40 protein-coding genes (1 of these 40 only partly in view) are annotated in these 45,349 nt (G+C 60.8%); 12 read left to right on the top strand and 28 right to left on the bottom strand.

Features of this window, described 5'->3' with window-relative positions; all coding sequences use genetic code 11:
• Nucleotides 1-191: 191 nt before the first annotated feature.
• Nucleotides 192-2,174, top strand: coding sequence for a TonB-dependent receptor domain-containing protein (locus tag GOQ25_RS05345; RefSeq protein WP_160349405.1), 1,983 nt, complete (start codon nt 192-194; stop codon nt 2,172-2,174).
• A 93-nt stretch (nt 2,175-2,267) separates the two neighbouring features.
• Here GOQ25_RS05345 and GOQ25_RS05340 read toward each other — a convergent pair whose 3' ends face one another.
• From GOQ25_RS05340 to GOQ25_RS05280, 14 genes are all read right to left on the bottom strand, one after another.
• Complete coding sequence (locus tag GOQ25_RS05340; protein ID WP_160349404.1) at nt 2,268-4,505, bottom strand: DUF3300 domain-containing protein; 2,238 nt, start codon at nt 4,503-4,505, stop codon at nt 2,268-2,270.
• A gap of 16 nt (nt 4,506-4,521) precedes the next feature.
• Nucleotides 4,522-5,145: an FMN-binding negative transcriptional regulator gene (locus GOQ25_RS05335; protein ID WP_160349403.1), complete on the bottom strand. Its 624-nt coding sequence runs from the start codon at nt 5,143-5,145 to the stop codon at nt 4,522-4,524.
• Nucleotides 5,146-5,205: 60 nt separating this feature from the next.
• A complete protein-coding gene (locus GOQ25_RS05330; protein ID WP_160349402.1) occupies nt 5,206-5,691 on the bottom strand; it encodes a hypothetical protein in 486 nt (161 codons plus the stop codon).
• A 156-nt stretch (nt 5,692-5,847) separates the two neighbouring features.
• Nucleotides 5,848-6,156 carry a DUF6587 family protein gene (locus GOQ25_RS19750; RefSeq protein WP_370519891.1) on the bottom strand — a complete coding sequence of 103 codons (309 nt, stop codon included), beginning with the start codon at nt 6,154-6,156 and terminating at the stop codon, nt 5,848-5,850.
• 46 nt (nt 6,157-6,202) lie between these two features.
• Entirely contained in the window at nt 6,203-8,023 is a 1,821-nt protein-coding gene (locus GOQ25_RS05325) for a ferrous iron transporter B (RefSeq protein WP_160349401.1), read from the bottom strand.
• Nucleotides 8,016-8,276: a FeoA family protein gene (locus GOQ25_RS05320; RefSeq protein ID WP_160349400.1), complete on the bottom strand. Its 261-nt coding sequence runs from the start codon at nt 8,274-8,276 to the stop codon at nt 8,016-8,018. Before GOQ25_RS05320 ends, GOQ25_RS05325 begins: the two co-directional genes overlap by 8 nt.
• 237 nt (nt 8,277-8,513) lie before the next feature.
• Nucleotides 8,514-9,293 (bottom strand): alpha/beta fold hydrolase, encoded by a 780-nt coding sequence (locus GOQ25_RS05315; RefSeq protein ID WP_370519889.1) that lies wholly within the window; start codon nt 9,291-9,293, stop codon nt 8,514-8,516.
• A gap of 23 nt (nt 9,294-9,316) precedes the next feature.
• Nucleotides 9,317-10,303: a DUF4105 domain-containing protein gene (locus GOQ25_RS05310; protein ID WP_160349399.1), complete on the bottom strand. Its 987-nt coding sequence runs from the start codon at nt 10,301-10,303 to the stop codon at nt 9,317-9,319.
• 176 nt (nt 10,304-10,479) lie between these two features.
• Nucleotides 10,480-11,226 (bottom strand): sulfite exporter TauE/SafE family protein, encoded by a 747-nt coding sequence (locus GOQ25_RS05305; RefSeq protein ID WP_160349398.1) that lies wholly within the window; start codon nt 11,224-11,226, stop codon nt 10,480-10,482.
• A 118-nt stretch (nt 11,227-11,344) separates the two neighbouring features.
• Nucleotides 11,345-12,244 (bottom strand): MBL fold metallo-hydrolase, encoded by a 900-nt coding sequence (locus GOQ25_RS05300; protein ID WP_160349397.1) that lies wholly within the window; start codon nt 12,242-12,244, stop codon nt 11,345-11,347.
• Nucleotides 12,241-13,596 (bottom strand): MFS transporter, encoded by a 1,356-nt coding sequence (locus tag GOQ25_RS05295; RefSeq protein ID WP_160349396.1) that lies wholly within the window; start codon nt 13,594-13,596, stop codon nt 12,241-12,243. Before GOQ25_RS05295 ends, GOQ25_RS05300 begins: the two co-directional genes overlap by 4 nt.
• 62 nt (nt 13,597-13,658) lie before the next feature.
• Entirely contained in the window at nt 13,659-15,068 is a 1,410-nt protein-coding gene (locus tag GOQ25_RS05290) for an LLM class flavin-dependent oxidoreductase (protein ID WP_160349395.1), read from the bottom strand.
• A 31-nt stretch (nt 15,069-15,099) separates the two neighbouring features.
• Nucleotides 15,100-15,435: a DUF4387 domain-containing protein gene (locus tag GOQ25_RS05285; protein ID WP_160349394.1), complete on the bottom strand. Its 336-nt coding sequence runs from the start codon at nt 15,433-15,435 to the stop codon at nt 15,100-15,102.
• 3 nt (nt 15,436-15,438) lie between these two features.
• On the bottom strand, nt 15,439-16,800 hold the full coding sequence (locus tag GOQ25_RS05280) for an acyclic terpene utilization AtuA family protein (RefSeq protein ID WP_160349393.1): 1,362 nt from the start codon (nt 16,798-16,800) through the stop codon (nt 15,439-15,441).
• A 309-nt stretch (nt 16,801-17,109) separates the two neighbouring features.
• Here GOQ25_RS05280 and GOQ25_RS05275 point away from each other — a divergent pair, with 309 nt between their 5' ends.
• Complete coding sequence (locus GOQ25_RS05275) at nt 17,110-17,619, top strand: flavin reductase family protein (RefSeq protein WP_160349392.1); 510 nt, start codon at nt 17,110-17,112, stop codon at nt 17,617-17,619.
• Nucleotides 17,620-17,786: 167 nt separating this feature from the next.
• On the opposite strand, the gene GOQ25_RS05270 is transcribed toward GOQ25_RS05275, so the two are convergent.
• The 4 genes from GOQ25_RS05270 to GOQ25_RS05255 are packed head-to-tail and all read right to left on the bottom strand — an operon-like array spanning nt 17,787 to nt 21,769.
• Complete coding sequence (locus GOQ25_RS05270; RefSeq protein ID WP_160349391.1) at nt 17,787-18,944, bottom strand: iron-containing alcohol dehydrogenase; 1,158 nt, start codon at nt 18,942-18,944, stop codon at nt 17,787-17,789.
• A gap of 45 nt (nt 18,945-18,989) precedes the next feature.
• Nucleotides 18,990-19,610 carry a 3-isopropylmalate dehydratase small subunit gene (gene leuD / locus GOQ25_RS05265; protein ID WP_160349390.1) on the bottom strand — a complete coding sequence of 207 codons (621 nt, stop codon included), beginning with the start codon at nt 19,608-19,610 and terminating at the stop codon, nt 18,990-18,992.
• Entirely contained in the window at nt 19,607-21,022 is a 1,416-nt protein-coding gene (gene leuC, locus GOQ25_RS05260) for a 3-isopropylmalate dehydratase large subunit (RefSeq protein ID WP_160349389.1), read from the bottom strand. Before leuC ends, leuD begins: the two co-directional genes overlap by 4 nt.
• 39 nt (nt 21,023-21,061) lie before the next feature.
• Nucleotides 21,062-21,769, bottom strand: a complete 708-nt coding sequence (locus GOQ25_RS05255; RefSeq protein ID WP_160349388.1) for a GntR family transcriptional regulator — start codon at nt 21,767-21,769, stop codon at nt 21,062-21,064.
• A 161-nt stretch (nt 21,770-21,930) separates the two neighbouring features.
• Here GOQ25_RS05255 and GOQ25_RS05250 point away from each other — a divergent pair, with 161 nt between their 5' ends.
• The 5 genes from GOQ25_RS05250 (at nt 21,931) to kdgD (ending at nt 27,331) form a co-directional block, all read left to right on the top strand.
• Nucleotides 21,931-22,932: a Bug family tripartite tricarboxylate transporter substrate binding protein gene (locus GOQ25_RS05250; RefSeq protein WP_370519887.1), complete on the top strand. Its 1,002-nt coding sequence runs from the start codon at nt 21,931-21,933 to the stop codon at nt 22,930-22,932.
• Nucleotides 22,933-22,963: 31 nt separating this feature from the next.
• Nucleotides 22,964-23,857 carry an oxaloacetate decarboxylase gene (locus GOQ25_RS05245; RefSeq protein ID WP_160349387.1) on the top strand — a complete coding sequence of 298 codons (894 nt, stop codon included), beginning with the start codon at nt 22,964-22,966 and terminating at the stop codon, nt 23,855-23,857.
• Nucleotides 23,858-23,951: 94 nt separating this feature from the next.
• Nucleotides 23,952-25,529 (top strand): argininosuccinate lyase, encoded by a 1,578-nt coding sequence (locus GOQ25_RS05240; RefSeq protein ID WP_160349386.1) that lies wholly within the window; start codon nt 23,952-23,954, stop codon nt 25,527-25,529.
• 80 nt (nt 25,530-25,609) lie between these two features.
• Nucleotides 25,610-26,362 carry a FadR/GntR family transcriptional regulator gene (locus GOQ25_RS05235; protein ID WP_160349385.1) on the top strand — a complete coding sequence of 251 codons (753 nt, stop codon included), beginning with the start codon at nt 25,610-25,612 and terminating at the stop codon, nt 26,360-26,362.
• A 63-nt stretch (nt 26,363-26,425) separates the two neighbouring features.
• Nucleotides 26,426-27,331: a 5-dehydro-4-deoxyglucarate dehydratase gene (gene kdgD / locus GOQ25_RS05230; RefSeq protein ID WP_160349384.1), complete on the top strand. Its 906-nt coding sequence runs from the start codon at nt 26,426-26,428 to the stop codon at nt 27,329-27,331.
• 157 nt (nt 27,332-27,488) lie between these two features.
• Here the strand turns inward: kdgD and GOQ25_RS05225 are convergent, their stop codons facing one another.
• The 9 genes from GOQ25_RS05225 to GOQ25_RS05185 all read right to left on the bottom strand — a co-directional run bounded on the left by GOQ25_RS05225 (nt 27,489) and on the right by GOQ25_RS05185 (nt 39,079).
• Nucleotides 27,489-28,907, bottom strand: coding sequence for a short-chain fatty acid transporter (locus GOQ25_RS05225; RefSeq protein WP_160349383.1), 1,419 nt, complete (start codon nt 28,905-28,907; stop codon nt 27,489-27,491).
• Nucleotides 28,908-29,190: 283 nt separating this feature from the next.
• Nucleotides 29,191-29,853 carry a DUF2894 domain-containing protein gene (locus GOQ25_RS05220; RefSeq protein ID WP_160349382.1) on the bottom strand — a complete coding sequence of 221 codons (663 nt, stop codon included), beginning with the start codon at nt 29,851-29,853 and terminating at the stop codon, nt 29,191-29,193.
• Nucleotides 29,846-30,535 (bottom strand): OmpA family protein, encoded by a 690-nt coding sequence (locus tag GOQ25_RS05215; protein WP_160349381.1) that lies wholly within the window; start codon nt 30,533-30,535, stop codon nt 29,846-29,848. Before GOQ25_RS05215 ends, GOQ25_RS05220 begins: the two co-directional genes overlap by 8 nt.
• Complete coding sequence (locus GOQ25_RS05210; protein ID WP_160349380.1) at nt 30,532-34,047, bottom strand: DUF802 domain-containing protein; 3,516 nt, start codon at nt 34,045-34,047, stop codon at nt 30,532-30,534. Before GOQ25_RS05210 ends, GOQ25_RS05215 begins: the two co-directional genes overlap by 4 nt.
• Before the next feature lie 9 nt (nt 34,048-34,056).
• Nucleotides 34,057-35,049 (bottom strand): DUF3348 domain-containing protein, encoded by a 993-nt coding sequence (locus GOQ25_RS05205; RefSeq protein ID WP_160349379.1) that lies wholly within the window; start codon nt 35,047-35,049, stop codon nt 34,057-34,059.
• A 306-nt stretch (nt 35,050-35,355) separates the two neighbouring features.
• Nucleotides 35,356-36,318 (bottom strand): tripartite tricarboxylate transporter substrate binding protein, encoded by a 963-nt coding sequence (locus GOQ25_RS05200; protein WP_160349378.1) that lies wholly within the window; start codon nt 36,316-36,318, stop codon nt 35,356-35,358.
• 53 nt (nt 36,319-36,371) lie between these two features.
• Nucleotides 36,372-37,160, bottom strand: coding sequence for a class II aldolase/adducin family protein (locus GOQ25_RS05195; protein ID WP_160349377.1), 789 nt, complete (start codon nt 37,158-37,160; stop codon nt 36,372-36,374).
• Between the two features lie 253 nt (nt 37,161-37,413).
• Nucleotides 37,414-38,094 carry an RraA family protein gene (locus tag GOQ25_RS05190; RefSeq protein WP_160349376.1) on the bottom strand — a complete coding sequence of 227 codons (681 nt, stop codon included), beginning with the start codon at nt 38,092-38,094 and terminating at the stop codon, nt 37,414-37,416.
• A gap of 25 nt (nt 38,095-38,119) precedes the next feature.
• Nucleotides 38,120-39,079, bottom strand: coding sequence for a tripartite tricarboxylate transporter substrate binding protein (locus tag GOQ25_RS05185; RefSeq protein ID WP_160349375.1), 960 nt, complete (start codon nt 39,077-39,079; stop codon nt 38,120-38,122).
• 78 nt (nt 39,080-39,157) lie between these two features.
• Here GOQ25_RS05185 and GOQ25_RS05180 point away from each other — a divergent pair, with 78 nt between their 5' ends.
• The 5 genes from GOQ25_RS05180 (at nt 39,158) to GOQ25_RS19655 (ending at nt 44,898) form a co-directional block, all read left to right on the top strand.
• On the top strand, nt 39,158-39,808 hold the full coding sequence (locus GOQ25_RS05180) for a GntR family transcriptional regulator (RefSeq protein ID WP_160349374.1): 651 nt from the start codon (nt 39,158-39,160) through the stop codon (nt 39,806-39,808).
• 155 nt (nt 39,809-39,963) lie between these two features.
• Nucleotides 39,964-40,980, top strand: coding sequence for an aldo/keto reductase (locus GOQ25_RS05175; RefSeq protein WP_160349373.1), 1,017 nt, complete (start codon nt 39,964-39,966; stop codon nt 40,978-40,980).
• 213 nt (nt 40,981-41,193) lie between these two features.
• Nucleotides 41,194-41,601, top strand: a complete 408-nt coding sequence (locus tag GOQ25_RS05170; protein ID WP_160349372.1) for an Hsp20/alpha crystallin family protein — start codon at nt 41,194-41,196, stop codon at nt 41,599-41,601.
• Entirely contained in the window at nt 41,598-43,937 is a 2,340-nt protein-coding gene (gene lon / locus GOQ25_RS05165) for an endopeptidase La (RefSeq protein WP_160349371.1), read from the top strand. Before GOQ25_RS05170 ends, lon begins: the two co-directional genes overlap by 4 nt.
• Nucleotides 43,938-44,181: 244 nt before the next feature.
• On the top strand, nt 44,182-44,898 hold the full coding sequence (locus GOQ25_RS19655; protein WP_160349370.1) for an ankyrin repeat domain-containing protein: 717 nt from the start codon (nt 44,182-44,184) through the stop codon (nt 44,896-44,898).
• A 92-nt stretch (nt 44,899-44,990) separates the two neighbouring features.
• Here the strand turns inward: GOQ25_RS19655 and sodC are convergent, their stop codons facing one another.
• A protein-coding gene (sodC, locus tag GOQ25_RS05155) for a superoxide dismutase family protein (protein ID WP_160349369.1) crosses the window boundary here: on the bottom strand, nt 44,991-45,349 show its 3' portion. The gene runs 169 nt beyond the window's last position; the window shows 359 of its 528 coding nt (coding positions 170-528); its start codon lies off the right edge, out of view — the gene reads right to left on this strand; the stop codon is at nt 44,991-44,993.

Raw genomic sequence — 45,349 nt, 5'->3', positions numbered from 1 at the left:
GCTTTGGGGGGCTCAAGGGATGGGGATGCGGTTTGGGGGGCAGGGATGGTTACGTGCGGTTGCGAATCATTCTTGTTTGCTGTAATCTTTCGCGCACATTTCTGACTAATGCCTGAAAGGCTCTGTGGTGGATACCCTGCGGGGGTTCACTGCGGGGCTGGGCGATCCCCCTTTTCTCGACTGGAGAACGCATGACCTGCGCTCGAACACCCGCGCACGTGCTGTTGCCGAACACACTGGCAGTGGCTATTTTGGCTTCTTTCACTGGTACTGTCGTCGCGCAGAGCGCTGACGCCGATAACGTTACAGTGATGGACAACGTGGTCGTGACCGCCAGCGGTTTTGAGCAGAACGTGGCGGATGCGCCGGCGTCGATTTCGGTGATTCCGAGGGAAAAGCTGGAACAGGGCTCTTATCGTGATCTGAACGATGCATTGCGCGATGTCCCGGGTTTGATCATCACCAGCAATAGCGACAACAATGGTCGGGGTGATATTAGTTTGCGTGGGATGGGGTCGGCTTATACGCTGATCTTGGTCGACGGCAAGCGTACGACGACGCGCGAAACTCAGAATAATGGCAGCACGGGTACGGACCAGAGCTGGACACCACCGTTGGCCGCTATCGACCGGATCGAGGTGGTGCGCGGGCCGATGTCGTCGCTGTATGGCTCGGATGCGATGGGTGGTGTGGTCAACATCATCACGCGCAAAGTGGCTGAAGAATGGACCGGGCAGGTGCGCGCGGAAACGACCCTGCAGCAGCATTCGCATTCGGGTGATGAGCAGCGCGGCAATGTGTATCTAAGCGGCCCGATCAAGACGGACCTGCTCGGTATCAGCCTGTATGGCGCTTACTCGCATCGCGACGAGGACGATATTTTCGAGGGCTACAACAAGGCTCGTAACTTTGGTGGGACCGTCAAGCTGGCCTTGACGCCCACCAAGGATCACGACATCGTCCTTGAGGGCGAAGGGTACAAGCAGCGCTTTGACTCGCGTGTTGGCAAGACGCAGGATCCGGAAGACAGCAGCTCGCTCGATGCCACGAATCGATTCGAGCGTGAGCGTTATGCCTTGTCGCATACGGGCCGCTGGACGCAGCGTTTCATCACGGACTCCTATGTGCAGCGCGAGAAAACAAAAAACCTCTCGCGCGATATGACCGTTGAAAATACGGTGTTGAGCACGAACGCGACGTATCTTTTCGACCGCAATACTACGATGGTCGGCGCGTATTATGAAAAGAATGATTTGACCGACACGACGTCCAATACGCTGTCAAATCTGTCGGCGGCGGACCGTTGGCAATATGCGTTCTTCGCGGAAAACGAATGGCGCATGACGGACGCTTTTGCGTTAACGACGGGCTTGCGCTGGGACAAGGAAAAAACGGCGGGCGATCACTGGTCGCCGCGTATTTATGGTGTGTACCACCTGAACGAGAACTGGACGGTCAAGGGAGGGGTGTCGACGGGCTTTAAGGCGCCCAGCATCCGTCAGACGATTGGCGACTGGGGCAACTCGAGCCGGGGCGGCGACCGGTATGGCAATCCAAATCTAAAGCCGGAAAAATCGATCACCAAGGAAATCGGCCTGCTCTATAGCGGCGACTCGGGCCTGCAAACCAGCCTGACGTTATTCACGAACGATTTCAAGGACAAAATCACCCGAGTGTCCTGCCCGGAATGCGGACCACCGAACCGGTTTGGTAGTGTACCCACCACCTACCAGAACGTCGACGATGCAGTGACGCGCGGGGTGGAAGCCAGCTTTAGCGCCCCGCTGACACGCACGGTGTCGATCAATTCGTCGTACACCTATACGTACTCGAAGCAAAAGTCTGGCCAGTACGCGGGCAAGCCGTTGAATCAGTTGCCCAAGCACATGTTCAATCTGGGTGCGGATTGGCAGGCGACCGAGTCGATCAACGCCTGGGCACGATTGCATTTCCGCGGCAAGGAAAGCGATGCGACGACCACGCCATCATCGGGTGGCGAATTTATCGCGCCGTCCTATACCCTGGTCGATCTGGGCGGCTCGTACAAGCTGAACAAGAACGTGACCATGCACGCTGGCATCTATAACCTGCTGGACAAAGATATCAACTACGACGACTATCAATTTGTCGAAGATGGCCGTCGTCTCTGGCTGGCGATGGATATCCGGTTCTAATCACGCATGGGTGGGACGCGGTCCCACCCTGGATTGGATTCCCCGGTTTTGTCGGCGAGGAATTATTGTCCAGCGGGCAGACGTTGATCTGTATCAGATGCTGCCTCCTCCGCGCGGCTCGGAAATGGGTCGGCAGCACGCTGAAGGGGTCTCAGATCTGCGTTGGGTATGGAATCTGGCGCTGGGGCAGGGCGATGAAAGCCGTGACGATCCGCTGTCGCCGATTGCTGGTGACATGACGCTAGCGGCTTCGTGATCGTGTTGAGCGGTGTATCGATCGCTCCTCCCTATCCGCGCCCTGCGTTGCCCCTCGAGATAGTCCGTAACATTGCTGTCGGTATAAGTTTTGCGCTGGATAGGCTGCCAGCCAGATGACGTGTATTGTTGCCATCCGCTGGCAGTGTGCCGATATACGTGGCCATGGTCGTCAGCATACAAAGACCTGACCTTATCGTGTGCGGTATCTTTCGCAGATCCGGTGGTTTGCGCGTTTCCAGACACAGGGTTGATTTCGACTTGGCGCGGGCCCCAGTCTTGATCGCTCCAGTTGTGGTAGCCCACGCTTCGCGTGATGATGCCGTGGCTCCAGGTGTCGTACACGTCGATGCGATTGATATCGACCCCGCGGGCATACGGGAGTTCGCCATAGGGACCCCAATATGGCTCCGCCACAAAGCCATTGGCGGTGGAAAACCCGAATGACAATCCCTTCGTGGTGTCCAGCGCCGCGTTATAGCCGTAGGTGGGGGGAAAGCCCACCCAGTGATTGCGCATGATCGCTGGCGGATAGGTATAGCCCGAGCCGTAAACCACAGTGCCTTCCGGATTGATAATCACCCCAAGGTAGCCGGGCGTGTAGCCGACTACGACGGTATCGGGAGTGGCGTCGTAGATGTGTACGTAGGTGACGTAATACAGCGGCGACTCAGGCGGAATCGTATAAATGGCGGGCGTCACCGCATCCGCGACGCGCCACGGACCGGACGGGGAGCTAGAGATGAACCACACGGCCTGAAAGAGCGCATAGTATTCCTCATTATTGACTTGGATAACCGGTGTGTGCGTATTGGTCGCAAAGTGCAGCGACGTGCCGGGGACCGCGGCGAACTGCGGCGTATCGCCAAAATATCGCACGTTTAACATGGCCTCTCGCCGCGAGACGGTCGCCGTTTGCGGAATCGTGGCGGCGATGAGGGCTTCTTTCGCCTGGGGCGTACCGGCCACGGACATGAGCACGTTAGCGTGGGGATCGTGCACGCTGATATGCGCGAACTCTGGATGCAGTTGATCGCTAGGGACGTGACGCCATGGGCCATGCAGGCTTTCAGCGCTGAACCAACGCCCGGAAATTAGCAGGTAATAGCGATGCTCGGACGGGAGGACAAAAAGTGGATGATCCGCATTGATGACCGATTGGAGACTCGTGCCCAACACCGGCCTGAACTGTGCCGGGCCATCCAGCAGTATCAATTCAGACGGTTCCGAAGAAACCAACAACGTCGGAGCTTTGTTCGCCTCAGTGGGGCGTTCCAGTTGTATCGGGTCCACCTCTACCTGGCGGGCAACGGCCGACGCCACGGTAAGCAATTGCCGCGAGGCGGACTCGCTTTGCCATGTTCCCGACAAAGTGCCTGCGGTGTACCAGTGACCGGCGGCATTGACGTGATATTCGCCATCATGGGCTCTTAGGATAAGCGCACGGCTGTTGACGACGCGCTGCCAGCCGGCGTGACGGGGAACCGGGGCGAGCACGGGGTCTCCATCGATCATCACCAGCACGGTGGGGGCGGTCTCGACCTTAATGCGCGGAGGCGTATTACGCACAAGCATCGCGTGCCGGTTCGATAGTTGTTTGGCAGCGGTGTAACTCCGTAGCAGTTGGCTTAGCCGCAGCGTTATTTCTACAGGCAGCAATGCGGCGAGCTGTTCACGCAAAGACTCACCGCTGTCCGGGGCGGCGGGAGCTTGCACCGCAGTGACTTTCACCTGGGTCAGGTGCACTTCGTCTTGGGACTTATCTATATCGGCGTCGGCGGTGAAACGGGTAACTCCATAGACCGGCGGCCCCTCCTGCGACAGGACGGCGACCGCCATATGCCCGGCGATGCGGTTGCCTCGCCATGCATTTATCTGTGGGGGATAGACGGCATATTGCTTTCCATCTATTTCTAAAGTGCGAGGCCACGAGGTCTTGATGGTGGGCGCGTGTATCGTCTGAGACATGGGAAGCGTGGGCTGTGCCCGGAGGGCAGCCAGACTGCCCGCGCCCATGCACGCGCATAGAGTGACGATGAGAGCCACGATGCGAGAGAGGTTGCAATGTGGGTTCATCGATTCTCCTGATATCTTATTCGTCGTCGCGCATAGCATGCGCTAACGATGTCGAGCCGCGCTGCGTCAACGCCTCGACGGCCCCGAGGCGGTCAGACTGCGCCTTGTTTTGACTGAGTTTGCGTTTGCCAATCAACGCGGTGATGGCGATCTTGATGCCGACTATGTTGCGTAGCATCTCGTCGATGTAATCCGGTGGCGCATCGCCCATTTTCCAGGGGGCGGGTTCCGAGGCCTCGTGTCGTTTGGTCAGCCGTGCCACCAATCGGCGGACATATCGCTCGTCATCATGGATGGACAGTTTGCCGTGCGCATGCACGACCTCGTAGTTCCATGTCGGGACCTGGCGATGCGTCTCGTGTTTGCTGGGATACCAGCTAGGCGAGATATAGCCCTGAGCGCCTCGAAAAATGACCAGAACTTCTGCACCGTCTTCAAACCGCTGCCAGAGAGGATTGGCGCGTGCTATATGTGCCGAGAGCACGCCATGAGCGCCCGCGTCGGGATCCAGCTCGAAAGGAATGTGATCGGCGTCAAGGCCGTTGTCATCATGCGTGACCAGGATGCCGAGCGGCGATTCCTTGATGATGCGGTGTAGCGCGTCGGGGCGGCTTTCGTTGAAATGAGCGGGCAGGTACATGTTTCGGATGTCGGTTCGTTAGATACGTGGCAACGCGATCAGGTACGCCTCAGGGCCCGGTCAATAATAAATATCGACGTAGTCCGTGAAGTGGTCGCAGCTTTGCATCTGTTGCAGACGCCAGAAACGCCGCGTTCCGCTCGCCTTGAAGTAGAAGTCGCCTGTGCGTTCGCACCGGCGCCCAGGCTCTGGGGCATCCTCAATCAGAATAGTGCCACGGAAGGCGAAGCCTTTGTTATCGATCGAGACAACGTCGCCTTGCAGGTGAACCGCTCCATGTTGGTTGACCTGACTGCCGGCGAGGCTGACGAAGCCAACGAGGTTCGTGACCTGCAGTCGGCCGAGGTTATCCGACCATAGCCACTGCAACGTGATACCCCGGTTGTGCACCAAGCGCTCATAGGCCACCTGACTGCGGATCTCTGTTGCCTGCGTGATGGCGAGAGGTCGTTCCGGGTCAGCCATCGGAGCTGGGCATGCGATGACCGGCGATGCCAGGCTCATCGTCAATGTCATTAGCCAAGTCACAATAGTTTGCAGAGGCATGGTTCTGAAATCGTGGCGTGGAATCCGCTGCGTCGGCCCGGCATGGGCGCGCACGGGATCGTGTTCATGGGTGTCAGAGGCGTAACGCCCCGCTGCTATACCCTTTTAGCCGACTGCTTTATTACTCTGACGGAAAGGCGTTGAAGACACACGCGTTTAGGACTCGATAACGGAGCTTGGTTGCCTATCCTCGTCGCGTCGGTACCGTTGCAGCGTGGCTTCGCGTTGTGGCGCGCATGCACAGCCGCTGCAGCTTCTGCAACCATACGTTTTAGGATCGCCGTTCCGAGCGGCCCCCACACCATGGGCTGCATCCGCTAGTCCGGCGCGTTGCAATAACCCTCGGGCACCTTTGCGCAGGTGCGCTGGCAATCCAGGAAAAAAATGTAGTGCCAAGCGCGCCAGGCTGAGAGCAAGCAAGACCCAAACCACGCAGGTTTGCCACAATGCAGCGCTTTCAAACATGCCGATCACTATGTTTACTGAGTAAACCCATTCGTCCACACCGCCATTACAGCCATCGCAGGGCTAGCTGATAAGTCGCGAACGCCGCGCCATAGGCCAGCACAAACATATATGCAAATGACAGCAGGACGATCCGCCAGTCGCCGGTTTCGCGGCGGATGACGGCCAGGGTAGACATGCATTGCGGCGCAAAGGCGAACCAGACCATGAGGGCCAGGGCGGTGGGCGTAGCCAGGTTGGCCGCCAACATGTTGCCCAGCTGACTGTCGGCCCCGTCGGCCACGCTGTATATCGTGGCCAGCGTGGTCACGGCCGACTCCCGCGCGGCAAATGCGGGGATGAGGGCGAGTGTGATCTGCCAGTTAAATCCCAAGGGAGCGAATAGCGGCTGCATCGCCAGCCCCAACATCCCGGCGAAACTGGATTCGATCGCGGGACGCGCGGCGTCCATGGGCGCCGCGGGAAAGTTAGCAATCCCCCACATCACAATGCTGAGCGCCAGCATGACCCCTGTCAGTCGCCGGAGAAATACCCACGCGCGCTCCCAGAGGGCCAAGGCGATATCGCGCCATTTCGGCAGCCGATAGGGGGGCAGCTCCATCAGTAGTGCGGTGTCATCGCCATGACGGCGCAAAAGTTTGCCGACCATCGCAACCGTCATGCCCCCCAAAATGCCCGCGGCATAGAGCGCGAACAACACGACGCCTTGAAGATTGAAGATTCCGACCGAGCGTTGCGGTATGAAAGCGCCAATCAGCAAGGTGTAGACGGGCAGTCGGGCGGCGCAGGTCATCAACGGCGCAACCAGGATGGCGACCAGCCGGTCGCGTCGATCCGGTATGCTGCGCGCGCCGATGATGCTGGGTATGGCGCACGCGAAACTGGATAACAACGGGATAAAGGCACGGCCACTCAGGCCGACCGCCACCATGACGCGATCAAGCAAAAACGCGGCGCGTGGCAGGTAGCCTGACTCTTCCAATACAAGCAGGATGAAGAACAGCGCCAGGATCTGCGGTAAAAACCCCAGCAGGCTGCCCAGACCGGCGCAGACCCCGTCAGCGATAAGGCCCGCGAGTGGCCCCACGCCGATCCAAGCGGTCACGCTATCGCCCAGCCATGCCATCCCATCACCAATCGCTTCGGTAATCGGTCTACCCACGGCATAAACCGCCTGAAAACTCAGGAACATGACGGTTGCCAGGATCATGGGGCCGATCAAAGGGTGCAGCGCCCAGCGATCTATCTTGTCATCCCAGGTCATCGTGCATGCCGATTGCCGCACTGTCTCTGACAGGATCGCGCGCACCTCGTGATGCAGGTCTGGCGGCGCTGCGAGGTCGTCTGGTGGCGGCATGTCCTCGTCGAGCTGCGCGAGTAAACGCGCCGCGCCGTCGCGGCGCACGGCAACGGTTTCGATGACTGGCATGCCAAGCCGCCTGGAAAGCCCATTCACATCGATATGGACACCGCGTCGCGCCGCCTGGTCGACCATGTTCAGGGCCACCACGACCGGTAGTCCCAGCTGCCGTATTTCGAGCAGCAGTCGTAGATGCAGCCGCAGGTTCGTGGCGTCCATGACGAAGACGATCGCTTGCGGCGGGGGCTCTTCGTGATGACGGCCCTGCAGGATCGCGGCGGTGACGGCCTCATCCGGGCTGCGCGAGGCCAGACTGTACGTGCCAGGCAGATCCAGCAGGCACACGCGGCGGCCGCGCGGCGTGGAGAAAAAACCGATCTTGCGATCCACGGTGACGCCCGCATAGTTCGCGACTTTCTGACGGCTCCCGGTCAGACGGTTGAAAAGCGCGGTTTTGCCGGTGTTGGGATTGCCCACCAATGCGATGCGCAACGTGAGGTCAGTCATGCACGCCCTCACGACGTACGATGACACGCGCCGCCTCGCCGCGTCGCAAGGCAAAGCGGGTGCCACCTATCGCGATGAGCACGGGGTTGCCGCCGAAAGGCCCGCGCGCGGCAAGCCTTAATGGTTCGCCGGCCACAAAGCCCAAATCGCGCAGGCGTGCGGCGATAGGATCGTCAGGCCGCGCATCCAGAACGCGCTCGACGACGGCGCGGTCGTGTACGGCCAAGTCGGTCAAACAAAGAGGGGAGGTCATGCAGAAACGTCGAATCGAGAATGCAACGAGGCGCGCAACATCGCCTCGGCTTCATCGATGCCGTTGGAGGGGAGCCAACATGGTCAGCGCCCGAAAAGGGATTATTTGCGACGCCTAAACGCCATGTATAACCGAAAAGCGCGCACCGATGCCTTGCGAGGAATGTCCGGATTTCTATGAATTTTGGCACTTCAAATAGTCGGCATCGTGAGCTACATGGACACTGCGTACCCAGCTTTATTCGATGGATTGCAGCCACGCCTGCATCGTAGCGATGAATGCGTCGGGCTGTTCCCGATGCGGGACGTGGCCGCATCCCCGCATCACCACCGGGGTCGCGTGCGTGGCGGCCTGGATGCGATGCAGATGCGCCAAGGTTCCGTATTCGTCGCAATCGCCGTGGAAGCTGAGTACGGGGCATTGCACCTGGCTTAAAAACGGATCCAGCGTCCAGCCGGCAAACGCGGGGGCCAACCAGGTCTCGGTCCAGGCATCGAGCACCCAGGCCGCTTTGTCGCCGTGGTATTTCTTCAGGCGGTCGAGTTCGCCCGGTCGCGCGAACATCGCCTTGGTTTGACGAACACCGTCGACGGTGTGTGGTTCGACGAATGCGTGAGCGGATTCGGTAATGAGCCCGACGCACTCAGACCGATGGACCGCCGCGCACGCCACGCTCATGCCGCCGCCCACGCTATGGCCGAAAGCGACGAACTTGTGCATGTGTAGCGCGTCGCGCACGAGGCGGAAATCTCCTGTGGCCTCTGCATGCACGAGGTCGAATCCGACGCGATCAGGATGCGGGTCCGAGCGACCGAATCCTAAACGGTCATACGCGACAATGCGTCGGCCGGTGGCGAGGGCCAAGCGTTCGGGCAGATCGCGCCATAGGGTCACGCAGCCCAGTGAGTCGTGTTGCATGATGATGGGCGCGCGCTCCGGGCCGACTGTGTCTGCTTGCCAGCTTTTGACGAAGAGCCTCCCACGTGCGGTGTTGACCCAGGTTTCCTGCGAGTGCATCGGCGACATATCCATGGCTTCAATCAACGTTCGGTATCGACACCGGGTACACCTTGTCGAATCTCGTGCGAGAACCGCGCGGGATCGCGCGAAGCGCGCGCGCGTTCGGTGTAATGCCCGCGCCGCCGATACTCTTCAATGCTTTGCGCGCCGCGCAGCGCATCCAGGTCATACAGGTATTCGGGCAGATAACCGGAAACCAACAGCCGGTAGTCCAAGGGCAATCCTTGCACGATTTTGCTGGCGAGCTGATAAATAATCGTGGTGCAGTTGGCGGTGATCGTGTTGTAGAAGCGGGGCTGCTCTCGCAACTGATTGGCGGTGTCCAGATACGATAAAAATAATGCGCGCGCGGCGGCTTGCCCTTCAGGCATATAAACCCGGTAGAGATAGCCGTCTTCATCGCGCACATTGGTACGCACGCGCAAGCTGTCGGTTTCGGTGGAGGCCAAGACCGATAGCTCATACCGCCGAAAGAACCCGCCAATCTCGGAAAATTCATCGCCTAATTTGCGGCGGATCTCCACGGAGAAAACAACATATTGCCCGTCGGCAAAACCAAACGACACCATGGTGTGCGCGATCGCGGGGCGGCCCCAATAAGACAGCACCAGGTCCACGGATTGCAACTGCGACAGGTCATACGTACGCGTGTCCCAACGCTCATCGAAATCGGTGGGCGACCGCCATTCGAAATCCCGTACGTTGTGTAGCGTCACCATGTCCCCACTCACGGACCCGTACGTTTGTTCGGCGACCTCGGGCATCCAGGCGCGGTCATTGGAGGGACGGACGCCCAACCACCACCAGGCCTGCATGGCCAGCCAAGCGGCGACGAAGCACGCCAAGGGCAGATAAGCGCCTTTGTACAGTCCGATCGCCGCGGCGCCGGCCAGTATGAGCCAGATCGCGACGAGGACGGCAGGGGCGGGCGCCTGATACCACAAGGCGCCGGTGCCCCAGACGGCAGCGGCGAAAATCGCCAACCCGATGAATACGTTGAAAAGCATGGCCTTACGCGTCATATCTCTGCAAAGTTGGGAGTCAGCAGGATGACGGCCGCGACGCAAGCGAGCTTGCGCGCACCGGCATGTTGGCCAATGTTACATGCTATCGGGGACATATTGCTCGCGGCCGAGCCAGCGCGCTGCGGCGGCGGGGGGCGTCGGGACGCTGAGCCAGTCGGTTAAAACGTCTGCCAGATCATATGCAGGCTGACGAGTGTCATGACGATCTTGAATCCCAGGCGGAACGTGGACTCGGGCAGATTGTCGAGGGTGCGCGTGCCCACCCAGGTGCCAACTACGCCGCTGGCGATCATCGCGGCAATCAACGGCGCCCATTCGGCGTAGGCGAATCCCAGCGTGCCGAACGCGGCGATCTTCAGTCCATGCTGGATGACCATACATGCGGCGTGTGTGGCGACCAACGGCTGTTTGACCAGCCCGGTACGGGCAATCAAGGCCGCCACTAGCGGACCGGTTGCGCCCACCAGCATGGTGCAGAAGCTCGATATCGCCCCACCGAGGACGAAAAAGGTCTTGCCGTGACGTTGCGCCGCCGCGCTGGGCTTTTTGCGATAAACCGACCACAGGATGAATAGCGCCAGTGCCCACTTCGCCAGGGCATCTGGGATATTGACCACGACCGAAGCGCCCAGCGCAATCCCGACGACGCTGCCCAGAAAGAACCAGAGCAATAGCGGCATCACCAGATAGCGGCGTTGAATAATCACCCGGCCCGCGTTTGAGCCCATCTGCACCACGCCGTGGACGGGCAGTACGCTCGTGACGGGTAAGCCCAGGCTGAGAATCGCCAGCATCGCGACGCCGCCGCCCAGGCCCATGGCGGCGGTCAGAGCAGAGGTCAGAAAGCTCGCGAAAATCAGGACAGTGGCAAAGACGGCAGTGATATCGGCGGGGATGAAGGTCATGGTGCTCTCGCGTGAATCGGAGGGCAGTGTATCGCTTCCCGCATCGGATCACGCAATGGGCGAGCCGTCCACCGGGGTCGTGGGGGAGAATTCCCCCGCGACCCCGGGTGCGTCCTACTTATTGTTCGTCCACAAAGCGCAGTTCGAAGCCGTTGTCAGGCCCTTTATCTGAACCTTCGTGGATAAAGCCCGCATGAGGCGGCATGAAGTGGCCCGGCAGCAGCAAGGCATGCCGCTCACATGCTTGTTCCAGCACGCGTCGCCGCGTGACGGCCGACTGCACCTGATCTTGGCAACCGAAGCAGCTCCATGACGGGTACTTCACCTGGATGGGGTGATGCAGAATATCCCCGGTGAGCACCGCATGCTCGCCGTCCGATTTCAGCCAGATCGCCACGTGGCCCGGCGTATGGCCGGGCGCTGGCGCGAGAACGAGACAGTCGGCGATCTCGGCATAGTCGTCGACGATCAACGCCTGACCCGCCTCGATGACCGGCAACACGCTGTCCTGATAGGCCAGCGTGTGCGGACCGTTCGGCGACGCAGCGAGCTTCTCTTCCCAGTAGGCGTGCTCGCGGCGCGAGAACACATACTTCGCATTCGGGAAGGTCGGCACCCACCGCCCGTTGATCAGCTGGGTGTTCCAGCCGATATGGTCGGCGTGCAAGTGGGTGCAGAGCACGAAGTCGATGTCTTCGGGCCGCGCGCCCGCCTCGGCCAAGCGGCTCAGAAAGGGCGTATCCAGCCCGCACCAGTCCGGGCGGCCCGGGCGGTCCTTGCCGTTGCCCACGCAACCATCGATCAAGATCTTGTGCGTGCCGGTATCGAGCAGCCACGAGTGCATGCTCAACAGCATCCGGCCGGTGGCCGGGTCATAGTGGCCGGGAGCCATCCATGACAGATTGCTCTGGACGGCTTCGGGGGTGGCAAGCGGAAAGAACTTCATGAAGTCGAACATGGTGTCGACCATTTCCTGCACCAGCGTCGCGGTCACGCTGCCGATCTTGAAGCGAATCATGCGGTTTGTCCCCCCATGGCGCGCGACACGGCGGGTTGCGCGGCGACGGCGACGTCGGACTCTTCATGCTCGATCTGTTCGAGTTCGACCGCGGCGGCTTCACGCAGCGGCAGAATGCACAGCGTGGAGATCAAGCCTGCGATCAGCACGTAGGCCGCGATCGGCCAGTAGCTGCCCGTCCAGACCACGAACATGGCGGCAAGCACAGGCGTGGGGCCGCTCCACACGACGGTCGCGAGCTGATAGGCGACGGACACACCGCTATAGCGGATAGCCGCCGGGAACTGCTCGCCGAACAGACTGGGTTGGATGGCTTGCGTGCTGCCCTGACCGATCATGAGCGACAACACCATGGCAACGGTGATGATGAACTCATTGCGCGTATTGAGCATTTCGAAGAACGGGAACGCAAACAGACCCAGAAAGATCATGCCGCCCATGAACACCTTCTTGCGACCGATACGATCGGACAATGCGCCAAACAACGGCTGTGCGATCAACGTAAAGGCGGCCGCGATCATGAGTGCCCGCAAGGCCACCGAACGATCGATCTGCAAGGTCTGAGTGAGATACACCAAGGAGAACACCGCGGCGATATAAAAGCTGGTGTTCTCGGCGGCTTGCGAGCCGACCATCAACAACACGCGTTTTTTCTGTGTCTTGAAAATGGTGGCGATGGGCAAGCGTGCTTGCGCCTTGGTGCTCTTCAGACGGTTAAAGCTGGGCGACTCGGAGACGCGCTTGCGAATGAAATAACCGACGATGACGAGGATGGCGCTCAGCAAGAACGGGATGCGCCAGCCCCAGGCCAGGAATTCCTCTTTCGTGGTGAAGGCGTTTACCGCGGCCATCACGCCCGTGGACAGAATCAACGCGGCGGGAATGCCCATCTGCGGCCAGCTGCCATAAAAGCCGCGATGCTTGGCCGGTGCATGCTCGACCACCATCAACGTCGCGCCGCCCCATTCGCCACCGACGGCCAGACCTTGCAGCAGGCGCAGCGCGGTCAGCAGTATCGGTGCCCAGATGCCGATGCTTTCATACGTCGGCAGCAGGCCAATCACAAAGGTCACGCCGCCCATCATGATCAGACTCAGCACGAGCATGGCCTTGCGGCCGATGCGATCCCCAAAGTGGCCAAATAGAACGCCGCCCAGGGGCCGGGCGATAAAGCCGACGGCGAAACTCGCCAGCGACGCGATGGTCCCCGCCAAGGGGTCAGACGATGGGAAAAAGAGAACGTTGAACACCAGCGCGGCCGACGCGCCAAAAATAAAAAAGTCGTACCACTCCAGTGTGCTGCCAATCGCACTGGCGAGCGATACCCTACGGATATCTGATTTATCCGACATACGATGTCTCCTCGACGAACGAACGAACGCGCCCGCAAGCGGGCGCGCTTTCCTTGAGTTGATTAAACGGTTTTCTTCAGTAGCTCGGCATTCACGCCGGCATAGGCTTGTTTGCGCCAGTCGCCTGCGTTGGGGCGCGGCAGGCCCAGGTTCTCGCGCAGCGTGGAGCCGGTGTATTCCTTACGGAACACGCCACGGCGTTGCAGCTCGGGCACGACGTGACGGACGAAATCTTCGTAGCTGCCGGGGATGTGCGTGGGCGAAATCACGAAGCCGTCGCAGCCACCTTCCACGAACCATTGCTCGAGTTGATCGGCCACGGTCTTGGCTGTACCCGCGAAGACCGGGAACTCCTTGATACGCGCCCGGTTGGAGAACTCCACAAAGTCGCGCACCGAGGGGTTCTTCTTGCCAGACAGCATGACCACGCGGTCGCGGAATCCAGTCCAGCCGGAGATGCTTTGCATCTCGGCATCCGTAAACGGCGTGTCGTAGTCGCGGGTCGAGAAGTCCGTGTTGAGGATCTCGCACAGCAAGGTCAAAGAATCGATCGGGCGAGCCAGCGAATCGATGTAGGCCTTTTGCTGTTGCGCGATTTCGTCGGATTCTGCGATCACGGTGTAGATCGCGGTGGAAACCTTCACATGGTCCGGGTTGCGCCCGGCCAATTCGACCGACTGCTTGAGCTCGGCGTATTGCTTTTTGGCGGCTTCGAGGTTGGGGTACACCACGAACACCAACTCGCCCCAGCGCGAAGCAAACGCGCGGCCGCGGCCGCTTTGGCCTGCCTGAATGAGCACGGGGTGGCCTTGGTCGGAGCGGGGCACGGTGAGCGGGCCACGCGATTTGAAGTACTTGCCCTCGTGCGACAGACGATGGACTTTCTCGGGATGCGCGAACAGCCCGGATTCTTTGTCCAGCACGAGCGCGTCGTCTTCCCACGAATCCCAGTGGCCCATGACGGTCTCGAGGAACTCATCGGCGCGGTCATAGCGCAGATCGTGTTCCAAGTGGCCGGCAGCGCCGAAGTTCGCGGCCTCGGAGTCGTTCAGCGAGGTCACGACGTTCCACGCGACGCGGCCGTGCGTCATCAAGTCCAGCGTCGAGAAGTGACGGGCGACGTGGTAGGGCTCGTAATACGTGGTGGAGTAGGTGGCACCCAGTCCCAGGTTCTTGGTGGCGGCGGCCATGGCCATCAGCACCGGCGTCGGGTCGAGTTTGACCGCGCGCACGCCGTTTTCGACGGTCTTGCGATGGTCATTGCCATAGATGTCGGGCATGGCCAGACGGTCGTCGAAGAAGGCCAGATGGAACTTGCCATCTTCCAGCGTGCGGGCGATGCGTTGATAGTATTCCGGCTTCAGGAAGTCCTGCATCGCCGCGCTATGCCGCCAGGACCCCGGATAGGTCGAGCAGTTCTGCGCCTGCATGAAACCAATGAGGGTCATCTGCCGCGAGTTAGGGGTAGACATAATTCGGTTCTCCTTAGTTCTGTTTGGGCGCTTAAACGCCCGGAATTTCCACGGTCAGCAGGGGTGCATGCTGTTGCGCGCCGAAGGTGTCGCGCTCACCGACGGTGCCTTGTCCCCAGGCGCGCTTGAGCGTCAACTTGAACGCGCGGGCCGGATCAAAGAACATCAACGTGACGATGTCCTCGGGCGTGACGCTATACAAGCGGCAGATCAATGCTTCGCTAAGCACGCCGCTTTCTTTCACTTTGTTGTAGCGTTCTTCGGTGTCGAAAATGACGTCGAATGTGATTTCAAACGGGCCCGAGTTCTTGCTGCGTACCACCTTGGCCAGTTCGCGCAGGGTGCGAGAGCTTTGGGTCGAATTCATCGTTCAAATCTCCACGATTTCAAAGGGGAACAAGGCGTCGGCCGATTCGATTTCCATCACGTGATACACGGTGAATTTGCACACCGGACCAATCGGATTCTCGGGTGGGTTAAGCGGAATCGCGAAGTTCCCCGCAGTGGCGACTTGTCCTTCATAAGGCATGTGCAGCACATCGATGCGCACGCTATTGCAAATCGTGTTGGCGAGATCTTGCGTGGGCGCGGTCACTTCGCCGAGCAAGCCGATCTCATGCGGGACGACGTCGGCCAAGGGCTCGAATTCACCCATCACGCCATTCATGCCGTACACATGGAAGATCAATTGGGCTTGGCCCGAACGCAGCTCGGGATAGGTCTTGAATGCCTCGGCCTTGACACGGCAGAGGTAGTCATCGATTTGACCAATGAGTATGGGATCGCGGATACCGCCGATGAAAATCGTACGCATGCCGACAATGCCCGCGCCTTCCAGTTTCACGGTATAGGCGGGCGCTTCGATAAAGCGGCTGCCGCTCACGCGTACGGCGCGATCGCTGATGGGCTCGTATGTGGCTTCGCGCAAATCGATGGTGCCACCGGGGCCGGTCAGCAGATCGGGACGGGCTTTTTCATAGAGCGTGTGAGCCGCGACCGAGGCCGGGGTGCAACGTTCTTTCAAGCTCATCGGTTCGAGGTCGAAGCTGTCGCGTCGCACGGTGGCGAGGATCACCTTGCCCTTGGGCTCGGCGCAGTTTGCGCCGCATTCGACGATCTTGCCCATATGCCAGTAGATGCCGGGCTCGATCCCATGCATCGCGCACAAGGCCGCGAACGGCGCCGGGTCATAGGCGCGACCGGAGACGATGATGTCGACATCAGGGTGCTCGCGCAGCACTTTGATGAAGGGTTCCGCGCCAATCTGCGCGACGATGCGTGCAGACTGATCGATGTCTTCTTCTTGCAGGGCGGGCGCGGAGCCGCAGGGCGCGATCTTGCCTTGCGCTAAACCCTGGCGCACGAGTTCGGGATCGATATCCGAATAAATCTTGGCGATCTTGAAGTGATAGCCGTCACGTTTAGCGATCTGCTCGATCAGCTCGACCATCATGTCGACTTGCTCGCGGATGCCCGCCCCGCCAGCGGAGCTGATGTAGACCGGGATCTTGCGGGTCGCGCACGCGTTGAGCATCAAGGTCAGATCGCGCAGATAGGCGTCGCGTGACACGATGGTCTTGGGCAGGCCCAGCAGATAGGGGCCGGGATCTGTCGAGCCGCCATCGACGATCATGGCGTCCGGCTGACGCTCTACGCCTCGCCAGAAGTCCTCTTCAGGAATGCCATAACCGAGAATTCCATTAGGGGTCAGAATCCGAATTTCTTCCTTCAACGCAATCTCCCTCACTGATAGTGCCTGGGCATTCCGCATATGGGTTGCCGCGAAAGCTGTGTGGCTGCGCATTATGAGGATGGCGTTCGATCCCGACTATTTCCTTTATGAGATGGACTAATAGGCGTTTCTGATAAATAAATAAACGCCCGGGAGATGGTCGGCGATACCGGCTATCTATTCGTTTTCCTGATTAATTCATTGCGAGTTCTAAATTGTTCTGCGGCAGTGGGCTACTTAGACTATTTCCCAAGACATGCAGCTACGCGGTCCATTTCATCGCAAGAATTATTCTAGGAATTTACGCATATGGCCTTGCAAGACGCCAAGACTTTCCGTGACGCGCTCAGCACGTTTCCCAGTGGTGTGACTATCGTCTCGACGACCGATGATGAGGGCCGTCATTGGGGGTTCACGGCCAGTTCGTTTTCATCCGTGTCCATGGACCCGCCGCTGGTCCTGGTGTGTCTGGCCAAGAAAGCGGATTCGCACGCCGCGTTCTTAAAAGCGCAACGCTATGCCATCAATATTTTGGCCGAGGACCAAGAGGGCGTCGCCATGCACTTCGCGCGCAAGGGCGAGGACAAGTTTTCGGCGCATCCGTTTCGCTATGGCACAGCGCAAGATCCGCATCCACCCGTGTTGCACGGCTCAATCGCATCGCTGCATTGCGTGGCTCACGATGCCTATGACGCGGGCGATCACACCGTGCTGGTGGGTGAAGTCGCGCATGTGGAGTTGAACGAAGCGACGCCGCTCGTGTATTTCAATCGCGGCTTTCGCAAGATTGACGTAACCCCGGAGCAGTTGGCGGCGTGATGGCCATTGCGCATTGGCGGCTCATGCTGTCGATGCGCGATTCACGGCGGGCGGCATAAAGCTCGGCGCTGCACGCGTCATGAAAGCAGGCCAGGGTACTGCAAGGTCCCCGAATGCTGGATGGATTCCAGAATCGGGCAACCTTCCGGTGCCCTGGCCTAACTTGTTTAGTATGCCGCCTGGTAAATGGCGAGTGCATCGGCCTCGGTCACGGGCCGTGGATTGTTCACCAGCAAGCGCTGCTGTGCCATCGCATCACGCGCCAGAATGGGCAGATCCGCTTCAGTTACGCCCACGTCGCGCAGGCGGCATGGGATGCCGGTTTCACGCACTAACGCTTCGATTCGTTCGATGAAGACTTGTGCGGCGGCAGCCGGCTCGGACGGGCACGCGTCACCCGGCAATAGCGGTGCGAGCTCGGCATACAGGCTTTGCGCCATCGGCAGGTTAAAGCGCAGCACATGACTCAACACGAGCGAGTTGGATAAGCCATGTGGCACGTGATAATGCCCGCCTAGCGGATAGGCCAATGCGTGCACCGCGGCCACGGGCGCATTCGAGAAGGCCTGCCCGGCAAGCGTCGCGCCTAGCAGCATGGCTTCGCGCGCCGCGATATCGTCGCCTTGTCGGCAAGCCGGCAAGAGATTGTGCGACAGCAGACGCAATGCCTGCATGGCGAGCATGTCGGACAGGGGGTTCTTCAAGCGAGCCGAGGTGTAGGCCTCGATCGCATGTACCATGGCATCGATACCCGTCGCGGCGGTCGCGGCGGGGGGCAGACCCTTGGTGAGTTCGGCATCGAGGATGGCCACGTCCGCCATCAAGAAGGGCGACACCACGCCACTCTTGGTCGTTTCGCCAGTGGTCACGATGGAAATAGCGGTGACCTCCGACCCAGTGCCTGCCGTCGTGGGCATCAGGACCAAGGGCAGGCGAGGGCCGGTGACGTTGCCGATCCCATACATCTGCGACAGCGGCTGATCCGATCCGCACAGCACGGCGATCAGCTTGGCGACGTCGAGAGACGAGCCGCCGCCCAGGCCCAAGACGACTTCGGCGCGGGCATCGCGTGCGCGCTCCACGGCTTTAAGCACGACGTGATCGGGCGGGTCGGCGACCACATCGTCAATCACGGTCACTTCCCAGCCGCTGGCGCGCAGGTCCGATAGCGCGGGGTCCAACAGCCCGCTTTGGTGCAGGAATTTATCTGTCACCAGGCACAGGCGCGTCTGCTTATACTTGGCGCGCAACAGGCTACCTAGCCGTTGGGCCGCGCCCAGCTCGACGATCAGCTGGGGCACGGTGGAAAACTCAAATCGTTGCATAGCTTGCTCCGAATTAGATGATGGGCGGCGTGTACCGGTGGTGCCTTACGCTTGTGTGTACAAGTCGTAGATCCACGGGCGCAGGCGGCGATCGCGCTGCTGAAAATCTATGATTTCCTGGCTACGGGCCAGGCTCTTGTCGATGTCGTCCCAGCCATTGAGCAGGGCTTCTCGCTGTTGCGCGGGGATCTCGAACGTGATGGGATCACCGCCTTCGACATTGACGGTCGTGGCGCGCAGATCCACCCGCAACAAGGCGCCCGCGCGGGCGTGAGCGGCGAGTGTGGCGAGTTCATCGGCTGGCAGACGGATGGGCAGGATGCCGTTTTGCAAACAGTTGTTGTAGAAGATATCGCCATAGCTTTCGGCGAGGATGCAGCGAATGCCGAAATCATCCAACGCCCATACCGCCATCTCGCGCGAGCTGCCGCAGCCAAAGTTGGCGCCACTGATCAAGATCTTTGCCTCACGGAATGGCGCTTGATTCAGGACAAAGCCGGGATCTTCGCTACCGTCGGCGCGATATCGCAGCATCTCAAACGCCCACGGCGCGAATTGTCCGCGCTTAAGCGTTGTCATGCGCTCGATACGGACGATCATGTCAGTATCGACGTTATCGCGGGCGATGACTGCCGCCACGCTGCTGCACTCGATAAAGGGCTTCATGCGTTGACCTGTTCCAATTCGGCTGCGGTGGTGATGTGTCCGGCTATCGCACAGGCGGCCGCCGTGGCGGGGCTGGCGAGGTGCGTCAAGGCACCCGGGCCTTGGCGTCCGACGAAATTGCGATTGGAGGTCGAGACGCAGCGTTTGCCTGGAGGCACCATGTCGCCATTGGCGCCGACGCACATCGAGCATCCGGGCTCACGCCATTGGAACCCCGCCTCGCGAAAAATATGATGCAGGCCTTCGGCTTCGGCTTGTGCCTTGACCGGAAGCGACCCGGGCACCACCCACGCCTGCACGCCCGGTGCCACGGTTTTACCGCGCACGACCGCGGCGGCCGCGCGCAGGTCCGACAGACGGCTATTGGCGCACGAACCAATGAACACCCAATCAATGGGGGTACCCATGATTGGGTCGCCCGCCTGCAAGCGCATGTAGTCCAAGGCGGCCTGACGCCCTTGCCGACGCGTCGCGTCCGCGGCGTCTGTGGGCGCGGGAATGCGCCCGGTGATCGCCATCGTGTGCTCGGGACTGGTGCCCCAGGTGATCACGGGTCCTAGTCCCTCTACATCTACGACCGCTTCTTTATCGAAGACCGCATCCGGTTCGGAGGGCAGCGAGGACCAAGCCAGTACAGCCCGATCGAATGCATCACCTTTCGGCGCATAAGGACGATTGGCTAAATACGCGTAGGTCGTTTCGTCGGGCGCGATCATGCCGACCCGTGCACCCATTTCGATGGCGAGATTGCAAAGGGTCATGCGCGCTTCCATATCGAACGCGCGTACGCAGTCGCCGGCGAATTCGACGGCGTGGCCCGTGGCCGCCGCCGTCCCTAACGTCCCGATCACGTGCAAAATCACGTCCTTGGCCGTGGCCTGCGGACCGGGGCGACCGGTGATCGTCACCCGCATGGTCGGCGGGCGACGCTGACGCAAGGTTTGCGTGGCCAGGACATGCGCCTGTTCCGACGACCCGATGCCCCAGGCCAGTGCGCCAAAGGCGCCATGGGTGCAGGTATGACTGTCGCCACACACAATCGTCGTGCCGGGCAAACTCAATCCCTGTTCGGGGCCGATCACGTGCACGATCCCTTGCCGGCCGTCCGCGATATCGAACATTGGCATACGCAAGCGGCTGGCCTGCTCGCGCAGGCCCTGCATCATCGCTTGGGCGGAATCGGGGCCCGCCTCGACGTTACCGGGCTCCGTGCCAATGACATGGTCTAGCGTTGCGAAGGTCAGCTCGGGGTTGCGTACCGTCAGGTCACGCGCCTCAATGACGCGAATGGCTTCGACCGTGGTCAGTTCGTGGGCCAGATGGCGGTCGATGTGCAGCAACGCCTCGTCTTCCGAGATCTGGGACACCACGTGGGCATCCCAAATCTTGTCGAACATTGTCCCCTTGCTCATGTGCAATCCTTCAAAGTCATAGCAACGCCGGCGTTAATGTCAGTGCGCAGCGGTCCCGCCTAGCCGCGCCAGCATTTGGTCGGCGGAACGCCACAGGTGCTTCTTCATGGCCTCATAGGCCGCGCTTGGATCGCCAGCCAGGATGGCTTTGGCGATCAAGTCATGTTCGTCCACGGCAAGCAGGATGACGTCTTCGACGCTGATCAACTGCCGTAGTTGGCTGATGAAGACAGGCTGATGGTATTTCTCGATCAACTCCGCCAACAACGGGTTGCCGCTAATGCGCACGATCTCGCGATGAAAGTCGCGGTTGTCGATCGCGAATTGTTGAAAGTTCAACTGCTCGCGATGTTTACGGCCGCGTTCTACCACGGCGGTCAGCCGTCGCCGGTTGTCGCCTTCGTTGATACGCTGCGCGGCATATTGCGCGGCGTAGCCTTCGAGGGCTTCGCGGATCTGGTAGATGTGGCGAATCTCGTCCGGCGACAAACGTCGCACCACAGCGCCCCGATTGGGGATCAGGTGCACCAATCCGTCTGCTTCCAAACGGCGAAACGCCTCGCGTAGCGAACTGCGGCTCACGCCCAACACCTCGACGATGTCGCGCGAGATCAACCGCTGCCCCGGGGCATAGCGGCCTTCCAGAATGCCTGCCTTCAGCTCATCCGCGACGCGCTCCACCGTTTCGCCAGAGCGCGCGGTCGGTTCTTCCGTCGCGCCTTGGGCGTCTAACTCCGTCGAGCTCATAAATGTCCAACCATATTGACGCTAAAGACACGATTCTATTTAAACCATTTTGATCATACAATAAAGTCATTCAAAAGTGTCCGACACTTTTGAATGAAGATCCGGGCCGGGCGTTGCGCATCGGACTTCGCTACCACACCACATCTATAAGGAGACCGAACGTGACCTCGAACAAAAAATTTTCCCTACGCCGCTCTGTGCTCATGGCGGCCGCCTCGCTGGCCGTGGCTTTTAGCGGCGTGTCGGCTGTTCATGCGCAAGCCGACTATCCCAGCAAACCGATACGTCTGGTCGTGCCGTTTGTCGGTGGCGGCGTGACCGACGCGGCCGCGCGCATCGTGGCCGAGCGCTTGGGGCAGCGCCTGGGCAAGGCGGTGATTGTCGAAAACCGCCCCGGCGCTGGCGGCAACATCGGGACGGCGGAAGTCGCCCGTGCCACGCCCGATGGCTATACCTTGCTGCTGGCGTATGACGGCACCTTGGTGATCAACCCGAACGTCTATACCCAGGTGCCTTTTGACACCTTGAAGGACTTCACCTCGGTCGGCAAGATCGGTGATGCGTTGCTGGTCATTCTGGTCAACCCGAAATTGCCTATTCACAATTTCGCGGATCTGATGGCCGAAGCCAAAAAGACCAAGGAAGGCATCTTCTATGGCACGGCTGGCAATGGCAGTACGCCGCATTTGGCTGGCACGATGCTGAGTCTGAAAGCCGGCATCCCCATGAATCCCGTGCCTTATAAAGGTGGAAGCGCCGCGGTCGTGGACGTCGCGGGTGGCGTGTTGCCGATGACGATTTCGTCGGTGGCGGGCGCGATGCCGTTCGTACAGGGCAAGCAGGCTCGTCCTATCGCCATGACGTCTTTGCAGCGCGCGCCCTCGATGCCCGACGTTCCCACGCTCGATGAGCAAGGCGTCAAAGGCTACGAGTTCAACTCTTGGGTAGGCTTGGTCGCGCCGGCTGGGACGCCGGAACCCATTATCAACCGCTTGAACACCGAGCTGCAGGCCGTGTTGAATGACAACGAGACCAAAGAGCGCCTGATGAACCTGGGCGTGGTCACCACGCCGGGCAAGCCCGAAGCGTTCACCAAGGAGATGGAGCGCGACCTGCAAAAGAACAAGGAAATCGCGCAAGCGGCTAACCTGAAGCTCGACTGATTATTTTTACCCTTTCACGGCACATTAACCTATGGCTAACCCTATTCTGCGCCAGCGTCTGAACGCCGGCGAATTCATCGTAGTTCCCGGCGTGCAGGACATGATCGCCGCGTTGATGACCAAGAAGGTCGGATTCGACATTGTTTACGGCACGGGATATTGGCTGACGGCATCGGCGTTGGGCTTGCCCGATGCCGGTATCGCGACCTACACCCAGATGGTCGATCGCATGCGTACGGTGGCGCAAACCACGGACGCTGCGCTGATCGCGGACGCGGATACGGGGTATGGCGGTTTGCTCAATGTGCATCACACCGTCCGCGGCTATGAGGCCGCGGGCGTGACCGCCATTCAGCTCGAGGACCAAGAGTTCCCCAAGAAGTGCGGTCACACGCCGTTCAAGCGCTGTGTGTCTACGCAGGACATGGTCGAGAAAATCAAAGTCGCGGCCGAGGCGCGCCAAGACAAAGAGAACTTCCTGATCATTGCGCGAACGGATGCACGCGCCTCGCTCGGCGTGGACGAAGCCATGCGACGCATGGAAGCCTATGCGCGCGCGGGCGCTGACATCCTGTTTTTTGAGGCCCCGCAGTCCGAAGAAGAGATGCGTCGTGCCTGCGAGGCATTCGATGTGCCCATGCTGGCGAATATGTCCGACGGCGGGAAAACCCCGATACTGCCGGCTAATGTTCTGCGCGAAATTGGCTATTCGATGGCCATTTATCCATCGATGACCAGCCTCGTTGCCGCGGCAGCGATGGAGAAATCCCTGCGCATGCTAAAGGACCAAGGGGTCAGTCAGTCGCCGGAGATCGATATGTTCGACTTTGGTGAGTTCTGCCAGCTGGTTGGCTTCCCCGAAGTCTGGGAGTTTGAAAAACGCTGGGCTCGCGATGCCGATGCCACGGGCGGCTCGCAAGCTTGAAGTCCGGCCATCGTTGCGTGCGCGGGTAGTCGGTACACTCGGATGCTCCATCGCTTGTCGATGGAGCATCCGACCAAAAAAAGGAGGGACTACGATGCGACGCGCACCTTATATTTTTAGCCTGACCCTGACGGCGTTACTTGTCAGCGGCGTGACCGGGGCTCAGCCTGCCGAGACGGCAAAAGCCAATCCACCAGCAGTCGTCCAGAACACGCCTGCGCCGAAGGCAAACGTTGCCGCCCGCGATCCCTTTTTCTGGCTAGGCGAGATCAATAAAGCCACGGCGGTCATCAACACAGACGCGGGGCTGCTGGAGCCGGCCATGGGCGCGCGCCTGGCAGCGGGCGTGGCGCGCGTGATCGAAGACGGCAACCAGCCGGGCGCAAAGCGGCCCTCCACCGTCATTACCTTCGAGCCCTTGCTGATCAAGGCCGCGGGGCAAGACATCACGCTTTTACACGCCGGGCGTTCCAGTCAGGACATGCACGCGACTTACCGCAGTGCGATTCTGCGGGATAAATTGTTGGAGCTGGCGGATCAGTTGATCATCACGGCGACGACCTTGGTGGACCTGGCCGCCGAACATGCGGATACGGTTGTTCCCAACTACACCAATGGTGTCGCGGCGCAACCCAATAGTTATGGGCATTACTTATTGGGCCACGCGGCCGCGTTGGATCGCGATGCGCAGCGCATACGCGAGGCGTATGCCCGCATCGACCGCTCGCCCATGGGCACCACGGTGCTCAATGGCACCAGTTGGCCGCTGGATCGCGAGCGCATGGCCAAATATCTGGGATTCACGGCGCTGGTCGATAACGCCTATGACGCGTCGCAGATATCTTCCATGGACCAACCTGTTGAAGTCGGCGCCATCGTCACGAGTATTGCGCTGCATACAGGCAACTTCATCGAAGACGTCATGACCCAGTATGCGCAATCGCGTCCCTGGATCTTGCTGCAAGAGGGGGGCGGCAATACCTATGTGTCCAGTGCGATGCCGCAAAAGCGCAACCCGGGGTTGTTAAACAATACGCGTAGCGACGCATCGACCGCCGTGACGCTGGCGATGGGGCCGGTCTGGCAGACGCACAACATCACGCCCGGCATGAGCGACCCGAAAGACGTCAAACAGAATGCCGCGATGGTCGATAGCGCGATCGCGGTGTTAAAGCGCTGGGACCGTGTCATGAAGGCGCTGGTCGTCAATCGCGAACGCGCGTTGGAAGAACTCAATAGCGACTGGACAGCCTCGCAAGAAGTGGCCGACGTATTGATGCGCCAATACAAGCTGCCTTTCCGCGTGGGTCACCATGTGGCCTCGGAAATCGTGGACTATGCCCGGGCGAACAACGTTTTGCCGCTGGACTTCCCATACGATCAGGCGCGGCGCATCTATGCCGAGGCGGTCAAGGGAACGGACTATCCAGCCGAACTGCCCATGAGCGAAGCGGAGTTTCGTGCCACGCTGGACCCGGTGGCCATCGTGAAAAACCGTCGAACCGTCGGTGGCCCGCAACCCGAGGAAATGCAGCGCATGCTCAAAGAGGCCAAAGCGCGTCTGGCGGATCAGGCCGGGTGGATTCAATCGCGACGCGCTCATATCGACCAGTCCTTGGCGCAACTCGATAGTGACTTCGCGAAGCTAGCGGCCAACGCCCCGTCGCATTAAGCCTGTCGCGCTCAAGTCATCATATGACTACGTTTCCCGTTAAGATGGCGCTTATTGCGCCTTCTTAGCAGGAGAAATTCATGACCGCCAGCGTCCCTGGCCCCGCGAAACGGAAAACGCTCTCGTCCCAAGTCGCCGAAGAACTGCGCGCCCGGATAGAGGGCGGCGTCTATGCGCCGGGCGATAAGCTGCCGACCGAACAGGCTCTGGTCGAAAAATTCGGCTGCAGCCGGACGGTGATTCGCGAGGCGGTCGCCACCTTGCGCGCCGATGGCCTGCTGGAATCGCGCCAGGGCGCCGGCGTCTATGTCCTGGCGCCGCCCGCGTCGGAGGAAACGCTCACGCTTTTTTCTCACGCGAGCGACAAGATCTCCGACATTATCGAAGAGCTGGAGCTGCGTATCGGCATCGAGGTCGAGGCGGCGGGCCTGGCCGCCGCGCGTAGCTCGCCCGCGCAGGAAGCCGCGATACAGGCGGAACTCGATCACTTCGCGCAGCTGATGGCCGAGGGGAAATCCACCGATGAATCGGATTTCCGTTTTCACATGGCCATTGCGGCAGCGACCAACAACACCCGGTTCAAAACTTTTCTCGAGCATATCGGTCGCCGCATGATTCCGCGCGTGAAGTTGCGTACGGTCATGGGCGGGTTCGATCCGCTGCCCAATCGGGATCACACGCTTCTGCAAGAGCACCAAGCCATCGCGGATGCGATTTTCGCGAGCGACGTCGATAGCGCGCGCGATGCCATGCGCCGGCATCTGCTGATCGGCATCCAACGCTACCGTTCGCTAAAGCGCAGCGCGGCGACGCCAATCGCGCAGGAAGATTGACGGGCGCCGGAAAGTCATACTATGATTTCCGCATAATTTATATGATGACTTCGTGAGGATCACATGTCGCCCCAAGAACTCAAGACCCGTATCGCGTCCGGCCTGTTGTCGTTTCCGGTCACCCATTTCAATGAGGACTTCAGCCTCAACCTGGACAGCTATCAGCAGCATGTAGGCTGGCTGTCGGGTTATGAAGCCGCCGCGCTGTTCGCGGCCGGTGGCACAGGTGAAATGTTCTCGCTCACACCCGAGGAAATCGGCGAAGTCACGCGCGCGGCCAAGGCCGTGGCCGGCGATGTGCCCATCATCTCGGGTTGTGGCTATGGCACCGCCATGGCCAAGGACATCGCCCGTCGTGCCGAGGCCGCTGGCGCCGATGGCCTGCTGCTGCTGCCGCACTACCTGATGGAAGCCCCGCAAGAAGGCATTTATCAGCACGTCAAAGCAGTGTGCGACTCCACGGGTCTGGGCGTCATCATCTATAACCGTGCCAACTCGGTTGCCAGCGCGGACACCGTCGCGCGTCTGGCCGAGGCCTGCCCCAACCTGATCGGTTTCAAAGACGGCACGGGCAAGACCGAATTGGTGCGCCACATCACGCACAAGCTGGGCGATCGTCTGTCGTACATCGGCGGCATGCCCACGCACGAGCTGTATGCGCAAGGATTTAACGGACTGGGTCTGAGCACCTATTCGTCGGCGGTGTTCAACTTCGTGCCCGAGCTCGCATTGCGCTTCTACAAGGCCTTGAACAGCAACGATAACGCCACCATGGCCAAGCTGCTGGATGCGTTCTTCTTTCCGTTCGCCGCGCTGCGCGATCGTCAAAAAGGCTACGCCGTATCGATGATCAAGGCAGGCGTCGAACTGATCGGCCACAAGCCCGGCCCGGTACGTCCGCCCCTGACCAACCTGACGGCGCAGGAAAAGGAACAGCTCAAGGCCTTGATCGAGGGCGCCACGGCCTAAGCCACGCGCTTCACTTTGCTGCGGGAAACACAAAGGCCAGACACTGTGCTACGCAGTGTCTGGCCTTCTGCTATTTTCACGCGACCGGCAGGTCCGAGGAATTTCCGGATAGCTACCGGACCGCGCAGCCCATCGCGTTAGGGATTTATCCCCGAGGTCACGGCTGTATCGGTGCGAAGTACGTCAACGTCGCGCCCAGGCCCCACAACAGAATCAGTACCAGCGGGATGTGCACGAGCAACTGCACAAACGTAAAGCCGATCAGATCGCGCGCCTTCAGTCCCAATACACCCAGCAGCGGCAGCATGTAGAACGGGTTGATCAGATTCGGCAGCGCTTCGGCCGCGTTATAAATCTGTACCGCCCAGCCCAAGTGGTATTGCAGATCGTTAGCCACCTGCATCACGTACGGCGCCTCGATGATCCACTTGCCACCGCCCGACGGAATGAAAAAGCCCAGGATCGCCGAGTACACGCCCATCAACAGGGCATAGGTATCGTGCGATGCGATACGGACAAAGAATTCCGAGATGTGATGGGCAATCGTCACGCCATCCGAGCCTTGCACCGTCGTCATGATCGCCGCGATCGAGCCGTACAGCGGAAACTGAATCAACACGCCCGTCGTGGTGGGCACGGCGCGCGCGACGGCATCGAGAAAGCTGCGGGGACGCCAGTGCAGCAGGGCGCCCGCCATCAGGAACAGCAGGTTGTACGTGTTCAAACCAGAGATCGCCAGGATCGCGGGCTTGGTGGCGAACTCGTGCCAAAGCCAGCCACCGGCCAGCGCCACAAGGACGATGATCAGGAACGGGCTGTACTCCAGCCATTCGCCGGGACGCGTGCGCGGCGGCAGGTCGGGCACGACCACCACGGGGTCGATCCCGCAAGCCTGGGCGTCGCGCGCGCCTTTCTCGCCGGGCGCGGTCATATAGGCGATGATGATGGAGGCCACCATCAAGACCAGCAGCATGGCGCCGGACTGCCACAGGAAAATCGTTTCCGTAAACGGGATCACGCCCGTGATGGCCAGGATCGACGGCGGCAAGCTGGCGGGGTTGGCCTGCAATTGCGCGGCCGACGAGGACAGGCCCAAGGCCCACACGGCGCCCAGTCCCAGATAGGCGGCCGCGCCCGCGGCCCGATAGTCCATCTTGATATCGGTGCGACGCGCCAGGGCCTTGACGAGCAAGCCGCCAAACACGAGGCTCAGACCCCAGTTCAACAAGGACGCCGTCATCGAAATCAGCGCCACCCAGGCCACGGCCGTGCGGCCATTGCGCGGAATTTTCGCCAGCAAATCAATCAGGCGCGAGGCAGGCTTGGAGCTCGCCACCACGTAACCTCCGATCACCACGAACGCCATTTGCATCGTGAACGGAATCAGACTCCAAAACCCGTCGCCGAATGCCTTGGCGGTGTCACCGGCCGGTGCGCCCATTGCCAGCGCGGCCAGCACCACGATGAGCACGCCCATCGTGGCAAAGACCCAGGAATCGGGAAACCAGCGTTCCGCCCAGCTCGCGCAACGCATGGCGAACCGGGCTGACCGGCTTTCCTGTAATGATGTAGCCATCTTGAATTCTCCAGTATTTATGTATCTAGACGCTTGTCGCGAGGGCCGGCATGGGTGCGCTCGCGCAACAGCGCGGGAGGACTGTACCGCAGTTTGGAACCTGTATTTTTTACCCGGAATCTAATGGCAGTGGCACTTGACCCCCGGGAGGATGTGCGTAAAGCGCTGCCGCAGGGATGGCTATACAAAGTGATGGCCGGCGAAATCCGGCTGATGGGAGGAAGCCGGTTAGCGGCGGGGAGGAAGCCGGTTCGTGGCGGGCGGCGTCTGCCGTATGGCGGTCTTAGCTCGCTTTTCGCGTAGTCTTGCGGGCCGCGCTTTTCTTTGCCATCTTGGTGGCGCTGCGCTTGGTTTCTTTCGGTGGGGGTGCTGTCGCCACATGCAACTGTTCGACCCATGCCAAGTCGTCAAGATAGCTCAGGAACTGATGCAGATAACCCGGCGACACATCGCGCATGAACGACAACGTGCGATGCACCAAGTGGCCGGAGTTCAAGGGGCCGGCGTTTTCGTGTACCTGTTCCTCGGACTGCTGAATACGACGGTTGGCGCTCACGCGTGACCAGATGGCGCGGAATTCGTCGAGGACCGGCAGTTCTGGATAATGCCCGCGCAGGTTCATGAGGGTGTCGGACTCGTGCGGCACAGCCAGCGAAGCAAAGCGCGCCATCGTGTCCTCGGGGGCGCCTTGTGTTTGCGTGGCGCTGTGTGCGTCCGCGTCCGCGTCGGCGTTCACGTTCGCTGCTTCGATGCGCAGCGCATAGCGTTCGACCAGGGTCTGCAATCGTGCCTGCAGCACGCGGCGCACGCGCTCATCCTCGGCTTGCTCGGCCCGGGCGAGCAGGGTGTCCATCAAACTGAACGACAACACATCGATGCGATCCAGCCCCTGCTCGCGCCAGGCTTGCAGGGTTTGTCGCAGCGTGGCGAAAGCTTGCTCAGTCACCCGCTGATCCTGCCGAGTTGGATGATTTCGGAATGGGTGCGATTTCGACGCGTCGATTGCTTGCGCGCCCCGCCTCGTCGCTGTTGTCGGCGACCGGACGCTGCTCGCCAAAAGCGGCCGCAAATACGATATCCGGCGAGATGCCTTCCGTGATCAGCGCGCGCGTGACGGTCAGGGCGCGCTGGGCTGACAGTTCCCAGTTATCGGCATAACGACGATTGTTCTGATGGATGGGCTGATCATCGGTAAAGCCGCTGACCATCAATACTTCGTCGTGGGTCTTCAAATACTCGGTCAGCGGCTCGATCAGGCTTTGCAGCACGGCGCGGCCCTCGGGTTGCAGCTGATCGGAATTCAATGCGAACAACACGCTGCCGCTAATACCGATGCGGCCATCGACAAGCGTCACTTGGCCAGCGGCGAGCGGCACGGCAAGCGCTTGCTCCAGCGCCTGACGACGTTGGGTCTCTTCCTCGCGGTGTTGCACTTCGGTTTGCAGACGATCCGACAGGTCCAGGCGTTTCTTTACCTCGGATTCCAGCGCGGTCGACAACTCGAGCTGCAGCGCGATCACGCCGACCAGGATCAGCACGAACGCACCCATCAGCACCGACATCAAATCGCCGAATACCGCCCAGGCCACGGAAGAGGGCTCTACCCCTGTATCGATGTCGTCGTTCATGCCGGCGTATCAGTGTGGGCCACGGCTTGCTGCTGACCGGCGAGCCGTTGCAAGTCTTCGATGATTTGCTTTTGCGACAGGATGCTCAGATCCACAACTTCGCGCGCCTGCGCGACGTAGTAGGCCAGTTGCTCGTCGCTGCGCGCCATGGATTTATCCAATGCGGCTTCGACGCGTTGCAAATGCTCGAGCAACTTGTCGTTGGATTGTTGGAAGCGTTCGACCGAGGTGCCGAAGACTTCACCCAGGCTGGCGACTTCCACCGCGCTGCCGGTCAGTTGGGCCGACACGTCGGCGAGTTTCTCGGTCTCGCTTTGCACGTGAGCGGTGAACTGCGAGCCCACGCGTTCGAGTAGTTCCGACGAATGCGAAATAAGGCTGTCCACCGTCTCGCGCTGCTGGGTCGAAGCGTGATTGACCGCGTCCAACAGCGTGCTGAGCGTGTCCATCAAGCGAGTGCGTTCCTCCAGCATCTCGTTATCGCGCGCCATGGCGTCGGTGAGCTTCTGGCGCAACTCGGAAATCACGGAGGCAGCAACGCGCGGCGCCTCGGCCGCGGCTTGGACCAGTTGCGCGACTTCGGCGATGGTCTCGCTCGCGTGTGTCTTCGTGCTGGTGGCGATCTCGTCCGCGGTACGGGCCAGGGTGTCGCAGATTTCCTGCTGGCGTTGCGCGGCTTGGGTGCTGGCTTGCTCCCATTCCTGACGCAGCGTGTAGGCCGTGTTTTCCAGCGATACGTTCAGGCTGGAGGCAATATCGTCAAACGTATTGTGCAGCGACGAGGCGGTGTTCTCCAACGTCACTGTCAGTGTAGACGTGGTGCCTTGCAAGGAAGCGCTCAGAGATGCGGCCGTGTCTTCCATGCGCGCACCGATGCTGTTGGTCGTGTCTTCAAGCGAGGTGGTCAGTGCCTGGGTCGTGGTAAGCAACGCGGCGTTCAGCGAGGAAGCGGTGTCGTCCAGTTTCGCGCCCACGGTGTCCGTCGTTTTCTCGAGCGACGTGTTCACGATTTCGACCGTGCCTTGCAGCGAGGACGTGAGCGTAGTAGCCGTGCTCTGCAGCGATTCGCTCAGCGATGTGGCGGTCGTCTGCAGCGTAGCGTCCAGCGAGGTTGCTGTTTTTTTCAGCGAGGCGTTGAGCGCATTGGCCGTGCTTTGCAAGGTGCGATCCAGCGACGTCGCGATGTCTTGCATCGTAGTCCCGACGGCGCTCGCGGATTTTTCAAGCGTGGTGGCCAATGCGTCGGTGCGCGATTGCAGCGACTGATTCAACGAGTCCACATTGGAATGGATAGATGCGTTGACGGTCTGCGCCGTGCCTTGCAGCGAGCTGTTGACCGTCTCGGCCGCGCTTTGTAATGCGCTGCCGACGGTCTGCGTGGTGTTTTCCAGCGAACGGTTCCAGGTTGCCGCCACCTCGTCGAGCGAGGTCTTCCAGGTGTCCAGTCGCTGCTGATCCAGGGAAATCAGACGGTCTTGCAAATCCACATGCGACTGACGCAGCTCGGCGATGACCTCGGCCGCCGCCTTCGGGGCTTCGGACACGATATGCAGCAGCTGCGCGACCTCGCGGATGGTGTCGCGCGCTTGGGCTTGCGTCTGCGTGGAGAGTTCCTGCGCCGTGCGAGCCAGGGTATCGCAGATGGCTTGCTGGACTTGTGCGGCTTGGGTGCCCGATTGCGCCCATTCCTGACTGAGCGTGGCGGCTGTGCTCTTGAGCGAGGAGTCCAACGATGTGGTCATGCCCTCGATCGATCTTTGCAGTGTCGCCGCCGTATCGGTGAGCGACGCGGTCAACGACGACGCCGTGGTGGCCATCGTGTTGTGCAGGGCGCCAGCGCTCGTCTCCAGCGATTGATTCCAGTGCGAGGCGATGTGATCGAGCGTGGACTTCCAATCGTTCAGGCGCTGCTGATCTTGGGCGATCAGTTGCGACTGCAGATCCACATGCGACTGACGCAGCTCGGCGATGACCTCGGCCGCGGCCTTGGGTGCCTGCGACACGGTGTGCAGCAATTGCGACACTTCCGAGATGGTCTCGCGCGCATGCGCCTGGGTTTGGTCGGTGAGCTCGCGCGCGGTGGTGGCGAGCGTCTGGCAAATGCGCTGCTGCTGATCCGCGGCGCTGGCGGTAGTCTGTTGCCACTGTTCGCGCAGGCTGGCGCTGGTGGCCTTGAGCGACGCGTCCAGCGAGGCAATCACGTCCGCGAGAGACGCTTGTAGCGTCGAGGCGGTGTGCGTCATCGTCTCATGCACGCTGCCTGCCGTGCCTTGCAGCGAAGTGTTCCATTTTGCGGCCAGGGCCTCGATCGAGGACTGCCAGCTATCCAGACGCGCCTGATCCTGGGCCACGAGTTTGTCTTGCAGCTCGGTATGCGACTGACCGAGGCTATGCACCAGGGCCTGCGCGTGTTGCTCGAATGTCGCAGCGGCGGTCGTGAGCGCACGCTGGTTGTCTTCGGCCAGACGGCTGTTGGTCTGTTCTTGTTTCGCCAATGCCTGCTGCCAGATATCCGCGACCGACGAAGTCGTGGCCTCGAAGCGTCCGGACAGGGTTTCCAGCTGTTGACGGATGGCTAACGCCAGCGTGTCCTGCCACGCACTGGTCTCGCGCGCCAGACCGGCAAGCGTCTGCTGCACGGCGGGTTGTATTGCCTCGCCAGCGGCTCGGGCGCTTTCCACCACGGTTTGTTTTAGCGATGCTTCCAATGAGCCGGCCAGACGCGTGTAGGCCATCTCTGTCCGGCCATAGAAGGCATCCTGACTGGTCGCCAGGCGCTCGTGCAGCGCGTTCGTCTGCTTTTCCATCGCTGCGATCATGGTCTGCAGGCGATCGACCAGCTCGGGCATGGCATGGGCTTGTTGCTGCAGCAACTTATAGGTTTGCTCGCCCTGATGGTTTTGGCTAAAGGGGCGTAGCGTGGTGGCGATCATCACATCCAGCGACTGCGCGGCCTGAATACGCGAGCGGCGGCAAATCGTCGCCAGCAGCCCCAGCGCCGCCGAGGTGGCTACCCCGGCGACCGAGGTGCCAAAGGCAAATCCTAGTCCCTGAATCGGCGAGGCAAGCGATGACCGGATCGCCTGCAGATCCACCGCGCTTTCCAGCGCGATACCCGTGCCGCGCAAGGTGGCCACCATGCCTAGGAAGGTCCCCAGCATGCCGAGCAACACCAGCATTCCGACCAGATAGGGCGTGAGCGCAGGCCCCGGCAGCGCGACGCGCGGGCCTTCAATGCGCAGACGGACCGCACCGCGCAAATTGGCAGGCAGCTGAGTCAGCCAGCCATCCAGACTGGCTGGCGCGACCGTCAGGCCATTGACGGCCGACGCCAACGCGTTGGTTGCGCGCTGATAGCGCAGCAGCTCTATCGCGCCTGTCAGATACACCACGCCGATCAGCCCGATGATGGCCAGGGCTAGCGGGTTGCTGCCTATGTAGCCAGCGCCAATCCAACCTGCAACGGCCAGACCGGCCAGGAAAACGACAAGAGAGATAAGGGTTCTAGTCATAGGGGTCAGTTAACGATCACGCAAGGCGGCCAGCAAGCCTTCGATCGGTTGTAAACGGATATCCAATTCGGCCAGCAGCACGCTGCGCATATCTTTGCGAAACGTGGCCAGCCAGCCCGGCACGGGAGGCGTCACGGGCTGATTGGCGCGCGGCGCGAGGCGGCTATTGATCAGCGGCACGGCGCGCTTGGGCAGCGCGGCCTTGGTGGCCGGGGAGGGCGCTGCTGCCTCTGGCATGGTCTGCGCAGTTGGAGTCCCGGTCCCGCTCTCGGTTTTGGCCGCACTGCTGCTGAGCGTCGAAGCGTCGCTCGCGCCAGGTTCGCCAGGCGACGGGTTAAGAGCTTGCGCTTGCTGGGGCGCGTCGGGCGTCACCGCGCTCTGTGCCGGCGCATCCGCGCGTTGGGCCGCTTCTTTCGCAGCCATCTCTGCGCTCTGACGCAGACGCTTGAAATGCTTTTCCAGCATCCCGGGTATGGCGGCCAACAGGCGGCGTTCCTGAATGCTCAGCGAGCGCTCGACGATGGCGTCCACCATGGCCAGACGTGCCCGTGCAGGCGTCTGGGCGGTGAGGGCAGCACGCAAGTTCACGCGTAGCTTGGCGATATGCGTCTCCATCGCCTGCTGCAGGGTCTGATACCGTTGACGATAAATGGTGAAATCCGTCATGGCCTCGGCGGGCGACGGTGGTTTCACGCCAGGGCGCGTAGGCACGAATACGTCGGCCACAAAGGCTTTTTCGTCGGCGATGGCATGCCCCAGCGCTGCGCGCATGCGTTCGTAGTCGCGCTCGAGCGCGCTGTCCAGAGCCTGCGTGTTGGGCGTCACCGCCAACGGCTTGCCCTCGAGCACCGTTGACAAGGCGATCGCATCCGTCCAGCCCAGCCATAGGCTGAGACGGTCGGATAACGATTGGCGGGACTCGGAAACGTCAGCGTCCGTCAGTCTGGCAAGCAGACGGATAAGGGTGGGACCGCTGACGCCTCGCCGGGGGACTTGCACCATACGGCTGCGGGCAAAATCCGGCAGTTTACAAGCAGTGGGCCGGATGGGCACGCAATGAGGCCATTTCGGGCAATTTAACCTCCTGTAACCGGGGAAAGCACGCAAATGCGCGCATGGATTCTACGCGACACATGCGCATGGGGTGGCTCCCCCATGCGCATGTTGCGAGAATCCCTCCTGTCGGCCCGATTGAAGGCGCTGGCGTGGCCAGGAAATGGCTGCGGGTTCAGGCGGTGGGAATCAGCGAGTCAGCGATCCCTGATCGGTGGCAGCCAGGTGACGCCGCACCTGGCAGGTTCCAGGGCCTCACTGCGCATTCGGCCCCAGTTGTTCGACGATTTTTTTCCACTTTTCGTATTCGGCGTGGGTGAACTTGTCGAAAGCATCGGGACTGCCGCCCACGGCGATCGCGCCTTCGCTTAGCATCGCCTCCTTGAGTGACGGCAGGGCGTCATTGACGCCTTTATTGATCGTCGTGACAACTTCCTGGGGCGTATTTTTGGGGGCGAAGAAACCGAACCACGATCCGGCATCGAAATCGGGAAACCCTTTCTCCGCCACAGTCGGCAGATCGGGTAGCGAGGCCAGCCGCTGTTTGGTGCTAAGCGCCAGCGGTCGCAATTTGCCCGCACGAATCTGGCCCATGACCGAAGGAACCGTGGCGAACATGAAGTCCAGGCGTCCCGCGATCAGATCATTGATCGCATCGGCTCCCTTATAGGGGACGTGCGTGGCGTCTTTCGCGCCGAGCTGTTGCATCAGCAGGTGGCTCGCCAGGTGTGACGAAGTGCCTACGCCGGTGGACCCATAATTCAACGATTTTTTCGTTTTCGCGTATTCCAGAAATTCGTCGAACGTCTTGACCGGCAGTTCCGGCGGCACGACCAGGACATTGGGTACCGTGGCGATCTGGACGATCGGAACCAGGTCAGTCAGCGGATCGTAGCTCAGCTTGGTGAGCGAAGGGTTCACGGCGATGGGCCCGACCGAATCGACGATCAGCGTATAGCCGTCGGGATCCGATCGCACCACATATTCGGTGCCGATATTGCCGCCTGCACCCGGCCGGTTTTCGACGATGAAAGATTGCTTGAGCGCCTGGCTGAGATGTTCGCTCGTGCTGCGCGTCAACTTATCGGTTGTGCCTCCCGCGGTGAAGGCCACGACCACCTTGACCGGACGTTCCGGGTAGGCGGCACGGGCGGGGGATGCTGCGACGATCCCCATCAGGGCCGCGGCGGCCAAGGCGGTGCCTATGGTCTTCTTCATACTGTCTCCTTGTGGTTGTCTTGTAGTGCTCAGCCATGTCGCGCTGCGGCGGCTCAGTCCCGATAACTCGGGTCCATGCGATCCAATTTACGCAGCAACGCCGGCCATTCCATGACGCCGTAGGGGCGGCGCGTGCCGGGTTGGTAGTTGTTCCAGGTCTCCTGTAACACCTCGGGCGGGACGGCTTGCAGCGGCTGCTGCGTGGCTTGCGCGGCCAACTGGGCTCGGCACGCAAGCTCGAGCCTATGCATCCAGTTGAACGCCTCGCCAATCGTGCGGCCCACGGTCAGCGCACCGTGATTGCGCAATATCAGCGCCTCGCCCTCGCCCAGGTCCTCGATCAAGGACGCCTGCTCCTTGGTATCCAGCACCACGCCCTGATAATCGTGATAGCCAATTTTCAGGAAACGCATGGCGGTCTGTGTCAGCGGCAATAACCCGCAAGCGAGCGACGATACGGCCATCGAAGCCCAGCTATGGGTATGTATTACGCAGTCAACTTCATGACGCGCACGATGAATCGCACTGTGAATGACATAGCCGGCTTTGTTAATGCCGTAGTTCAGCTCGCCGAAATCCGGTTTGGCCAGAATATTGCCGTCGAGATCGACCTTGATCAGGCTGGAGGCCGTGATCTCCTCGTACATCATGCCGTACGCATTGATGAGAAAGGCCCCGTCTTCACCAGGCACACGTGCCGAGATATGGTTGGCCATCATATCGGCCATGCCATAGTGTTCGACCAACCGGTAACAGGCCGCCAGATCGACGCGCGCCTGCCATTCTTCGGGGGAACATTTCTCTCGCATGGAGGGGATTTGCAATACACCAGGTCCAGGCATCGTTTTGTCTCGTGGGATTTATCAGAATTGGAATTGGCGCTGCTTTCGTTCAGCGTCGCTGAATCTAGGGTAAGAGGAGTTGGCAACCGCAGGTAGAGCGCGGAAGTGAAGGCCGCTTCACATATCGTGAAGGGTCGGGATGGTGCGTCGTGCCGAGGTCTTGAAGTCTGCTCCCCCCGAATACCGGATGGATATCGGGGGGAGCTCCTGCTATGGCGCGCTCACGCCTGTCGCGAAAAGCAGATTCGCTATTTCAGGGGCGCGTTCCCGTATATCCCGGGCTTTGCAAGTCGTGATAATGGAACTGGGCCCGCGCCTTGTCCATGCGCATGCCGCTGCGGATGGCTTCGCGCAACTGGTTTTCCTGCAAGGTGATCTGCTCGGCGGCGCTCAGAATCGCGTCTTCCTGCGCCTGCGGCAGCACCACGACGCCGTCAGGGTCGCCCACGACGATGTCCCCCGGATTCACGGTCACGCCGCCGATGTTGACGGCGACTTGCAGTGCCTTGAGCTGAATACGGCCTTTGCCGGTGCGCATCCAGGTGTTGCGGCTGTAGATCGGATAGCCCAGAGAGCGGCAGAGCGCGACATCGCGGTTGTTCCCGTCAATCACCGTTCCCGCCATGCCGCGCCGGTGGGCCGCTTCCGTCAGGATGTTGCCCCACGTGCCCACATCGTCTTTACCCTGATTGTCGATGACGATCACGCTGCCCGGCGGCACGTCGTCGATGAATTCCCCCACGGTTCCTGGTTGATCCTGTACCGCCTCGTACAACACCGTATATGCGCGACCCGCCATACGGAAATTCGGATCGCAGGGACGGATCTTGTGGCATTGACCGACGATCGAGAGACGGTCCAATGCGTCGCTGAGCGCGGCGCAATCGAGTTTGGATGCTCGCAAAACGTTTGCATAAGTGGCGTGCTGCGTCATAACTACCTCGTACGATGAGAAAGGTTTATTCAATAGAGATGCCGGCTTCGCGGATGACCGGTTGCCAATACGCGATATCTTTGCGGACCTGTTCATCCAGCTGTGTGGGGGTCATATAACGGACCTGCACGCCGACTCCATCCAAAGACTGCTGCACCCGTTCGGTCGCCAGCGTCTTTTTCACCGCTTCGGTCAGCTTGGCGACGACATCGTCCGGCGTATCGGCGGGTGCAAACAGCGCGACCCAGGCGTCGAGGACAAAGTCGGGAAAACCGGCCTGCGCCGTCGTCGGGACATCGGGCAGGAAGGGCAGGCGTTTTTCGCTGGCGACCGCCAGCGGGCGCAGTTGACCGCTACGGATGAAGCCGACCACCGAGGGCGGCGTGGCCACGGTGATTTCCACATTGCCCGCGATCACGTCCTGCACCGCCGGACCCGCTCCCTTGTAGGGCACATGGACGATGTCCACGCCCGTGCGCTGCTTGAAGAGCTCCACCCCGATATGGGGCACCGAGCCATTACCCGATGTGGCGTGATTCAGCGTTTTCGGGTTTTTCTTCGCATAGTCCACTACGTCCTGCAGGGTCTGGAAAGGCTGCTTGGGGTTGACCGTCACGATGTGCGGCGAGACCACCAGCATCGCGACCGGCTTGAAATCCTTGATCGGATCCCAGTCCAGTTTGGGATACATCACCGGGTTTCCCACATGGAACATGGAATAGCCCGCCAGCAGGCTATAGCCGTCCGGTTTAGACCGCGCAACATGGGTGGCGGCGATGTTTCCACTGGCGCCGGGCCGGTTTTCCACAATGACGGTCTGGCCGAGATTCTCCGCCAGGGTCGGCGCGATGATGCGCGAGACCTGATCAAGGATACCGGCGGGGGCCACGGGCACCGTGATTTTGACGGGACGCTGGGGGAATTCGGTGGCGAACGCCGGGGAGATGGCGCTTGCCAGCAACAGGCCGGCCAAGAAGGGTTTCATTGTCTGCTCCTCAGTTATTGGTGTTGTAATATCCTAAGAGGCTTCTGTAATTACAGCGCTATCCCGAAAAATATTTTTATGACGAGTCCGCATAGCACCCCAGAGCGCATCCGCCTGAAACTTCAATCAGAGATCGAAAGCGGCACCTTGCGCGCCGGCGAGGTCATTGATGAAAAAGCCATGGCCGCAAAATACGGGGTGTCGCGCACCCCCATCCGAGAAGCGCTTTTGATGCTCGCCGCGCAAAAGCTGGTCGTCACGGTGCCCCGCGCGGGCAGCATGGTGTACAAGCCATCGGCAATAGAGCTGATCGCGCTGCTTGAGTATTTGGGGGAACTGGAGGGCGTCGCCGCGCGCCTGGCGGCCTTGCGGATGACCGCCGAGCAGCGCAGCCACTTGATGCAGATTCATCAGTCATCCGAGTCGCTGGCTCAATTGGGCGAGCGCCACCGCTATGAGGAGGCCAACCGGGCCTTGCATGAACATATCTATCACTGCAGCGGCAATCTTGTGATTAACGAGGAAATCGTCCATGCCCAGCGGCGTCTGTCGAATTTCCGCCGGCACGTTTTCAACCAGCCCGGTCGTCTGCGGGCGTCTTTTGCTGAACATACTGCCTTGGTGAACGCGCTTGTGGCGGGAGATGGCGATATGGCGGCATCGGCGATGCGCGAACACATCATTGGCAAAGGCAAGGCCTTTGCCGATCTGGTCTTGGTGAATGCCTGAGCTCATACGGTGGCCTGTCGCAGGCTGTCTCTGACATCGCTGTTTTAAAGCTAGTGGGAAATTTGTGAGCCCAACCCCTATTGCCCGGCCTCGTGAAGCGTTAGGATCATGCGTTTACCCGATTTTCGTCAGACCACTCAGCAAGGACACTAGCTATGAAATACCGCCGTCTCGGCCGCAGTAACCTGCGTGTTTCCCCTCTGTGCCTGGGCACCATGATGTTCGGGCAACAAACCCCTTTCGTGGAGGCCGAACGCATCGTTGCGTCGGCGCGAGACGCGGGCATTAATTTCATTGATACGGCCGACGTTTATAACGAGGGCAAGTCCGAAGAGGTGGTGGGTAAACTGATCGCGCCGCACCGGCACGACTGGGTGTTGGCCACCAAGATGGGTAATGCCGTCGCCAAGGCCCCCAATCATTCGCATTACTCGCGCCAATGGATCGTGCGTAGCGTCGAGACCAGTTTGCAGCGGCTCGGCACGGACTATATCGACATCCTGTATATGCACCGCGATTACCACCAAGAGAATCTGGAGGAGGCGGTGCTCGCGCTGGGCGACCTGATACGCGCGGGCAAATTGCGCAGTTTCGGTGTGTCGAATTTCCGTGGCTGGCGTATCGCCGAGATCACTCACCTCTGCCGGGATCTGGGCGTGCCGCAACCCGTGGTCTGCCAGCCGTACTACAACATGCTCAATCGCGGTCCTGAAGTCGAAATCCTGCCGGCCTGCGGTCATTTTGGGTTGGGCGTGGTGCCCTATAGCCCGATCGCGCGCGGTGTGCTCACGGGCAAATACGCACCGGGTCAGGCCCCTGCGCCCGACACGCGCGCCGGCCGTGGCGACAAGCGCATCATGGATACCGAGTTCCGTGAGGAATCGCTAAAGATCGCCGCCGAGTTGGTGGCCTATAGCCAGGAGCGCGGTATCAAGCCGGGCCATTTCGCCACGGCTTGGGTGCTTGCCAACCCGCTGGTGTCCTCGGTGATCGCCGGCCCCCGTACGCTCGCGCAAATGGAGGACTACTACGGTGCCGTCGATCTGGAGATCACGCCCGAGGAGGAAGCCATGGTCGATAACTGGGTCACGCCGGGGCACGCTTCGACACACGGGTACAACGACCCGAACTATCCCTTCTACGGTCGTCCGGTCAAAGTCGCCGGCCGCTAAGGCCCTGTCCGCCCCGTCCGCCGGGGCCGCACTTGCATCCAGGCGCCCCCAGGGCGCATCATGCCCTAAAAGCGCCTTTCGCTATGAGCGAGAGGCACTCGGCGGTCATGCCGATGTGACCGCCGTCAGGGCGGCCCGCGTGCACTTGGCTCCCAGGCCTTGAAAACCGCGAACTCGCCGCTACCTACGAACTATGGCCAAGAGGGCAAGTTCATGAGATCGCGAGATTTTTCATCCTGGATCTGGGGCGACGCCTTGTCGCTGTTGGAGCACGCCGAACGATTGCACCGGCACGCGTTACGCGCGGGGGCCAACGACTCCCCGCATTGGGAACCCCCCATCGACATCATTGAAACCGCTACCGCGGTGCTGGTGTACGTGGCATTGCCAGGGGTTCCTTCCGATACGCTGGTTGTGGCATTCGACCCCGGTGGTATTACGGTGTCTGGCACCCGCCCGATGCCGTGCGCGGCCAACGCCCGCATCCACCGGTTCGAGATCCCCTATGGCCGTTTTCGCCGACGCATCGCACTGCCACTGCATGCGCTGGAACCCGAGTCTTCCGCACTGGAAGACGGTTGTCTGGTCATTACACTCAATAAAGTCAGGGAGCTGCGATGAGCGAGGCCCGTATTCTGCCCGATGACGCGCGCATCATTATTCCGCTGCGCGACGCGGTATTGTTTCCCGGCGTGCTGTCGCCGGTCACCGTGCGCAGGGAGTCTTCTATTGCGGCCGCGCAAGAAGCGGTCAAGCAAGAGCGCGCGGTCGGCTTTCTGCTGCAACGCGATCTCGCTAAAACCGACATCGGTCCCGAGGATTTATGCTGGGTTGGCACCGAGGGCCCCATCGCCCGCTACATCACCGGGCAGGAAGGCGCGCATCATCTACTGGTCCAGGGTCAGGCGCGCTTTCGCGTGCTGGAATTCCTGGAAGGTTGGCCCTATATGGTCGCGCGCGTGGCGCAGATCGAGCAAACGGACGAGCAAGACAGCGAGGTCGAGGCGCGTTTCCTGCAGCTAAAGGAGCGCGCCATCGAGGCCATCGGGCTGCTCCCCAACATGCCCGCCGAACTCGCCGAGGTCGTGCGCGGCATTGAATCGCCTGGCCTGCTGGCCGATATGGTCACGCACATGATCGACCTCAAGCCCCAGCAAAAGCAGGACATTCTGGAGACCTTTAGCCTGGCACGGCGTCTGGACAAAGTCATAGAACTGCTTGCCGGCCGCGTGGAAGTGCTGCGCCTGTCCAAGGAAATCGGCGACCGTACCCGCGCACAATTCGACGAGCGCCAGCGTGAAACCGTGCTGCGCGAACAACTGCGCCAGATCCAGAAGGAACTTGGCGAACTCGACGATAGCGCCGAGGAAATCGCGCGGCTGAAAGAGCGCATCGAGTCTGCCGGCATGTCCGAGGAAGTGCTCAGCCATGCCCGCAAAGAACTCGGCCGCCTGCAACGCATGGGCGAATCCAGCGGCGAGTCCGCCATGCTGCGCACGTATCTCGAATGGCTGACCGAGCTGCCCTGGAAACCGACGCCACTGGAACCTATCGATCTGGCCGAGGCGCGCAAAATCCTGGACGAAGATCATTTCGGCCTGGACAAGATCAAGCGTCGCATCCTTGAATACCTGGCGGTGCGAAAGCTCAATCCGCAAGGCCGTAGTCCGATCTTATGCTTCTCCGGGCCTCCGGGTGTGGGCAAGACCTCGTTGGGCCAATCCATAGCGCGTGCGACCGGCCGTGCGTTCCAACGCGTGGCGCTTGGCGGCGTACACGACGAGGCCGAAATCCGCGGGCATCGTCGCACCTACCTGGGTGCCTTGCCGGGCAATATCATCCAGGCGATGCGTCGCGCGGGCACGAATAACCCCGTGATCATGCTCGACGAAATCGACAAGCTGGGCGCGGGCGGTTTTCATGGTGACCCAGGCAGCGCATTACTCGAAGTGCTGGACCCCGAGCAAAATCAAAAATTCCGCGACAACTATCTGGGCGTGGATTTCGATCTGTCGCACGTCATGTTTATCTGCACGGCCAACGTGCTCGATACGATTCCGGGGCCGCTGCGCGACCGGATGGAGATCATCCAACTGCCGGGTTACACCGAAGAGGAAAAAATCCAGATCGCGCGCCGGTATCTGGTGGCGCGCCAACTCGAATCGAACGGTCTGACCGACCAGCAGGCCGAGGTCACCGACGCCGCGTTGTCCTCCATCGTGGGCGATTACACCCGCGAGGCGGGCGTGCGTCAGCTCGAACGCGAGATCGGGGCGGTATTGCGTCATGTCGCGATGCAGGTCGCGGAAGGTCAGGCCGAACACGTCCGCGTCGACAGCGAGGACCTGCCCGCCATTCTCGGACCGCATCGTTTCGAGAACGAGGTCGCCTTGCGTACCAGCGTTCCGGGCGTGGCAACGGGCCTTGCCTGGACGCCGGTGGGCGGCGACATTCTCTTCATCGAAGCCAGCAAGACCCCCGGCTCCGGCCGCCTGATCCTGACGGGGCAATTGGGCGACGTGATGAAGGAAAGCGCGCAGACCGCGCTGACCTTGGCCAAAATCTGGAGCAGCGATTCGCTGGAAAAAACGGACGTGCACATCCACGTGCCCGCCGGCGCCACGCCCAAGGACGGTCCCAGCGCCGGCGTGGCGATGTTCCTGGCCGTGGCCTCGTTGCTCTCTGGCCGTCCGGTGCGCTCGGACATTGCCATGACGGGTGAAGTCAGTTTACGCGGCTTGGTGCTACCGATTGGCGGTGTTAAGGAGAAAACGCTCGCCGCGCTGCGCGCAGGCATCACGACGGTGATGATCCCGCGCCGTAACGAAAAAGACCTGGAAGACGTGCCCGCCGAAGCTCGTCGCAAGCTGACTTTCCTGCTCCTGGACCGTATCGAGGACGCGGTGGAGTATGCGCTGGAGCCGGAAAATCAGGCTGAACAGGCCGTCGCGGGCTGATATTTGGAACCTAGGACGCGTCCTAGTTACCAAGCGTACGGTAAGGGATGATTCCTGCTCCGGGTTTGAGCATCGCCGTCGGCGTTCCTGGAGCAGAGGCCACTCTGGGAGACGAACCGTGACGATTGGTGTTGGGACAGTATTGCCGATATGGCCCGAAAAGGGTTCAGACTACGGAGTTGCATCGCAGAGGGACATTGAGCAGGCGACAGCCACGCTGTGGTCATTGACGAAAAATCATGACGTGGATAGCATCCGGGCTTTTTTTCGCGGGGGGCCACCGCCGGCGGTGATTGCGAGTTTGGCGCAAGGCGATACGCCTTTACATTGGGCCGCGCGCTTGCGATGGATCAACGAAGCCGCGGGGGGATCCTCGTCCGCTAAAGTCAACTCACATGGCGTGGACGTACTGTTGACGCTGATCCAATATCTGCCGGCCGTCGCCGTCAATGCCCGCAACGAAGCCGGACTGACGCCTCTGATGGTGGCCGCCGAGGCCGGTCAGGACTATAGCGCCAGGGTGTTGCTACGGGCGGGTGCCTCACAGACGGCGGCCGACAAACGCGGATGGACGCCGCTGTTTTTTGCGGCCTATTCGGGCGCGGTGAGTGTCATCGTGACCCTGTTGGGATCGGTCTTGGGGGCCGAGGGCGTCTGGCAGGCGTTGAACCATCGGGATTCACAAGGCAACACTGCCTTTATGACTGCCATCGCCAATGGCAACTTGGAAGCCGCCAGGGAACTCCTGGATCGCGGATCCGATATCAACGCGACCAACGCCGAGGGCAGAACGGCATTGATGCTTGCGGAGTTAAGCGAAATGACCACGGGGGCAGAAATCGCCTGGCTGGTCGAATCGGGCGCCGATGAAAACATCAAGGACCACGCCGGTATGACCGCGATGCAGTATATCGACGCAACGATCGATGGCTTCGAAAGCGCATCGCGAGTGGAACGCTGACGCGCAGCGCCCGCGCGACGCGCAAGAGTCGCGGGACGCCTTCGATCGCTGGAATCGAGCCGCCCTGACGCACAAAGCCTTCTCCCAGGTTTCTATTGTGGGATCACGCCGCAAGCGATCCGTCCGCCTCCGCCGCCTAGTGCCTTGGGATGATCGCTGTGGTTGTCCCCGCCGGCATGGACCATGATTGCCCGCCCGGCGACTTCAGCCGCCTTCAAGCGCGGGGCGAGCACGGGCGTCGTGGCCGTGCCATCGCTACCCACATAGAGCGCGGGCAGATCGCCACGATGGCCCCCGTCGTCCCAAGGCGTGCTGTGCTTTTTCGTGCCATCCGGATCGAAATGGCCTCCCGCCGCCCCGGCGGGCACCGGCTTGCCATCCTGCTGCGTCACGTCGCAACTGCCTTTCTCATGCACGTGAAAGCCGTGTACGCCCGCGGGCAAGTTCTTCA

It is taken from the genome of Bordetella sp. 15P40C-2, assembly GCF_009763235.1.
GTDB lineage: Bacteria > Pseudomonadota > Gammaproteobacteria > Burkholderiales > Burkholderiaceae_B > Bordetella_A.
The sequence above is the reverse complement of the archived record's forward strand: the minus strand, read 5'-3'. Positions and strand labels throughout refer to the sequence as shown.

What these genes read in the sequence shown, in the direction of transcription:
- GOQ25_RS05345 (WP_160349405.1), top strand. Translation starts at nt 192, where the DNA reads ATGACCTGCGCTCGAACACCCGCGCACGTGCTGTTGCCGAACACACTG.
- GOQ25_RS05340 (WP_160349404.1), bottom strand. Translation starts at nt 4,505, where the DNA reads ATGAACCCACATTGCAACCTCTCTCGCATCGTGGCTCTCATCGTCACT.
- GOQ25_RS05335 (WP_160349403.1), bottom strand. Translation starts at nt 5,145, where the DNA reads ATGTACCTGCCCGCTCATTTCAACGAAAGCCGCCCCGACGCGCTACAC.
- GOQ25_RS05330 (WP_160349402.1), bottom strand. Translation starts at nt 5,691, where the DNA reads ATGCCTCTGCAAACTATTGTGACTTGGCTAATGACATTGACGATGAGC.
- GOQ25_RS19750 (WP_370519891.1), bottom strand. Translation starts at nt 6,156, where the DNA reads ATGTTTGAAAGCGCTGCATTGTGGCAAACCTGCGTGGTTTGGGTCTTG.
- GOQ25_RS05325 (WP_160349401.1), bottom strand. Translation starts at nt 8,023, where the DNA reads ATGACTGACCTCACGTTGCGCATCGCATTGGTGGGCAATCCCAACACC.
- GOQ25_RS05320 (WP_160349400.1), bottom strand. Translation starts at nt 8,276, where the DNA reads ATGACCTCCCCTCTTTGTTTGACCGACTTGGCCGTACACGACCGCGCC.
- GOQ25_RS05315 (WP_370519889.1), bottom strand. Translation starts at nt 9,293, where the DNA reads ATGCACTCGCAGGAAACCTGGGTCAACACCGCACGTGGGAGGCTCTTC.
- GOQ25_RS05310 (WP_160349399.1), bottom strand. Translation starts at nt 10,303, where the DNA reads ATGCTTTTCAACGTATTCATCGGGTTGGCGATTTTCGCCGCTGCCGTC.
- GOQ25_RS05305 (WP_160349398.1), bottom strand. Translation starts at nt 11,226, where the DNA reads ATGACCTTCATCCCCGCCGATATCACTGCCGTCTTTGCCACTGTCCTG.
- GOQ25_RS05300 (WP_160349397.1), bottom strand. Translation starts at nt 12,244, where the DNA reads ATGATTCGCTTCAAGATCGGCAGCGTGACCGCGACGCTGGTGCAGGAA.
- GOQ25_RS05295 (WP_160349396.1), bottom strand. Translation starts at nt 13,596, where the DNA reads ATGTCGGATAAATCAGATATCCGTAGGGTATCGCTCGCCAGTGCGATT.
- GOQ25_RS05290 (WP_160349395.1), bottom strand. Translation starts at nt 15,068, where the DNA reads ATGTCTACCCCTAACTCGCGGCAGATGACCCTCATTGGTTTCATGCAG.
- GOQ25_RS05285 (WP_160349394.1), bottom strand. Translation starts at nt 15,435, where the DNA reads ATGAATTCGACCCAAAGCTCTCGCACCCTGCGCGAACTGGCCAAGGTG.
- GOQ25_RS05275 (WP_160349392.1), top strand. Translation starts at nt 17,110, where the DNA reads ATGGCCTTGCAAGACGCCAAGACTTTCCGTGACGCGCTCAGCACGTTT.
- GOQ25_RS05270 (WP_160349391.1), bottom strand. Translation starts at nt 18,944, where the DNA reads ATGCAACGATTTGAGTTTTCCACCGTGCCCCAGCTGATCGTCGAGCTG.
- leuD (WP_160349390.1), bottom strand. Translation starts at nt 19,610, where the DNA reads ATGAAGCCCTTTATCGAGTGCAGCAGCGTGGCGGCAGTCATCGCCCGC.
- leuC (WP_160349389.1), bottom strand. Translation starts at nt 21,022, where the DNA reads ATGAGCAAGGGGACAATGTTCGACAAGATTTGGGATGCCCACGTGGTG.
- GOQ25_RS05255 (WP_160349388.1), bottom strand. Translation starts at nt 21,769, where the DNA reads ATGAGCTCGACGGAGTTAGACGCCCAAGGCGCGACGGAAGAACCGACC.
- GOQ25_RS05245 (WP_160349387.1), top strand. Translation starts at nt 22,964, where the DNA reads ATGGCTAACCCTATTCTGCGCCAGCGTCTGAACGCCGGCGAATTCATC.
- GOQ25_RS05240 (WP_160349386.1), top strand. Translation starts at nt 23,952, where the DNA reads ATGCGACGCGCACCTTATATTTTTAGCCTGACCCTGACGGCGTTACTT.
- GOQ25_RS05235 (WP_160349385.1), top strand. Translation starts at nt 25,610, where the DNA reads ATGACCGCCAGCGTCCCTGGCCCCGCGAAACGGAAAACGCTCTCGTCC.
- kdgD (WP_160349384.1), top strand. Translation starts at nt 26,426, where the DNA reads ATGTCGCCCCAAGAACTCAAGACCCGTATCGCGTCCGGCCTGTTGTCG.
- GOQ25_RS05225 (WP_160349383.1), bottom strand. Translation starts at nt 28,907, where the DNA reads ATGGCTACATCATTACAGGAAAGCCGGTCAGCCCGGTTCGCCATGCGT.
- GOQ25_RS05215 (WP_160349381.1), bottom strand. Translation starts at nt 30,535, where the DNA reads ATGAACGACGACATCGATACAGGGGTAGAGCCCTCTTCCGTGGCCTGG.
- GOQ25_RS05210 (WP_160349380.1), bottom strand. Translation starts at nt 34,047, where the DNA reads ATGACTAGAACCCTTATCTCTCTTGTCGTTTTCCTGGCCGGTCTGGCC.
- GOQ25_RS05205 (WP_160349379.1), bottom strand. Translation starts at nt 35,049, where the DNA reads ATGGTGCAAGTCCCCCGGCGAGGCGTCAGCGGTCCCACCCTTATCCGT.
- GOQ25_RS05200 (WP_160349378.1), bottom strand. Translation starts at nt 36,318, where the DNA reads ATGAAGAAGACCATAGGCACCGCCTTGGCCGCCGCGGCCCTGATGGGG.
- GOQ25_RS05195 (WP_160349377.1), bottom strand. Translation starts at nt 37,160, where the DNA reads ATGCCTGGACCTGGTGTATTGCAAATCCCCTCCATGCGAGAGAAATGT.
- GOQ25_RS05190 (WP_160349376.1), bottom strand. Translation starts at nt 38,094, where the DNA reads ATGACGCAGCACGCCACTTATGCAAACGTTTTGCGAGCATCCAAACTC.
- GOQ25_RS05185 (WP_160349375.1), bottom strand. Translation starts at nt 39,079, where the DNA reads ATGAAACCCTTCTTGGCCGGCCTGTTGCTGGCAAGCGCCATCTCCCCG.
- GOQ25_RS05180 (WP_160349374.1), top strand. Translation starts at nt 39,158, where the DNA reads ATGACGAGTCCGCATAGCACCCCAGAGCGCATCCGCCTGAAACTTCAA.
- GOQ25_RS05175 (WP_160349373.1), top strand. Translation starts at nt 39,964, where the DNA reads ATGAAATACCGCCGTCTCGGCCGCAGTAACCTGCGTGTTTCCCCTCTG.
- GOQ25_RS05170 (WP_160349372.1), top strand. Translation starts at nt 41,194, where the DNA reads ATGAGATCGCGAGATTTTTCATCCTGGATCTGGGGCGACGCCTTGTCG.
- lon (WP_160349371.1), top strand. Translation starts at nt 41,598, where the DNA reads ATGAGCGAGGCCCGTATTCTGCCCGATGACGCGCGCATCATTATTCCG.